The sequence below is a fragment of the Streptomyces sp. NPDC001927 genome, from assembly GCF_053594455.1.
The window spans coordinates 1-57,671 of sequence record NZ_JBSFEN010000019.1 but is presented as its reverse complement, the minus strand read 5'-3'; the positions used below and the strand labels follow the sequence as shown (position 1 = coordinate 57,671).

At 73.2% G+C, this 57,671-nt stretch carries 32 protein-coding genes and 3 tRNA genes (1 of these 35 running past the window's edge); 24 read left to right on the top strand and 11 right to left on the bottom strand.

Features of this window, described 5'->3' with window-relative positions:
• The 4 genes from ACWCO8_RS36500 to ACWCO8_RS36485 all read left to right on the top strand — a co-directional run.
• A protein-coding gene (locus ACWCO8_RS36500) for an ABC transporter ATP-binding protein (RefSeq protein WP_451035823.1) crosses the window boundary here: on the top strand, positions 1-1,698 show its 3' portion. The gene continues 36 nt to the left of window position 1, outside the view; only the last 1,698 of its 1,734 coding nucleotides appear in the window; its start codon lies beyond the left edge, outside the window; its stop codon occupies positions 1,696-1,698.
• The gene (locus tag ACWCO8_RS36495) at positions 1,695-3,548 is read left to right on the top strand and encodes an ABC transporter ATP-binding protein (protein ID WP_451035822.1); all 1,854 of its coding nucleotides are present in this window, start codon (positions 1,695-1,697) and stop codon (positions 3,546-3,548) included. Before ACWCO8_RS36500 ends, ACWCO8_RS36495 begins: the two co-directional genes overlap by 4 nt.
• 120 nt (positions 3,549-3,668) lie before the next feature.
• Positions 3,669-4,013 carry a divalent-cation tolerance protein CutA gene (gene cutA / locus ACWCO8_RS36490; protein WP_362006277.1) on the top strand — a complete coding sequence of 115 codons (345 nt, stop codon included), beginning with the start codon at positions 3,669-3,671 and terminating at the stop codon, positions 4,011-4,013.
• On the top strand, positions 4,010-4,405 hold the full coding sequence (locus ACWCO8_RS36485; RefSeq protein WP_362006274.1) for a gamma-glutamylcyclotransferase family protein: 396 nt from the start codon (positions 4,010-4,012) through the stop codon (positions 4,403-4,405). Before cutA ends, ACWCO8_RS36485 begins: the two co-directional genes overlap by 4 nt.
• Here ACWCO8_RS36485 and ACWCO8_RS36480 read toward each other — a convergent pair.
• The 3 genes from ACWCO8_RS36480 to ACWCO8_RS36470 form a co-directional block, all read right to left on the bottom strand.
• Positions 4,359-6,473, bottom strand: a complete 2,115-nt coding sequence (locus ACWCO8_RS36480) for a molybdopterin oxidoreductase family protein (protein ID WP_451035821.1) — start codon at positions 6,471-6,473, stop codon at positions 4,359-4,361. The genes ACWCO8_RS36485 and ACWCO8_RS36480 overlap by 47 nt on opposite strands.
• 142 nt (positions 6,474-6,615) lie before the next feature.
• The gene (locus ACWCO8_RS36475) at positions 6,616-7,347 is read right to left on the bottom strand and encodes a SanA/YdcF family protein (protein ID WP_451035820.1); all 732 of its coding nucleotides are present in this window, start codon (positions 7,345-7,347) and stop codon (positions 6,616-6,618) included.
• A gap of 32 nt (positions 7,348-7,379) precedes the next feature.
• Positions 7,380-8,114, bottom strand: a complete 735-nt coding sequence (locus tag ACWCO8_RS36470) for an aquaporin (protein ID WP_451035819.1) — start codon at positions 8,112-8,114, stop codon at positions 7,380-7,382.
• A gap of 66 nt (positions 8,115-8,180) precedes the next feature.
• Here ACWCO8_RS36470 and ACWCO8_RS36465 point away from each other — a divergent pair, with 66 nt between their 5' ends.
• The 6 genes from ACWCO8_RS36465 to ACWCO8_RS36440 all read left to right on the top strand — a co-directional run bounded on the left by ACWCO8_RS36465 (position 8,181) and on the right by ACWCO8_RS36440 (position 15,886).
• The gene (locus ACWCO8_RS36465; protein ID WP_451035818.1) at positions 8,181-8,879 is read left to right on the top strand and encodes a hypothetical protein; all 699 of its coding nucleotides are present in this window, start codon (positions 8,181-8,183) and stop codon (positions 8,877-8,879) included.
• Between the two features lie 89 nt (positions 8,880-8,968).
• Positions 8,969-9,898, top strand: a complete 930-nt coding sequence (locus tag ACWCO8_RS36460) for a sirohydrochlorin chelatase (protein WP_451035817.1) — start codon at positions 8,969-8,971, stop codon at positions 9,896-9,898.
• A 106-nt stretch (positions 9,899-10,004) separates the two neighbouring features.
• Positions 10,005-11,318: a deoxyguanosinetriphosphate triphosphohydrolase gene (locus ACWCO8_RS36455; protein WP_451035816.1), complete on the top strand. Its 1,314-nt coding sequence runs from the start codon at positions 10,005-10,007 to the stop codon at positions 11,316-11,318.
• A 132-nt stretch (positions 11,319-11,450) separates the two neighbouring features.
• Positions 11,451-12,713 (top strand): NAD(P)/FAD-dependent oxidoreductase, encoded by a 1,263-nt coding sequence (locus tag ACWCO8_RS36450; RefSeq protein ID WP_451035815.1) that lies wholly within the window; start codon positions 11,451-11,453, stop codon positions 12,711-12,713.
• Between the two features lie 36 nt (positions 12,714-12,749).
• Positions 12,750-14,642, top strand: a complete 1,893-nt coding sequence (gene dnaG, locus ACWCO8_RS36445; protein ID WP_451035814.1) for a DNA primase — start codon at positions 12,750-12,752, stop codon at positions 14,640-14,642.
• Between the two features lie 152 nt (positions 14,643-14,794).
• A complete protein-coding gene (locus ACWCO8_RS36440) occupies positions 14,795-15,886 on the top strand; it encodes an RNA polymerase sigma factor (RefSeq protein WP_451035813.1) in 1,092 nt (363 codons plus the stop codon).
• Between the two features lie 5 nt (positions 15,887-15,891).
• Here the strand turns inward: ACWCO8_RS36440 and ACWCO8_RS36435 are convergent, their stop codons facing one another.
• The 4 genes from ACWCO8_RS36435 to ACWCO8_RS36420 form a co-directional block, all read right to left on the bottom strand.
• A complete protein-coding gene (locus tag ACWCO8_RS36435; RefSeq protein ID WP_451035812.1) occupies positions 15,892-17,820 on the bottom strand; it encodes an ABC transporter ATP-binding protein in 1,929 nt (642 codons plus the stop codon).
• Positions 17,820-19,553 carry an ABC transporter ATP-binding protein gene (locus tag ACWCO8_RS36430; RefSeq protein ID WP_451035811.1) on the bottom strand — a complete coding sequence of 578 codons (1,734 nt, stop codon included), beginning with the start codon at positions 19,551-19,553 and terminating at the stop codon, positions 17,820-17,822. Before ACWCO8_RS36430 ends, ACWCO8_RS36435 begins: the two co-directional genes overlap by 1 nt.
• A gap of 68 nt (positions 19,554-19,621) precedes the next feature.
• The gene (locus ACWCO8_RS36425; protein ID WP_451035810.1) at positions 19,622-21,061 is read right to left on the bottom strand and encodes an FGGY family carbohydrate kinase; all 1,440 of its coding nucleotides are present in this window, start codon (positions 21,059-21,061) and stop codon (positions 19,622-19,624) included.
• Positions 21,062-21,157: 96 nt separating this feature from the next.
• On the bottom strand, positions 21,158-21,460 hold the full coding sequence (locus ACWCO8_RS36420) for a YtxH domain-containing protein (RefSeq protein ID WP_362006241.1): 303 nt from the start codon (positions 21,458-21,460) through the stop codon (positions 21,158-21,160).
• 169 nt (positions 21,461-21,629) lie between these two features.
• On the opposite strand from ACWCO8_RS36420, the gene ACWCO8_RS36415 reads away from it, so the two are divergent.
• From ACWCO8_RS36415 to ACWCO8_RS36365, 11 genes are all read left to right on the top strand, one after another.
• Positions 21,630-21,702, top strand: a tRNA-Asn gene (locus ACWCO8_RS36415).
• 5 nt (positions 21,703-21,707) lie between these two features.
• Positions 21,708-21,780, top strand: a tRNA-Asn gene (locus ACWCO8_RS36410).
• A 176-nt stretch (positions 21,781-21,956) separates the two neighbouring features.
• Positions 21,957-22,030 (top strand) — tRNA-Ile (locus ACWCO8_RS36405).
• A gap of 596 nt (positions 22,031-22,626) precedes the next feature.
• Complete coding sequence (gene ccrA, locus ACWCO8_RS36400; protein ID WP_451035809.1) at positions 22,627-23,973, top strand: crotonyl-CoA carboxylase/reductase; 1,347 nt, start codon at positions 22,627-22,629, stop codon at positions 23,971-23,973.
• 1 nt (position 23,974) lies between these two features.
• Positions 23,975-24,973: a 3-oxoacyl-ACP synthase III family protein gene (locus ACWCO8_RS36395; protein ID WP_451035808.1), complete on the top strand. Its 999-nt coding sequence runs from the start codon at positions 23,975-23,977 to the stop codon at positions 24,971-24,973.
• Positions 24,970-25,905 carry a 3-hydroxybutyryl-CoA dehydrogenase gene (locus ACWCO8_RS36390; RefSeq protein ID WP_451035807.1) on the top strand — a complete coding sequence of 312 codons (936 nt, stop codon included), beginning with the start codon at positions 24,970-24,972 and terminating at the stop codon, positions 25,903-25,905. Before ACWCO8_RS36395 ends, ACWCO8_RS36390 begins: the two co-directional genes overlap by 4 nt.
• Before the next feature lie 110 nt (positions 25,906-26,015).
• Positions 26,016-35,213 carry a type I polyketide synthase gene (locus ACWCO8_RS36385; protein ID WP_451035806.1) on the top strand — a complete coding sequence of 3,066 codons (9,198 nt, stop codon included), beginning with the start codon at positions 26,016-26,018 and terminating at the stop codon, positions 35,211-35,213.
• 23 nt (positions 35,214-35,236) lie between these two features.
• Complete coding sequence (locus ACWCO8_RS36380; RefSeq protein ID WP_451035805.1) at positions 35,237-40,300, top strand: type I polyketide synthase; 5,064 nt, start codon at positions 35,237-35,239, stop codon at positions 40,298-40,300.
• A 114-nt stretch (positions 40,301-40,414) separates the two neighbouring features.
• Positions 40,415-46,006: a type I polyketide synthase gene (locus ACWCO8_RS36375; protein ID WP_451035804.1), complete on the top strand. Its 5,592-nt coding sequence runs from the start codon at positions 40,415-40,417 to the stop codon at positions 46,004-46,006.
• The gene (locus ACWCO8_RS36370; RefSeq protein ID WP_451035803.1) at positions 46,003-47,526 is read left to right on the top strand and encodes an FAD-dependent monooxygenase; all 1,524 of its coding nucleotides are present in this window, start codon (positions 46,003-46,005) and stop codon (positions 47,524-47,526) included. Before ACWCO8_RS36375 ends, ACWCO8_RS36370 begins: the two co-directional genes overlap by 4 nt.
• Positions 47,527-47,552: 26 nt before the next feature.
• Positions 47,553-49,103: an acyl-CoA carboxylase subunit beta gene (locus tag ACWCO8_RS36365; RefSeq protein ID WP_451035802.1), complete on the top strand. Its 1,551-nt coding sequence runs from the start codon at positions 47,553-47,555 to the stop codon at positions 49,101-49,103.
• A gap of 87 nt (positions 49,104-49,190) precedes the next feature.
• On the opposite strand, the gene ACWCO8_RS36360 is transcribed toward ACWCO8_RS36365, so the two are convergent.
• Positions 49,191-49,598 carry a DUF427 domain-containing protein gene (locus ACWCO8_RS36360; protein WP_451035801.1) on the bottom strand — a complete coding sequence of 136 codons (408 nt, stop codon included), beginning with the start codon at positions 49,596-49,598 and terminating at the stop codon, positions 49,191-49,193.
• A 19-nt stretch (positions 49,599-49,617) separates the two neighbouring features.
• Complete coding sequence (locus ACWCO8_RS36355; protein ID WP_451035800.1) at positions 49,618-50,499, bottom strand: aldo/keto reductase; 882 nt, start codon at positions 50,497-50,499, stop codon at positions 49,618-49,620.
• Between the two features lie 98 nt (positions 50,500-50,597).
• On the opposite strand from ACWCO8_RS36355, the gene ACWCO8_RS36350 reads away from it, so the two are divergent.
• Positions 50,598-51,338, top strand: a complete 741-nt coding sequence (locus ACWCO8_RS36350; RefSeq protein WP_362006206.1) for a TetR/AcrR family transcriptional regulator — start codon at positions 50,598-50,600, stop codon at positions 51,336-51,338.
• Positions 51,339-51,404: 66 nt separating this feature from the next.
• On the opposite strand, the gene ACWCO8_RS36345 is transcribed toward ACWCO8_RS36350, so the two are convergent.
• Both ACWCO8_RS36345 and ACWCO8_RS36340 read right to left on the bottom strand, forming a co-directional pair.
• Positions 51,405-53,096 carry an acyl-CoA dehydrogenase family protein gene (locus ACWCO8_RS36345; protein WP_451035799.1) on the bottom strand — a complete coding sequence of 564 codons (1,692 nt, stop codon included), beginning with the start codon at positions 53,094-53,096 and terminating at the stop codon, positions 51,405-51,407.
• Complete coding sequence (locus tag ACWCO8_RS36340) at positions 53,096-54,352, bottom strand: cytochrome P450 (RefSeq protein WP_451035798.1); 1,257 nt, start codon at positions 54,350-54,352, stop codon at positions 53,096-53,098. The genes ACWCO8_RS36345 and ACWCO8_RS36340 overlap by 1 nt, the downstream gene beginning before the upstream one ends.
• Positions 54,353-54,586: 234 nt before the next feature.
• Here ACWCO8_RS36340 and ACWCO8_RS36335 point away from each other — a divergent pair, with 234 nt between their 5' ends.
• Both ACWCO8_RS36335 and ACWCO8_RS36330 read left to right on the top strand, forming a co-directional pair.
• Positions 54,587-55,873, top strand: a complete 1,287-nt coding sequence (locus ACWCO8_RS36335) for a cytochrome P450 (protein WP_451035797.1) — start codon at positions 54,587-54,589, stop codon at positions 55,871-55,873.
• Between the two features lie 274 nt (positions 55,874-56,147).
• Positions 56,148-57,548, top strand: a complete 1,401-nt coding sequence (locus ACWCO8_RS36330; RefSeq protein WP_451035796.1) for an MFS transporter — start codon at positions 56,148-56,150, stop codon at positions 57,546-57,548.
• Positions 57,549-57,671: the final 123 nt, after the last annotated feature.

The following is a 57,671-nucleotide window of genomic DNA, read 5'->3' as shown; positions in this document are numbered from 1 at the left end:
TACCGGCGGACGTTAGCGCTCGTCGTCCTCCTCCAACTCGTCCAGTCCCTGGCCTCCCTCACCCTGCCCACCCTCAACGCCGACGTCATCGACAACGGCGTGCTGCGCGGCGACACCGCCCATGTCCTCACCGGCGGCGCCCAGATGGCCGCCGTCACCCTGCTCCAGGCCGCCGCCGCGGCCGCCGCCGTCTACTTCGGCGCGAAGGTCGCCATGGGCGTGGCCCGCGACGTCCGCGCCGCCGCCTTCCGACAGATCCAGGACTTCTCCGCCCAGGAGATCAGCCGCTTCGGCACCGCCTCCCTCATCACCCGCACCACCAACGACATCCAGCAGGTCCAGACGTTCGCCGTGCTCGTCCTGACGATGCTGGTGGCCGCGCCCCTGCTGTCCGTCGGCGGCATCGTCATGGCCCTCGACCAGGACGTCCCGCTCGCCCTGCTGCTCCTGCTCTTCGTCCCGCTGATGGCCGGCGGTGTCGGCAGCGTCGTCCTGCGCATGCGGCCGCTCTTCCGCGGCATGCAGGAGCGGGTCGACCGGGTCAACCGGGTGATGCGCGAGCAGATCACCGGCATCCGGGTCGTCCGCGCCTTCGTCCGCGACCGCCACGAACAGGACCGCTTCGGCGAGGCCAACGACGAGCTGCGCTCGGTCGGCACCCGGGTCGGCCGGCTCCAGGCGCTGATGTTCCCGATCGTGCTGATCGTCTGGGAGCTGTCGACCGTCGCCATCATCTGGGCGGGCGCCCACCGGATCGAGTCCGGGGCCCTGCAGGCCGGTTCGCTCATCGCGTTCCTCGGCTATCTGCTCCAGATCATGATGTCGGTGATGATGGTGCTCTTCCTGCTGATGCACATGCCGCGGGCCGAGGTCAGCGCCGAACGCATCCAGGAGATCCTCGACACCGAGCCCTCCGTCTCCGCCCCCGCCGCCCCCGTCCACACCCTGCACGGCCCCGGCCTCCTCGCCGTCCGGGACGCCGACTTCAGCTACCCCGGCGCCGAGGAACCCGTCCTGCGCGCCGTCAGCCTCACCGCCCGCCCCGGCCGCACCACCGCCGTCATCGGCTCCACCGGCAGCGGCAAGACCACCCTCCTCGGCCTCGTCGCCCGGCTCTTCGACGCCACCGGCGGCCAGGTCACGGTCGGCGGCGTCGACGTCCGCGCCATGGACCCCGCGCTGCGCGCCCGTACCGTCGGACTCGTCCCGCAGAAGCCGTACCTCTTCTCCGGCACGGTCGCGAGCAACCTGCGGTACGGACGCCCCGAGGCGAGCGAGGACGAGCTGTGGCACGCCCTGGAGGTCGCCCAGGCCGCCGACTTCGTCCGCGCCCTGCCCGAAGGGCTCGACGCGCCGGTCGCGCAGGGCGGCACCAACTTCTCCGGCGGCCAGCGCCAGCGGCTCGCCATCGCCCGCGTCCTCGTCGCCCGCCCCCGGGTGTACCTCTTCGACGACTCCTTCTCCGCGCTCGACTACCGCACCGACGCCGTACTCCGAGCCGCACTGAAGGAGGAGACCGCCGACGCGACCGTCGTCATCGTCGCCCAGCGCGTCTCCACCATCCGCGACGCCGACCGGATCGTCGTCCTCGACCAGGGCCGCGCCGTCGGCAGCGGCACCCACGAGGAACTCATGCGGACCAACCCCACCTACCGGGAGATCGTCCTCTCCCAGCTCACCGAGGAGGAAGCGGCATGAGCAGCGACAAGCGGGGGAGTGCCCCCCAGCGCCGAGGCCCCGCAGTGCAGCAGCGCGGCCCCGGGATCAGCACCCCGTCCCTCGAACGCTCCCTCCAGTTCCGCGCCTCCGGCCTCCGGCTGCTGCGCACCATGGCCCCCGAACGCGCCCGGCTGCTCGGTGTCCTCGCCGCCGCGGCCGCGAGCGTCGCCCTCGCCGTCCTCAGCCCGCTGCTCCTCGGCCGCGCCACCGACCTCGTCATCTCCGGCGCCGCGAGCCCGGCCGGCGTCGACTTCCGGGCCGTCGGCGAGACGCTCGCCCTCGCCTTCGCCGCCGTCGCCGCCTCCGCCGCGCTCAACTGGCTCCAGCAGCGCCTCGCCACGACCGTCGTCCAGCGCGCCGGGCACCGGATGCGCGCCGAGGCGCAGGCCAAGCTGGCCCGGCTGCCGCTCGGTTACGTCGACGGGCAGCCGCGCGGCGAACTCCTCAGCCGCACCACCAACGACATCGACAACATCGTCCAGACCCTCCAGCAGGCCTTCGGCCAGATGGTCCGCGCGCTCCTCACGCTCGTCGGCGTGCTGGTGATGATGTTCTGGATCTCGCCGCTGCTCGCCCTCGTCGCCCTCGCGACCGTCCCCGTCTCGCTGCTCGTCGCGGCCCGGATCGGCAAGCGCGCCCAGCCGCAGTTCGTGAAGCAGTGGGCGGTCACCGGCCGGCTCAACAGCCACGTCGAGGAGATGATCACCGGCCACGCGGAGGTCGTCGTCTTCGGGCGGCGGGACGCGGCCGTGGCACGCTTCGACGAGCTGGGCAAGGAGCTGTACGGGGCGAGCTTCCGGGCCCAGTTCATCTCCGGCTTCATCCAGCCGGCCCTCACCTTCGTCGGCAACCTCAACTACGTCCTGATCGCGGTCGTCGGCGGGCTGCGGGTGGCGACCGGCACGCTGAGCGTCGGCGACGTGCAGGCGTTCATCCAGTACTCGTACGAGTTCAACGGCCCGATCAACCAGATCGCGGCCATGGCCAACCTGCTCCAGTCCGGGGTTGCCTCCGCCGAGCGGGTCTTCGACCTGCTCGACGCGGAGGAGGAGTCCCCGGCGCCGGCCGGCTCGGGGTCTCCGCGCAAGACGGAGGGCCGGGTCTCCTTCGAGAAGGTGGCCTTCCGCTACGAGCAGGACAAGCCGCTCGTCGAGGACCTCTCCCTGACGGTGGAGCCCGGTCAGACGGTCGCGATCGTCGGCCCGACGGGCGCGGGCAAGACGACGCTCGTGAACCTGCTGATGCGGTTCTACGAGATCACCGGCGGCCGGATCACCCTCGACGGAACCGACATCGCGGCGATGTCCCGCGAGGAACTCCGCTCCGGGATCGGCATGGTCCTCCAGGACACCTGGCTCTTCGGCGGGACGATCGCCGACAACATCGCGTACGGCGTTCCCGGGCAGGTCTCGCGCGAACGGATCGTCGAGGCCGCGATGGCGACCCACGCCGACCGGTTCATCCGGACTCTCCCCGACGGCTACGACACGGTCCTCGACGAGGACGGCGCCGGGCTCAGCGCGGGCGAGAAGCAGCTGATCACGATCGCCCGGGCGTTCCTGTCCGAGCCGGTGATCCTGGTCCTGGACGAGGCGACCAGCTCCGTCGACACCCGCACCGAGGTCCTCATCCAGCGGGCCATGTCCTCCCTCCGCGAGGGCCGTACGTCCTTCGTGATCGCCCACCGGCTCTCCACCATCAGGGACGCGGACGTGATCCTGGTGATGGAGAACGGCTCGATCGTCGAACAGGGCACGCACGAGGAGCTGTTGGCGGTCGGCGGGGCCTACGCCCGGCTGCACGCGGCGCAGTTCGCGGCGGCGGCGTGAGCGGCCGGCGGGGCGGCGGATGCCACGGGTGCTGCGGTGGGTGCCGCGGGTGCTGCGGCGTGAGCGGCAGGCGCGGCGGCGTGGGCCCGGGGCGCGGCGGGGGTGAGTACGGTGGGCCGCGTGACCCTCGCACTCACCGTACTCACCACCACCGACAGCCCGGCCAAGGCCCAGGAACTGGCGCGCGGGGCCGTCGAGGCCCGCCTCGCCGCCTGTGCCCAGGTCTCCGGACCGGTCACCTCCGTCTACCACTGGCGGAAGGCGATCGAGACCGAGGAGGAGTGGCAGGTCCTCTTCAAGACGACGGAGGCGCGCTACGAGGAGCTGGAGGCCCACCTCCTGGCCGCGCACGACTACGAGACCCCCGAGGTCCTCGCCACTCCGGTGGTGCGGGCCTCGGCCGCGTACCTGGCCTGGCTGGAGGCCGAGACGTCCGAGACCCCGGCCGCCGCCGCTGCCGAATGACCGCACTGCCCTTCTTCGTCTACGGCACGCTGCGGCCCGGCGAGTACAACCACGACCGCTTCCTCCTCGGCCGCACGGCCCGGGAGGAACCGGCACGTCTGCCGGGTGCGCTGCTGTACGACGGCCCCGGCTACCCCTACGTCGTCCCGGGCGACGGCCTCGTCGCGGGCGACCTGGTCACCGCCGCGCCGGACACCTACGCCGAACTCCTCGCCGTGCTCGACCGGGTGGAGCTCCCGGCCGGCTACGAGCGGGCCGAGCGCGAGGTGGTCCGGGTCGCGGACGGGGCGACCGTCCGGGCCTGGGTGTACTTCGCGGCGCCCGGCACCCCGTACGGGCCGCTCATCAGGGGCGGGGACTGGCGGGCTCGACCCGGACCGCGCACGTCTTGAACTCGGGCATCCGGGAGACGGGGTCGAGCGCCGGGTTGGTGAGGGTGTTGGCGCGGCCCTCGCCGGGCCAGTGGAACGGCATGAAGACCGTGTCGGGCCGGATGGTCGTGGTGATCCGCGCGGGCGCGACCGCCCGGCCGCGGCGCGACACGACGGCGACCCGCTCGCCCTCGGCGACCCCGATCCGCTCGGCGAGCCGCGGATGCAGCTCCACGAACGCCCCGGGCGCGGCGGCGTTCAGCTCGTCCACGCGGCGCGTCTGCGCCCCGGACTGGTACTGCGCGACGACCCGCCCGGTGGTCAGCACCACCGGGTACTCGGTGTCGGTCTCCTCGGCGGCGGGCCGGTGCGTGACCGCCACGAACCGCGCCCGCCCGTTCGGCGTCGCGAACCGGTCCAGGAAGAGCCGGGGGGTCCCGGGGTGTTGCTCCGTGCCCTCCGGGCAGGGCCAGAAGACGCCGTTCTCCTCGCGGAGGCGGCGGTAGCTGATGCCGGAGTAGTCGGCCGGGCCGTCCGCCGACGCCCGGCGGAGTTCGTCGAAGACCTCCTCCGGGTCCGTCGGGAAGCCCTTCTCCCGGCCGAGGAGGGCCGCGAGCCCGTGCAGCACCTCCAGGTCCGTCCGGACCCCCTCGGGCGGGGTGATCGCCCGCTGCCGCAGCAGCACCCGCCCCTCCAGGTTGGTCGTGGTCCCCGTCTCCTCCGCCCACTGGGTGACCGGAAGGACCACGTCCGCGAGGGCCGCCGTCTCCGACAGGACCACGTCCGCGACCGCCAGGAAGTCCAGCGAGCGCAGCCGCCCCTCGATGTGCGCGGCGCGCGGCGCCGAGACCACGGGGTTGGAGCCCATCAGGAGCAGCGACTTCACGTCGCCGCCCAGCGCGTCCAGGAGTTCGTACGCGCTACGCCCGGGCCCCGGCAGCGAGTCGGGGTCCACCCCCCACACGCCCGCCACGTGCGCCCGCGCCGCCGGGTCGTCCAGCTTCCGGTAGCCGGGCAGCTGGTCCGCCTTCTGGCCGTGCTCCCGACCGCCCTGGCCGTTGCCCTGGCCGGTGAGGCACCCGTATCCGCTCAGCGGCCGCCCGGCCCGCCCGGTCGCGAGGCACAGGTTGATCCACGCGCCGACGGTGTCCGTGCCCTTCGACTGCTGCTCCGGGCCGCGCGCGGTGAGCACCATCCCGCTCTCCGCGTCGCAGAACATCCGCATCGCGTCCCGCAGCAGCGGCACCGGTACGCCGGTGATCCGCTCGACCAGCTCGGGCCAGTGCGCCATCGCCCCGGCGCGGGCCGCCTCCCACCCCTCCGTACGCTCCCGGACGAACTCCTCGTCCACCCGGCCCTCGGCGACCACGAGATGGAGCAGGCCGAGCGCGAGCGCGAGGTCGGTGCCGGGGCGGGGCGCGAGGTGGAGGTCGGCCTGCTCGGCGGTGCGGGTGCGGCGCGGGTCGACGACGATCAGCTTCCCGCCGTTCGCCTTCAGCTCGGTGAGGTAGCGCAGCGCGGGCGGCATCGTCTCGGCCAGGTTGGAGCCGACGAGGATCACGCAGCCGGTGCGCGGGACGTCCTCCAGCGGGAAGGGCAGCCCCCGGTCGAGCCCGAACGCCCGCTGGTGCGCGGCCGCCGCCGACGACATGCAGAAGCGGCCGTTGTAGTCGATCTGCGAGGTGCCGAGCACGACCCGGGCGAACTTGCCGAGCGCGTACGCCTTCTCGTTGGTGAGGCCGCCGCCGCCGAAGACCCCCACGGCATCGGGTCCGTGGTCGGCGCGGGTCCGGCGAAGCCCCTCGGCGACGGCGGCGAGTGCCTCCTCCCAGGAGGCGGACTTCAGGGCGCCTGTGTCAGGGCATCGGACCAGGGGCCCGGTCAGCCTGACCCGGGAGGAGAGTACGGCCGGAGCGGTACGGCCCTTGCCGCACAACGCGCCCCGGTTGACGGGGAAGTCGGGGCGCTCCACCACCTCCACGGTCCCCTCCGCCGGGCGCAGGGACATGCCGCACTGCAGGGCGCAGTAGGGGCAGTGCGTAGGGGTCGCGGCGGGGGTGGCGGCGGGGGTGGTGACAGCCTCGGACATGCGAAAACTCTGCGACGGCCGTGTTACGGGCGGGGTCGCGCCGCATTACGGGCACCGCCCGTTCTGCTCCGCCGGGCGGGGGCCCCGGCGTGAGGTCGGCGGGACCCGGCGTGAGGTCGGCGGGCGGAGGCGAGCGCCCTCGTCAGCGGGCGGAGGCGAGTGCCTCCGTCACGCCCTTCTCCTCCTCGCCGAGGAAGTGCGGGTCGGGCCGGACGGTGGCGTCCAGGGCCGCCTTGCCCGCCGCGACGAGCTCCCGGACGCCGCCGTAGTAGAAGACGGAGTCGTGGGGTTCGACCACCTTCACCCCGTACGACTCGATGCCGGCCGCCCGGCAGAGCGCGACGGCCCGCTTGATGTGGAAGTCCTGGGTGACGAGCACGGCCCGGTCGACCCCGAAGATCTTCTTGGCGCGGACGCAGGAGTCCCAGGTGTCGAAGCCCGCGTAGTCGCTGACGATCCGGCCGTCCGGCACGCCGCGTGCGGTGAGGTACGTCCGCATCGCGTCCGGCTCGTCGTACTCGACCCGGCTGTTGTCGCCGGTCACCAGGACGACCTTGACCTTGCCCGCGCGGTACAGCTCGGCGGCCGTGTCGAGCCGGTGCGCGAGGTACGGGGTCGGCCGCCCCTTCCAGAGGCCGGCGCCGAAGACGACGGCGACCTCCTGCGCGGGCACGTCGGCGGTGGTGCGCAGCCGGCTGTCGGCGACGGCGTGCGTCCAGGTGGCGGGCGCGAGGGCGAGGACGGCGCCCAGCATGACGGCCTGCACGGCACGGCGCCGGGACCGGGTGGTGCGGGGCACCGGGGTGAGCCGCGTCAGCCCGAGCGCACCCCGCTTCAGCCGGGCGAGTACGCGTACGCGTCGCAGGCCGCGCATGGATGAACCTCCGTGGATCTTGTCCGCCTCCGTCACCCTGTTCGACGCGTACGCGGGCCGTTCGGTTCGCCGCGCCCGTACAGAACGGTGGCGACGGCGACACCGAGCAGGGTGCCGAGGAGCTGCGCCCCGACGAAGCCGGGGAGCGAGCCGGGGGCTATCCCGGTGAACGAGTCGGTGAGCGCGCGGCCGACGCTCGCGGCGGGGTTGGCGAAGGAGCCCGAGGAGGTGAACCAGATCGCCGCCGCGATGTACGCGGCCACCGCGACCGGCGCGAGCGCGAGCCGGCCGATCCGGCGCAGCCCCACGACGAGCAGGACGAGCCCGGCGGTGGCGACGGCCTCGCCGACCAGGAGGTGGGGCTCCGAACGGGCCTGGGTGGACACGGACCAGGTGGCCGGCGTCCGCCCGAACATCGCCTCGGCGAGCAGGGCCCCGGAGACCGCGCCGACGAGCTGGGCGGCGCAGTACGCGGCGGCCTCGCGGGCCCCGGGCGCGTCCTCCTCGCCCCTCCGCGCCCACCACTCGGAGAGGGTGACGGCCGGGTTGAGGTGGCCGCCGGAGAGGGGGCCGAGGAGCACGATCAGGACGCCGAGGCCCAGGGCGGAGGCGAGGGAGTTGGCCAGCAGGGCCACGCCCACGTCCTCGCTCAGGGCCTCGGCCTGGAGGCCGGAACCGACGATGACGGTCACGAGGGCGGCGGTGCCCACGAGTTCGGCGGCGACGCGCCGGGGGAGCCCGGGGGGAGCGGGCGCAAACATTCGCATGACGGAAAATATATTCCGCTAGATAAAAGAATGAGGGCGGAAGGGTGTCATCCGTACGATCTGCACATGATCGATGAAGCGGCCGTCAACAACGCCGAGTGGTGCGACGCGATGTGCCGCGCGCACGGCAGCCCCGGAACCTTCCGGCGGCACGCCTGGACCAACCCCCGCCGTACCCCGCTCTACTACCCGGACGCGGTGACGCTGACGGCCGACGCGTCGGTACGGGACGTCCTCGACGGAATCGACCGGGACACCCCCGGCGCCTCGGTCAAGGACTCCTTCGCCTGCCTGGACCTGTCCACCGAGGGCTTCCGGCTGCTCTTCGAGGCGCGCTGGATCCATCGGCCCGGCTGGCTCCCCTCTCCGGAGGTCCCCGTCACCGCGGACACGTCGTGGCGTGCGGTGCGCGACCCGGCGGAGCTCGCCGCCTGGGCCCTGGCGTGGAGCGGCGGGGACGCGGACGAGGCGGCGCTCTTCCGCCCCGAACTCCTCGCCGACCCCGCGACGAAGGTCGTCGCGGGGTACGGAGCCGACGGCCGGATCACCGGGGGAGCGGTGCTCAGCGACAACGGGCGGGTGACCGGCGTCTCCAACCTCTTCGCCGCCGAGGGAACCGACCCGGCCGAGGCCTGGGCCGGCTGCCTGACCCTCGTCGACGCCGGCAGCCCGGTCGTCGGCTACGAGTCGGGCGACGACCTCGCGCCCGCCCTGGCGGTGGGGTTCGAGGAACTCGGCCCGCTCCGGATCTGGCTGGCGTCCTGACAGCCCCCGCCGGGCGGCGGTGAGCGCACGGAAAACACTCGTGACGCCCACGCAACGGGGTGGCAACGCGGGGCGCGCAGGATCGGGGCATGACGGAGCGGGACAGTACGTTCGACACCACGGCCGAGCTGCTCGGCACGATCACGACGCGGCTCGGCGAACGCCTGAGCCACGTCCGCCCGTACGGCGCCGCACGCCCCACCCCCCGCCCCACCCTCGTCGCCGTCGGCCACGGCAGCCGCGACCCACGCGCCGCGACCACCCTCGCCGAGCTGGCCGACCGCGTCCGCGAACTCCGCCCGGGCCTCGACGTCCGCCTCACCCACATCGAACTGAACCCCCCACTCCTCCCGGAGGTCCTCGCGGACCTCGCGGCACCCCCGACGGCCGACGCGGCACCCGTGTCGGCGGACGACCCGGCGCGGACGGGGGACGCCGCCGCAGGTGCCCCCCGCGCCGTCCTCGTCCCCCTGCTCTTCGGGCCCGGGTATCACGTCAAGCACGATCTGCCCGCCGCTGTCGCCGCGCAGCCCGGCGGGCGGGTGCGGATCGCCGCGCCGCTCGGGGCACATCCGCTGCTCGTCGAGGCGCTCGTCGACCGGCTCGCGGAGGCGGGGTGGACCTCCGCCGACAGCGCCTCCCGGGCCACCGGGATCGTCCTCGCGGCGGCCGGATCGCGCGACCCCGAGGGGCTCGCCGCCGTGCGGCGGATCGCCGCCGCGCTCTCCGAACGGCTCGGCGGCACACCCGTCGTCCCCGCCTACGCCTCCGCCGCCGCCCCCACCGTCCCCGACGCCGTGCGCGCGCTCGCCGCCCGCGGCCGCCACCGGGTCGCCGTCGCCTCCTGCTTCACCGCCCCCGGCCGCTTCGCGAGCGGCGCCGCCGCCCACGCCCCCTTGATCGCCGCGCCCCCGCTCGGCGACCACCCCGCGCTCGCCCGCCTGATCCTGCACCGCTACGACCAGGCGCTCACCACCCCGGCGACCGCGCCCACCTGGCGAGAACTCGCCTCCGCCTAGGGCCCACGCGCCAGACCCCGCTCCCTGAGTGCGTACGGCCGAAAATCCCCGGTAAGACCGTCCTCCTACCGCCCCCGCTGTCCGTCCCGCCGGTTACCTTCGGTGCATGGAAGGCTTCGCGGACACCCCCGGCATCACAGACACCCCCGGCTACGACGACAGCGCCACCGAGCGCTGGGCCGCCGAGCCGGACAAACGGCCCGGGCGGACCGCCTTCCAGCGGGACCGCGCGCGCGTGCTGCACTCCAGCGCCCTGCGCCGGCTCGCGGGCAAGACCCAGGTCGTCACCCCCGGCTCCCGGAGCCACGCCTGGGACGCCAGCCCCCGCACCCGCCTCACCCACTCCCTGGAGTGCGCCCAGGTCGGGCGCGAGCTCGGCGCCGCGCTCGGCTGCGACCCCGACCTCGTCGAGGCCGCCTGCCTCGCCCACGACATGGGCCACCCGCCCTTCGGACACAACGGCGAGGTCGCGCTCAACGAGTTCGCCAAGGACTGCGGCGGCTTCGAGGGCAACGCCCAGTCGCTGCGGCTGCTCACCCGTATCGAACCCAAGCGGTTCATCGCCGACCCCGCCACCGGCCGGCCCGTCAGCGTCGGCCTCAACCTCACCCGCGCCGCGCTCGACGCCGCCACCAAGTACCCCTGGCCGCGCGGCGGTCACCCCGAGGACCCGGACTCGTCCAAGTTCGGGGTGTACGAGGACGACCTCCCCGTCTTCGAGTGGGTCCGGCAGGGCGCCCCCGCCCACCGCAAGTGCTTCGAGGCCCAGGTCATGGACTGGGCCGACGACGTGGCGTACTCCGTCCACGACTTCGAGGACGGCCTGCACGCCGGCCACATCGACCCGAACATGCTCTTCTCCGAGCCCGAGCGCGCCGACATCTGGCACGTCGCCATCGGCCGGTACGTCCCGCACGACACCGACCCGCAGGAGCTCGCCGACGCCCTCGACCGGCTCGTCGACCAGGACTGGTGGCCGCACGGCTACGACGGATCGGCCGTCGCCCAGGCCCGCCTCAAGGACGCCACCAGCCAGCTGATCGGCCGCTTCGCCCTCTCCGCCGAGGGCGCCACCCGGCAGGCGTACGGGTCGGGGCGCCTCACCCGGTACGCCGCCGAACTCGTCGTCCCCCGCGAGACCCGCAACGAATGCGCCGTCCTCAAGGCCGTCGCCGACCGGTACGTCATGCAGCGTGCCGAGCAGGAGGCCCTCCGCGCCGACCAGCGCATCGTCCTCGCCGAGCTCGCCGAGGCGCTCACCTCCCGCGCCCCCGAGGGGCTCGACCCGCAGTTCCGCGCCCTCTTCGACGCGGCGGACGACGACAGGTCGCGCAAGCGGGTGATCATCGACCACATCGCCTCCCTCACCGACGCCTCCGCCCGCACCCTCCACGGCCGCCTCCGCCACGGCAGGCCCTGAGGACCCGCCGAGGGCCCGCCCTCTTTCGTCATCACGCTCCGTGCGGGACGCTCGGCTCAGGGCCCGAGGCGGAACGGCTGGCCGAACGGCCGGAGGCGTAGCGTAGAAGCGGTCGCAACGAGGAGGCATCAAGTGGTCGACGCAGATCAGACCTTCGTCATCGTCGGCGGGGGACTGGCCGGGGCCAAGGCGGCGGAGACGCTCCGGTCCGAGGGGTTCACCGGCCGGGTGATCCTCATCGGCGACGAGCGCGACCACCCCTACGAACGCCCACCGCTCTCCAAGGGCTACCTCACCGGCAAGGAGGAACGCGACAGCGTCTTCGTCCACGAGCCGTCCTGGTACGCCCGCGCCGAGGTCGAGCTCCACCTCGGGCAGCCCGTCACCACCGTCGACCGCGAGGCCCGCACCGTACGCCTCGGCGACGGCACCACCATCCGCTACGACCGGCTGCTGCTCGCCACCGGCTCCGAGCCGCGCCGCCTCGACATCCCCGGCACCGGCCTCGCCGGCGTCCACCACCTGCGCCGGCTCGCCCACGCCGACCGGCTGCGCCACGTCCTGGCCGCCCTCGGCCGCGACAACGGCCACCTGGTGATCGCGGGCGGCGGCTGGATCGGCCTGGAGGTCGCCGCCGCCGCCCGCGGCTACGGCGCCGAGGTCACCGTCGTCGAGTCCGAGCCCACCCCGCTCCACCAGGTCCTCGGACCCGAGCTCGGCCAGCTCTTCGCCGACCTGCACACCGAGCACGGCGTCCGCTTCGCCTTCGGCGCCCGGCTCGCCGAGATCGTCGGCCAGGACGGCATGGTCCTCGCCGTCCGCACCGACGACGGCGAGGAGCACCCCGCGCACGCCGTCCTCGCCGCGATCGGCGCCGCCCCCCGCACCGCCCTCGCGGAGGCCGCCGGGCTGGCCCTGGTCGACCGCGCCCACGGCGGCGGCATCGCCGTCGACGCCTCGCTGCGCACCTCCGACCCCGACATCTTCGCGGCCGGTGACGTCGCCGCCGCGCACCACCCGCTCCTGGACACCCGGCTGCGCGTCGAGCACTGGGCCAACGCCCTCAACGGCGGCCCGGCCGCCGCCCGCGCCATGCTCGGGCAGCACGTCTCGTACGACCGCGTACCGTACTTCTTCTCCGACCAGTACGACCTCGGCATGGAGTACTCCGGCTGGGCCCCGCCCGGCTCCTACGACCAGGTCGTGATCCGCGGCGACGCCGGAAAGCGGCAGTTCATCGCCTTCTGGCTCAAGGACCGCAAGGTCCTCGCGGGAATGAACGTGAATGTGTGGGACGTCACAGAGCCCATCCAGGGCCTCATCCGGGCCCAGTCCCCGGTGGACCCCGACGCCCTCGCCAACCCGTCCGTCCCCCTGGAGAGCCTGCTGACGTAGGGGCCGGTCGCCTGCCCGCCCCCGTAGACTTCACACGTGGCAGGCAGGATCAACGATGACGACGTGAAGGCGGTACGGGACGCGGTCCCGATCGACGCCGTCGTGTCCGAGTACCTCCAGCTCCGCAACGCCGGCGGCGGCAACCTCAAGGGCCTGTGCCCCTTCCACGACGAGAAGTCCCCCTCCTTCCAGGTCAGCCCGAGCAAGGGCCTGTTCCACTGCTTCGGCTGCCAGGAGGGCGGCGACACGATCGCCTTCGTGATGAAGATCGACCACCTCTCCTTCTCGGAGACGGTCGAGCGCCTCGCCGCGAAGGCCGGCATCACCCTGCGGTACGAAGAGGGCGGCTACAACCCCGGCCACCAGCGCGGCGAGCGCATCCGGCTGGTCGAGGCGCACAAGGTGGCCGCCCAGTTCTACGTCGACCAACTCGACTCCCCCGAGGCCGAGATCGGCCGGAAGTTCCTCGCCGAGCGCGGCTTCGACCAGGCCGCCGCCGCGCACTTCGGCGTCGGCTACTCCCCGGCCGGCTGGGACCACCTCACCCGCTTCCTGCGCGGCAAGGGCTTCTCCGACAAGGAGCTGATCCTCTCCGGGCTCTCCCAGGACGGCCGCCGCGGCCCCATCGACCGCTTCCGCGGCCGGCTGATGTGGCCGATCAGGGACGTGGGCGGCGACGTCGTCGGCTTCGGCGCGCGCAAGCTCCGCGACGACGACAACGGGCCCAAGTACCTCAACACGCCCGAGACGCCGATCTACAAGAAGTCCCAGGTGCTCTACGGCATCGACCTGGCGAAGAAGGACATCGCCAAGGTCAGCCGGGCCGTCGTCGTCGAGGGCTACACCGACGTCATGGCCTGCCACCTCGCGGGCGTCACCACCGCCATCGCCACCTGCGGCACCGCCTTCGGCGGCGACCACATCAAGATCCTCCGTCGGCTCCTGATGGACAACGGCTCGGCCCGGGTGATCTTCACCTTCGACGGCGACGCGGCCGGCCAGAAGGCGGCCCTGCGCGCCTTCGAGGACGACCAGAAGTTCGCCGCCGAGACCTACATCGCCATCGCCCCCGACGGCATGGACCCCTGCGACCTGCGCCTCGCCAAGGGCGACCAGGCCGTCGCCGAGCTGGTCGAGCCGCGCACCCCGCTGTTCGAGTTCGCGCTCCGCCAGATCGTGAAGCGGTACGACCTGGAGACCCCGGCCGGCCGGGCCGCCGCGCTCGACGAGGCCGCCCCGATCGTCGCCCGGATCAAGAACATCGCCTCCCAGCACGAGGTCGCCGTCCAGCTCGCCGGCATGCTCGGCATCCTCGACACCCCGTTCGTGGTCAAGCGCGTCGCCCAGATCGCCCGCTGGCAGCGGGACCGCGGCGGCCGGGGCGGCCCGACGCAGGCGGCGCCCCAGCGTGCCTACCAGAACACCCAGGCGCCCGCCGTGCAGGCCGGCCCCGCGCTCAACCTGCGCAGCCCCGCGCACCGCACCGAGCGCGAGCTGCTCAAGCTCGCCCTCCAGCGGCCCGAGCTGGTCTCCCCGGCCTTCGACGCGTACGGCGCCGACGAGTTCACCGCCCCGCCCTACGCGGCCGTCCGCCAGTGCGTCCAGGACGCGGGCGGCGCCACCGGAGCGCCCGCCGACTATCTGTCCGCCGTCCGCGAGGCCGCCCCCGACGACACCGTCCGCGCGCTCGTCACCGAGCTCGCCGTCGAGACGCTCTTCGCCAAGGTCGTCGACGAGGTCTACGCGGGCGCCCAGCTCGTCTCCGTCCGGCTGCGCGCCGTCGACCGCCGCGTCCGCGACGTCCAAGGCACCCTGGCCCGGCTCGGCGTGAACGGCGACCCGGCCCAAGTGGCCGCCGTACAGAACGAGTTGTGGGTCCTCACCCAGTACGGCCAGTCGCTCCGCACCAACGGCGCCGCAGCCCTATAGGACTTCCCTGTACGGGTTCTGACGTTCGGTCACCTCGCGAACTCAAAAAGTCACCGCACGCCCCTCGTGGCGGCGATGTGTCGTACCCCACACTGGGAAGCGGTGCCTGAGCCCCCGGAGCACCGGCAGCGATCACCCTGGAGGTCGCCCCCGTGCAGACCCAGACCCTGTCCGACGTCGTGCCCGGGCAGCGCCCGGCCGCCCACCATCCGGAGGCGCCGGCCTCCGCGGAGCAGGCCGAGGGAGCGGATCCGCCCGAGCCCACGGAGTTCGTGGACGACACGCCCGACCCGGAGCCGGTCCCGCGCCGCGTCGCCGATCTCGGCGGGAACGGGCCCTCGTCCGATCTCTTCCGCCAGTACCTGCGCGAGATAGGCCGGATCCCGCTGCTCACCGCCGCCGAGGAGGTCGACCTCGCCCGCCGCGTCGAGGCCGGGCTCTTCGCCGAGGCGAAGCTCGTGGGCACCCCCGACCTGGACTCGCGGCTCGCCCACGACCTGGACCGGCTCGTCGTCCTCGGCCGGATGGCCAAGCGCCGGCTCATCGAGGCCAACCTGCGGCTCGTCGTCTCCGTCGCCAAGCGGTACGTCGGACGCGGCCTGACCATGCTCGACCTGGTCCAGGAGGGCAACCTCGGCCTGATCCGGGCCGTCGAGAAGTTCGACTACGCGCGCGGCTACAAGTTCTCGACGTACGCGACCTGGTGGATCCGCCAGGCGATGTCACGGGCCCTCGCCGACCAGGCCCGGACCATCCGCGTCCCCGTCCATGTCGTCGAACTCATCAACCGGGTCATCCGCGTCCAGCGCCGGATGCTCCAGGAGCGCGGCTACGAACCCACCGCGGAAGAGGTCGCCGCCCAGCTCGACCTGGCCCCCGAGCGGGTCGGCGAAGTGCTGCGCCTCGCCCAGGAACCGGTCTCCCTGCACGCCCCCGTCGGCGAGGAGGACGACGTCGCGCTCGGCGACCTCATCGAGGACGGCGATGCCGCCAGCCCCGTGGAGTCGGCCGCGTTCCTGCTGCTGCGCGAGCACCTGGAGGCCGTCCTCTCCACCCTTGGCGAGCGCGAACGCAAGGTCGTCCAGCTCCGCTACGGCCTCGACGACGGCAGGCCCCGCACCCTGGAGGAGATCGGCCGGCTCTTCGGCGTGACGCGCGAACGCATCCGCCAGATCGAGTCGAAGACCCTCAACAAGCTGCGGGACCACGCCTTCGCGGACCAGCTCAGGGGCTACCTGGACTAGCCCGCCTAGTCCACCTCCGCGACCGCCCGGGCGAACTGGGCCGCGTACAGCCGCGCGTACGCCCCGCCCGACGCCAACAGCTCGTCGTGCGTGCCCTGTTCGACGATCGAGCCGTTCTCCATCACCAGGATCACGTCCGCGTCCCTGATGGTGGAGAGCCGGTGCGCGATCACGAACGAGGTGCGCCCGTCGGCGAGGCGGGCCATCGCCTTCTGGATGAGCACCTCGGTACGGGTGTCGACCGAGCTGGTCGCCTCGTCGAGGACCAGGATCACCGGGTCGGACAGGAATGCCCGCGCGATGGTGATCAGCTGCTTCTCGCCGGCGCTGACGTTCCCGCCCTCGTCGTCGATGACGGTGTCGTAGCCGTCGGGGAGGGTGCGGATGAAGCGGTCGGCGTGGGCCGCCCGCGCCGCCTCCTCGATCCGCTCCCGCGAGACCTCCCCGCTCGCCCCGTACGCGATGTTCTCGGCGATCGTCCCGCCGAAGAGCCAGGTGTCCTGGAGGACCATGCCGATCCCGGCCCGCAGCTCGTCGCGGGACATCGCCGAGATGTCCGTCCCGTCCAGGGTGATCCGGCCGGCGGTCACGTCGTAGAACCGCATCAGCAGGTTCACCAGCGTCGTCTTGCCCGCGCCCGTCGGGCCGACGATCGCGACCGTCTGGCCCGGCTCCACCGTCAGGGAGAGGTCCTCGATGAGCGGCTTGTCCGGCTCGTAGCGGAACGCCACCTCCTCCAGGGCCACCTTGCCCAGCGACTCCGAGGACCGCTCGCTCCGCGGCGCGTCCGGGGTCTGCTCGTCGGCGTCGAGGAGCTCGAAGATCCGCTCGGCGGACGCGACACCCGACTGCACCAGGTTCGCCATCGACGCGACCTGCGTCAGCGGCATCGAGAACTGGCGGGAGTACTGGATGAACGCCTGCACGTCACCGATCGACAGCGTGCCGCTCGCCACCCGCAGCCCTCCGACGACGGCGACGAGCACATAGTTGATGTTCGAGATGAAGAACATCACCGGCTGCATCACACCGCTGTTGAACTGGGCCTTGAACCCGGCCTCGTACAGCGCCTGGTTCTGCTCGCGGAAGTCCGCGGCCGACTCGTCCTGCCGCCCGAAGACCTTCACCAGGGCGTGGCCGCTGTACATCTCCTCCACATGGGCGTTGAGGGTGCCCGTGGACTTCCACTGCTGCACGAAGTGCGGCTGCGAGCGCTTGCCGATCTTCGTCGCCACGACCACCGACACCGGCACGGTGACGAGCGCGACCAGCGCGAGGAGCGGCGAGATCCAGAACATCATCCCCAGGACGCCGACGATGGTGAGCAGCGAGTTGATCAGCTGGCCCATCGACTGCTGGAGCGTCTGCGAGATGTTGTCGAGGTCGTTCGTGGCCCGGCTCAGCACCTCACCGCGCTTGGCCCGGTCGAAGTACGACAGTGGCAGCCGCGCCAGCTTCGCCTGCACGTCCTCGCGCATCCGGTAGACGGTCCGGTTGATCACCCTGATCGACATCCGGGTCGCCACCAGCATGAGGAGACCGGCCGCCACATAGATCGCCAGGACCAGGAGCAGCACCTTGCCGACGGCCGTGAAGTCGATGCCCTGCCCGGGGGTGAAGTCCACCCCGGACAGCATGTCCGCCATCCCGTCGTCGCCCTTGGCCCGCAGGCCCTCGATCGCCTGCGCCTTCGTCGTGCCGTCGGCCATCTGCCGGCCGACCACGCCCGCGAAGACCAAGTCGGTCGCCTTGCCGAGGATCAGCGGGCCGAACACCGAGCCCGCCACGCCGAGCACGCAGGCGACCAGCATCAGCCAGAGCGGGCCCCGCTCGGGCGCCAGCTGCCGCAGCAGCCGCTTGCCCGAGCCCTTGAAGTTCATGGACCGCTCGTTGGGGCCGCCACCGGCCATCATCCGTCCGCCAGGACCGGCCATCAGGCTGCCTCCGCCTCGGTCAGCTGGGAGAGCACGATCTCCCGGTACGTCTCATTGCCCGCCATCAGCTCGTGATGGCGTCCCGTCCCCACGACCCGGCCCTCGTCGAGGACCACGATGCGGTCGGCGTCCCGGATGGTCGACACCCGCTGGGCGACGATCACGACGGTCGAGTCCGACGTCTCCGCCTTCAGCGCCTCCCGCAGCAGGGCGTCGGTCTGGTAGTCGAGCGCCGAGAACGAGTCGTCGAAGAGATAGATCTCCGGCCGCTGCACCAGCGTCCGGGCGATCGCGAGCCGCTGCCGCTGACCGCCGGACACATTGGTGCCGCCCTGTGCGATCGGCGCGTTCAGCCCGTTCTCCAGCTTCTTCACGAAGTCCGCCGCCTGCGCCACCTCGAGCGCGTGCCACAGCTCCTCGTCGCTCGCGTCGGGCTTCCCGTACCGCAGGTTCGTCGCGACCGTCCCGGAGAACAGGTACGGCTTCTGCGGGACGAGCCCCACCGTCCGCGCCATCAGCTCGGGCGCCAGCTTCCGTACGTCCACCCCGTCGACGAGCACCTCGCCGCCGGTCACGTCGAACAGCCGGGGCACCAGGCCGAGCAGCGTCGACTTGCCGCTGCCGGTCGAACCGATGATCGCCGTCGTCTCACCCGGCCGGGCCACCAGCTCCACGTCCCGCAGGACCGACTCCTCGGCGCCCGGGTAGCGGAAGTCCGCGCTCCTGACCTCCAGATGGCCGCGCCGCCCCAGCTCGCGCACCGGCTCGGCCGGCGGCACGACGCTGCTCTCCGTGGAGAGGACCTCCTCGATGCGCTCGGCACACACCTCGGCGCGCGGCACCATCATGAACATGAAGGTGGCCATCATCACGGACATCACGATCTGCATCAGATAGGCGAGGAAGGCGGTCAGCGCGCCGATCTCCATCCCGCCGCTCGCGATGCGGTGCGCCCCGAACCAGACCACCGCGACGCTGGAGACGTTCACGACCGTCATCACGGTGGGGAACATCAGCGCCATCAGCCGGCCCGTCGCCATCGAGACGTCGGTCAGCTCGGTGTTGGAGACCTTGAACCGGTCCCGCTCGTATCCGTCCTTCACGAAGGCCCGGATCACCCGGTTGCCGGTGATCTGCTCCCGCAGCACCCGGTTCACCGTGTCGAGCCGCTCCTGCATCGTCCGGAACAGCGGGCGCATCCTCCGCACGATCAACGAGACCGCGATGCCAAGGACCGGCACGACCGCGATCAGCACCGCCGACAGCGGCACGTCGAGGCTGAGCGCCATGACGATGCCGCCGACGCACATGATCGGCGCCGACACCATCAGCGTGAACGCCATCAGGACCAGCATCTGGACCTGCTGGACGTCATTGGTGGTACGGGTGATCAGCGACGGGGCGCCGAACTGCCCGACCTCGCGGGCCGAGAACGACTGCACCCGGTCGAAGACCGCGGCGCGGACGTCCCGGCCGAGCGCGGAGGCGGTCCGCGCCCCGTAGTAGACGGCGCCGACGTTGCAGACGACCTGGATCACCGAGACGGCGATCATCAGGGCGCCGAACCGCAGGATGTAGCCGGTGTCCCCGTCGACGACACCGTTGTCGATGATGTCCGCGTTCAGGGTCGGCAGGTAGAGGGACGCGCAGGTCTGCAGGAACTGCAGCAGGACCAGCAGACCGATGGGCTTCTTGTACGGTCGAAGGTGGGTTCGGAGAAGTCGTAGGAGCACGGGTCCTACTATCGCCCGCGCCCCCTCGGCGTTACGACTGTGTTTTGTCGAGTCTTGAACGGACTCCGCTACGAGCCGAACGCGCCCGGGTGGATCTGCTCCCGCGTGGCCACGTACTGCTGCCGTACGGCCTGGCCGACGGCCAGCTCCTCACCTGGCTCGAAGATCTGCGCGGCCGCGCCCTGCCAGGCAGGGGGAGCGGTGGGCGACAGCGTGCCCCGGGCCACCCCGAGCGCCCAGGCGGCCTGTCGGGCCGCGCCGAGCGCCGCGTAGTCGGCGGGCTGCGCGACGACGACCTGCGCGCCGAAGATCGCGGGGGCGATCGCCTGCACGGCGGGCAGCCCGGCCGCCGCACCGAGCAGGAACACCCGGCGCACCTCCACACCGCGTCCGCGCAGCACGTCCATGGCGTCGGTGAGCGCGCACAGCATGCCCTCGAACGCGGCCCGGGCCAGGTGCTCGGGCTTCATCGACTCGCGGCGAAGCCCGCTGAGCGTGCCGGCGGTGTGCGGCAGCTGCGGGGTCCGCTCGCCCTCCAGATAGGGGAGCAGGACGAGCCCGGAGGCACCCGGCGTCGACTTCAGGGCCAGCGCGGACAGCTCGTCCAGGCTCTCCACCCCGAGCATCTCGGCGGTGCCGCGCAGCGCGCGTACCGCGTTGGAGGTGTGGACGACGGGCAGGTGCATCCCGGCCGCGTCGGCGAAGGAGGTGATCAGCCCCTGCGGGTCGGCGAGCGCCTCGTGGTGCACGGCCATGACCGAACCGGAGGCGCCGAGGGAGACGACCGCGTCGCCGGGCCCGAGCCCGAGCCCGAGGGCGGCGGCCATCGTCTCGCCCGTACCGGCCGAGATCAGCAGGCCCTCGGGGGTGGTGCCGGCGGCCTCGGCGGGGCCGAGCACCTCGGGGAGGACGGCCTGGTGGCCGAGGGCCAGCTCGACGAGGTCGGGCCGGTACGCGCCCGTGCCGGCGGACCAGTAGCCGGTGGCGGAGGCGGCGCCGCGGTCGGTGGTGCGGCGCACGGGGCGGCCGAGGAGCTGCCAGACGAGCCAGTCGTGCGGCTGGAGGAGCATCGCGACGCGCTGGGCGTGCTCGGGCTCGGAGCGGGCCAGCCAGCGGAGCTTGGCCACCGGCTGCCCGGACTGCGGTACGGAGCCGACGGCCTCGGCCCAGGCCTGCCGCCCGCCGAACGCCTCGACGAGGTCGGCTGCGGCCACCTGTGCGCGCTTGTCGTTGCCGACCATGGCCGGCCGGACGAGCCCGCCCTGCGCGTCGAGCGGCACGAGCCCGTGCTGCTGCGCGGAGACCCCGATGGCCTGCACCCCTTCGAGCAGCCCACCCCCGGCCGCCTCACCGAGCGAGAGCAACCACGCCTGCGGGTCGACATCGGTGGCCTTGGGCTCACCCGGGTGCGGGGCGTACCCCTGACGCAGTACGGCACCCGTGTCCGCGTCGCAGACGACGATGCGTGTGAACTCGGCTGAGCTGTCCAAGCCGGCGACTATCCCCATGGGAGGAGATTCTGCCGCACGCGGAGGAGTAAGGGGAGCGCGCGCGGGGTAGGGGTGCCGATTTCGGCCGGGGTCACCGCTCTCTCGGAGTGCCGATCAGGTGTTGCTCACCCCCCACTCGTCCTCGGTCACCTGACCGTTGTGGTGACGGAGGGAGTGGATCCGGTCGGTCACGGAGGCGGGGAGCCTGTCGCCGACCTTGTCGCTCACGGCGTGGTACGCCTTGCCGGCGAACTGCCGCCCGGTCTGCGCCGCGGACTCGGCGGCGTTGCGCACGGCCGGGTTCTGCGAGAAGTCCCTGGCCGACTTCTTCATCTGCTCGTAGCGCTCACGCCCGGCCCGCGTCCCGATGACGTAACCGAGGGCCAGCCCCACGACGAACGTCAGCTTGTACCGCACGGCGGCACCACCTTCCCTTGAGCTTCCCTGTTGCTTCTCTGGTGCCCACGAGCGCCCACGGCATACCGATTGGCGGAGCACCCCCCTGCTTGCGCTAATGTATGTGTCGCAGCGAGCGCGCGCCGCCCGGGAACACCCGAGGTGGATCCGTTCGGTGCAACCGCAGCAATCCCCTGTAGCTCAATTGGCAGAGCAGCCGGCTGTTAACCGGCAGGTTACTGGTTCGAGTCCAGTCGGGGGAGCGCGATCCCCTGTAGCTCAATTGGCAGAGCATTCGGCTGTTAACCGGAGGGTTGCTGGTTCGAGTCCAGCCGGGGGAGCAACAGAAAAAGGACCCTTAGGGGTCCTTTTTCGTATGCCCGGGAACCATGCGCCACGCTGCGCGGTCCTCATGGTCGAGGAGTGCGCAGCAGACGCCGACCATCCGGAGCAGGAGATCGTATGAGCGGCTATGCTGCGGCAGACGGCGCGCACACTTGTACGCGCCACGCGGTAAGGGGCGGTAGCTCAGCCGGTTAGAGCAGCGGACTCATAATCCGTCGGCCGTGGGTTCGAGTCCCACCCGCCCCACCGAGAAGAAACGTCGCGACCAGGCACTTCCCCTGGTCGGACGTGATCCCGAAGGGCCTCCGCGGCCCGTCCCAGGCAGGAAAGCACACCTGGCTGGGCAAAAGGTGGACGCGGCGCGCGCGGCGCGTTCCAACCCCCCGTTCGGCGCATCCGTGACCGTGTCCCGCGTCACCTTCGGAGCGTCGCGCGCTCTCCCCTCGCTCGTACCTCGCCCACGGGGCCGACCCCTGTCCTGCCGACCTGACGATGGATCGGCAGTGGCCGACACGGCTCCGAGGCTCCGCCACTGGTTCAGGGGGCGGAGCCTCTTCGCGTCGGAAGGGGGCCCACCCCTGTGCGCAGGGGTGTCCCACCCCAGTGGTCGGGGTGGGGGACCCCCTTGCCGGGGGCCTGGAGCGTGGGTCGTGGCTAGGGGGCGGTTAAGGGTGGGGGTGGGCGCCCGGGATGCGTACCGTCGGGCCTATCGGGGCGGTCGGGTGGCTCACAGTGCGGTGAGGCCGGGCCCGTCCAGCCCCAGGTTCCCGGCATGGCACCCGCGGACGCATCGCGTCCGCCGCTGCCGCCGTGCGCGTCGAGCTCATCACAGAGGGGGAGACATGGATGCTCTGGCCGAGGCCCTGCTCGCGGGGGCCGGACCGGACGAGCTGGAACGGCACGCGTTACCCGCGGAGTACCTGGCCGCGCATCTGCGCGCCGCCGACGTCGACATGTTCGCCGGTATCGAGGACCGGGACGTGCGGAAGTCGCTCCAGGTGGGGCGGGTGCCCATGCCCGAGCTCGCGCCGGACGAGGTGGTCGTCGCCGTCATGGCGAGTTCGGTGAACTACAACACCGTCTGGTCCGCCACGTTCGAGCCGAAGCCCACGTTCGACTTCCTCAAGCGGTACGGCCGCCAGGGCGGCGACGCCGCCCGGCACGACCTGCCGCACCACGTCCTCGGCTCCGACGCCGCCGGCGTCGTCGTCCGGGTCGGGGCCGGGGTCCGGCGCTGGAAGGTCGGCGACCACGTCGTCGTCTCGTGCGTCCAGGTCGACTCCGAGGAGCCGGCCACCCACGCCGACGCGATGCTCGGCGCCGAACAGCGCATCTGGGGCTACGAGACCAACTTCGGCGGCCTCGCCCACTACAGCGTCGTCCGCGCGAGCCAGCTGCTGCCCAAGCCCGGCCATCTGACCTGGGAGGAGGCCGCCGGGGTCATGCTGACCGCGGCGACCTCCTACCGGATGCTCGTCAGCGACAAGGGCGCCCGCGTCAAGCAGGGCGACATCGTGCTGATCTGGGGCGCGACCGGCGGACTCGGCGCCTTCGCCGTCCAGATGGTGAAGAACGCCGGCGGCATCCCGGTCGGCGTCGTCGGCTCCCCGCGCAAGGCCGAACTCCTGCGCCGCCTCGGCTGCGACGTCGTCATCGACCGCTCCGAGATCGGGCTCGGCGGCGACGCCGCCCCCAGCCCGGAACGCACGATCGAGCTCGGCAAGGCGCTCGGCCGCGAGATCCGCCGCCAGGTCGGCGAGGACCCGCACATTGTCTTCGACTACATCGGCCGGGCCACCTTCGGCATCTCCGTCTTCGTCGTCCGCCCCGGCGGCACCGTCGTCACCTGCGGCTCCAGCACGGGATACGACCACCACTTCGACAACCGCTACCTGTGGATGAACCTGAAGCGCGTCGTCGGCAGCCACGCGGCCAACCTCCAGGAGCAGGCCGAGTGCAACCGGCTCTTCCGGCTCGGGCACCTCTCCCCGATCCTCTCCGAGGTCTACCCGCTCGCCGAGGTCGGCGAGGCGGCCCGGCTCGTCCAGGAGAACCGCCACACCGGCAAGGTCGGCGTGCTCTGCCTGGCACCCGAGGAGGGCCTCGGCGTCACCGACCCCGACCTCCGCGCCCGCCTCGGCGAAGCACGCATCAACCCCCTGCGCGCCACCACAGCGGCGGCGGTCTGACATGACGGACCGACAGATCGGGATCCTCGCCACGGGCTCGTACCTGCCCAAACGCGAGGTCGACAACGAGGAGATCGCCGCCCGCGTCGGGGTCACCCCCGAGTGGATCGAGCGGAAGACCCAGATCCGTTCGCGGCGCTACGCCGCCCCCTACGAGGCCACCTCCGACCTGGCCGTGCGCGCCGCCGAGAACGCCCTCGAACAGGCCGGGCTCGCCGCGGACCGACTCGACTACCTCATCGTCTCCACATCGACCGGCGACTTCCCCCAGCCCCCCACCTCCTACCTCGTGCAGACGGCCCTCGGCGCCGTCAACGCCGCCTGCTTCGACGTCAACGTCGTCTGCAGCGGCTTCGTCTACGCCCTCGAACTGGCCCGCTGCCTCGTCGCCGCCGCACCCGACAGCCGGGTCCTGGTCATCGGCGCCGACCTCTACTCCCGCATCCTCGACTTCGACGACCGCCGCACCGCCGTCCTCTTCGCCGACGGCGCGGGCGCCGCCGTCGTCGGCGCGGTACCCGCCCCGTACGGGATCATCGGCGTCGACCTCGCCAGCCGCGGCGACGCCCACGGCCTCATCCGGGTCGAAGCCGGCGGCAGCCGGAACCCGGCCTCGGAGGCCACCGTCGCCGAGGGTGGCCACTTCTTCCGCATGGACGGCCGAGGCGTACGGGACTTCGTCGCCGACCACGTCCCGCAGGCGCTCGGCGGGCTGGCCCGGCGCACCGGCGTGGACCTCGCACGAGTGGACCACTTCGTGCCCCACCAGGCCAACGGCGTCCTGCTGAGCGACGTCGTGGAGCGCGCGGGCCTGACCCGCGCCGTGACCCACCGCACCTTGCGCAAGTACGGAAACGTGGGCAGCGCGTCGGTTCCCGTCGCTCTCGACGACGCCCATCGCAGCGGGGCCCTGTCCCCGGGACAGCTGGTGCTGCTCGCCGGATTCGGCGGCGGCATGTCGATCGGAGCGGCACTTCTGACCTGGGGGACCGGAGCATGACCGAGAGCGGTATCAGCACCAGTACCAGTACGACCACTACTGCCACTGCCACTGCCACGACCGCGAGCGCCGACCCCGCCATCCGTCGCGTCGGCATCGTCGGCAGCGGCATCATGGGCAGCGGCGTCGCCGAACTGTGCGCCCGAGCAGGACTGGACGTCATCGTCCAGGTGTCCTCCGCCAACTCCCTCGTCACCGGACCCCAGCGGCTGACCCGGTCCCTCGACCGGGGCGTCGCCAAGGGCAAGCTGACCGAGCAGGAGCGCGACGCGGCCCTCGACCGGGTCTCCTTCACCCGCGACCTCGGCGAACTCGCCGACCGGCAGCTCGTGATCGAGGCGATCAAGGAGGACGAGCCGCTGAAGCTGGAGCTGTTCGCCACCCTCGACAAGATCCTCACCGACCCGGACGCGATCCTCGCCTCCAACACCTCCTCGCTGCCCATCGTGCGGCTCGCCGGCGCCACCAGCCGGCCCGGCCAGGTGCTCGGCATGCACTTTTTCAACCCCGCAACGGTCATGCCGCTGGTCGAGATCGTCGACTCGGTGCTCACCGAACCGCGGGTGAGCGAGCGGTCCCTGGCCTTCGTGAAGGACGTCCTCGGCAAGAAGCCGATCAAGTCCCCCGACCGGGCCGGCTTCGTCGTGAACGCCCTGCTCTTCCCGTACCTCCTCTCCGCCGTCCGGATGCTCGACTCCGGCCTCGCGACCGCCCAGGTCATCGACGACGGCATGGTCCACGGCTGCTCGCACCCCATGGGTCCGCTGCGTCTTGTCGACCTCATCGGCGTGGACACCACCGTCTCCATCGCGCAGGCCATGTACGAGGAGTTCAAGGAGCCCCTGTACGCGCCCCCGCCGCTGCTGCTGCGCATGGTCGACGGCGGTCTGCTGGGCAAGAAGTCCGGCCGGGGTTTCTACGCGTACGGCTGAGGCTCCTCTTCCGTTCTGTTCTGTTCTCCTTCGCTCCCTCACCTCCCTTCAGCACACCCTCGCCGCGCCCTTCAGCGTGCCCGCGCGACCACGGAAAGGACGAGCACACCATGGACACTGCAGTGCCCGAGGAGCCCATCGCCGTCGTCGGGATGGCCTGCCGCTTCCCCGGAGCGGCGGGGCCCGAGGCGTACTGGCGGCTGCTCACGGCCGGCGAGAGCGCGGTGTCCGACCGGTCGCCCGACGACCGTCCCGGCCTCCCGGCCGGGGCGGTCTCCCGGCCGGCCGGATTCCTCGACGGTGTCGACGCGTTCGATCCCGAGTTCTTCGGGATCACCCCGCGGGAGGCGGCGGCCATCGACCCGCAGCAGCGCCTCATGCTCGAACTCGCCTGGGAGGCGCTGGAGAACGCCGGCGTCGTCCCGGGCACGCTCCAGGGGGCGCGGGCCGGTGTCTTCGTCGGCGCGATCTGGGACGACTACGCGAAACTGGTCCACGAGTACGGCTCCGACGCCGTCACCCACCACACCATCACCGGCGTCAGCCGGGGCATCATCGCCAACCGGGTCTCCTACGTCCTCGGTCTGCGCGGCCCCAGCCTCGTCGTCGACACCGCCCAGTCCTCCTCGCTCGTCGCCGTCCAGCTCGCCTGCGAGAGCCTGCGCAAGGGCGACTCCGAGCTGGCCCTCGCGGGCGGGGTGAGCCTGAACCTGGTTCCCGAGGGCTTCACCGTCGCCGAACGGTTCGGCGCGCTGTCGCCCGACGGGCGTACGTACACCTTCGACGAGCGCGCCAACGGCTATGTACGGGGCGAGGGCGGCGGCGTCGTCGTCCTGAAGACCCTGAGCCGGGCCCGCGCCGACGGCGACACCGTCCACGGTCTCGTCCTGGGCGGCGCCGTCAACAACGACGGCGGCGGCGACAACCTCACCGCCCCGCACGGAGCCGCCCAGGAGGAGGTGCTGCGCCGCTCCTACGAGCGGGCCGGCGTCGATCCCGCCGCCGTCCGCTTCGTCGAGCTGCACGGCACCGGCACCCCCCTCGGCGACCCCATCGAGGCGGCCGCGGTCGGCGCCGTCCTCGGGCACGGCAGCGGCCGGGCGGCCCGGACTCCGCTGCTCGTCGGCTCCGTGAAGCCCACCATCGGCCACCTGGAGGGCGCCGCGGGCATCGCGGGCCTCATCAAGGCGGTTCTCGCCCTGCGGGAGCGCGCCCTCCCCGCGAGCCTCGGCTTCCGCTCCGCCAACCCCGCCATCCCTCTCGACGACCTCCGGCTGCGGGTGAACGACCGCCTCAGCCCTCTGGAGGGCGGAGACGGGGAGGGAGGCTCGGGCGGAGACGGTCGGCTTCTCGCGGGTGTCTCGTCGTTCGGCATGGGCGGTACCAACTGCCACCTCGTTCTGGCCGATCCGGGGACGGTCGTGGAGCAGGAGGGACAGGAGGGGGCGCTGCCGTCGGTCTCTGTACCCCTCCCGCTCGCTGTTTCCGGTCGTACCCCCGACGCCCTGCGCGCTCAGGCCGACGCCCTGCTCGCCCACCTGGACGCCCACCCCGAGCAGCGCCTCGACGACGTCGCCCACTCGCTGGCGGTCACCCGCACCCACTTCGAGCACCGGGCCCTCGTCCTCGCCGAAGGCCCCGACGCGGCGCGGGCCGCGCTCGCCGGGCTCGCCGCCGGGACCAACCCCGCCACCGCGACGACAGGCACCGTCCGCCCCGGTGGACTCGCCTTCCTCTTTACGGGGCAGGGCAGCCAACGCGTCGGTATGGGGCGCGAGTTGTACGACACGTACCCCGTGTTCGCCGCGGCCCTGGACGAGGTCTGCGACCTGCTCGACGAGCACCTCGACCGACCGCTGCGCGAGGTCATGTTCGGGACCGGAACCGAAGAGGACCCGGCGGACGCCGGGCCGCTGCACCGGACCGCGTACACCCAGCCCGCGCTCTTCGCCTACGAGACCGCGCTCTTCCGCCTGTTGACCCACTGGGGTCTCGCCCCCGACGTCGTCGTCGGCCACTCCGTCGGCGAGATCGCCGCGGCCCACTGCGCCGGGGTCCTCTCCCTCAAGGACGCCGCCGCCCTCGTCGCCGCGCGCGGCCGGCTCATGCAGGAGCTGCCGGAGGGCGGGGCCATGGTCTCCGTCCAGGCCTCCGAGGAAGAGGTGCTGCCCACCCTCGCAGGGCTTGAGGGCAGGGTCTCCGTCGCCGCCCTCAACGGCCCGCTGGCCACCGTGCTCGCCGGCGACGAGGACGCCGTGCTCGACCTCGCCGAACTGTGGCGGGGCCGGGGGCGCAAGGCCACCCGGCTGCGCGTCAGCCACGCGTTCCACTCGCCCCGCATGGACCCGATGCTCGACGCCTTCCGCGAGGTGGCGGCCGGCCTCGACTACCGGGCGCCCCGCATCGACGTGGTGTCCAACCTGACGGGCCGTACCGTCGCCGCCCAGTCCATCGCCACGCCCGAGTACTGGGTACGGCACGCCCGCGAGGCCGTCCGCTTCCGCGACGGCATGGGCGCGCTCGCCGAACGCGGCGTGCGCCTCTTCCTGGAGATCGGGCCGGACGCGGTCCTCGCGGCGATGGGCCGCGACTGCCTGCCGGACCGGGACGGGGCCGTGTTCGCCGCGACCGCGCGGCGCGGCAGGCCCGAGGTGCCCGCGCTGCTCGGCGCACTCGCCGCCGTCCACACGCACGGGGCCACCGTGGCGTGGGAGCGGATCGCCGCCGACCGGGGGGCGCGCCGGGTGCCCCTGCCGACGTACGCCTTCCAGCGCCGCTCCTACTGGTTGCCCACGCCCGCCGGCGGAGCCCCGAACGCGCTCTCCCGGGGCGCCTGGAGCCCCCTGGACCTCGCTCAGGCGCAGGAACCGGCCGGCCTGTGGGCCCTCGCGGGCCACGACGACTTCGGCCTGGTCACGGCCCTCACCACCGCCACCGGAGGCGTGACCGTCCACCCGGACGTGACCACCCTGGCTGCGGCCGCGTCGCAGGCCGGGGCGCCCGAGGTGATCCTCGTACCGTGCCCCGTACGTCAGCCCGAGCCTGAGCCCGAGGCCGGCGAGGAGCGCTCCGACGCCGACCGGATCCTCGACCAGGTGCGCGCCTGCCTCGCGGACGACCGCCTCACCGGGGCCCGCCTGGTGTGCGTCACGCGCGGCGCCGTCTCCGCCGGGGCCGAGGACGGCGTGCCGGACCCGGCCGGCAGCAGGCTGTGGGGCCGGCTTCGCGACCTGCGTGCCCAACACCCGGACCGCGTAGGCCTGTTGGACCTGGGTAGCGCGCGGGAGTCGCTGCGGGCGCTGCCCGCCGCGATCGCCTCGGGTGAGCCGGAGATCGCCCTGCGCGACGGCACCTTGCTGGTGCCGGGCAGCGGGCGGCGTGCGGTGGCCCGTGGCGAAGACGTCGCCCCGGCGGACACGACCGCGACGCGGCCGGGGGCGGCCGTCGCGCCCGGAGCGGCCGGGCTCGCGGGCCGGGTCGCCGGACTGTCCCGGGAGGCGGCCGAGCGGCTGGTTGAGGAGGCCGTCCGTACCGATGTCGCCGCTGTCATGGGGTACGCCTCGGCCGACGCCGTCGACACCGTACGCACCTTCAAAGAGCTCGGGTTCGACTCCCTTACGGCCGTTGAGCTGGGCGACCGGCTGAGTACGACCGCAGGATTCCGCCTCCCGGCCACGCTGATCTTCGACCACCCCACGACCGACGCCGTCGTCCGGTACGTACGCGACGAACTCCTCGGTGCGCCCGAGGACTCCACGGCCGCCCTCCGGACCACGTCCGGCCCCGCCGCCCCCGAGGACGACCCGATCGTCGTCGTGGGGATGGGGTGCCGGTATCCGGGTGGGGTGGCGTCGCCTGAGGACCTGTGGCGGTTGGTGGAGTCGGGTCGGGACGCGGTTTCGGGATTTCCGGTGGATCGTGGGTGGGATCTGGAGGAGTTGTACGACCCGGAGGCTGAGCGCCCCGGGACGTCGTACACACGCGAGGGCGGCTTCCTGCATGAGGCGGCCGAGTTCGACGCTGACTTCTTCGGGATCTCGCCGCGTGAGGCGTTGGCGATGGATCCGCAGCAGCGATTGCTCCTTGAGGTCTCGTGGGAGGCGCTGGAGCGGGCCGGGATCGACCCGGCCGGGCTGCGCGGCAGCGCCACCGGCGTCTACGCGGGAACGTTCACCTTCCGCGACCAGGGCGACGCCGGACAGGGCGGCGCCGAGGGGCAGCGGATGACCGGCAGCGCGGCGAGCGTGCTTTCGGGTCGTGTGGCGTACTCGTTCGGTCTTGAGGGGCCGGCGGTGACGGTGGACACGGCGTGCTCGTCGTCGCTGGTGTCGCTCCACATGGCGGTGCAGGCGTTGCGTCAGGGGGACTGCTCCTTGGCGTTGGTGGGTGGGGTGACGGTGATGTCGTCGCCCGGGACGTTTGTGGAGTTCAGTCGGCAGAAGGGGTTGTCGGCGGACGGGCGGTGCAAGGCGTTCGCCGCGTCTGCGGATGGCACCGGCTGGGCCGAGGGTGTGGGTGTGCTCGTGGTCGAGCGGCTTTCGGATGCCGTACGCAATGGGCGTCGGGTGCTGGCTGTGGTGCGGGGTACGGCGGTGAACCAGGACGGTGCTTCAAACGGTCTGACCGCTCCGAACGGTCCGTCGCAGCAGCGGGTGATCCGTAAGGCTTTGGCGGAGGCCGGGCTCTCGGCAAGCGATGTGGACGCCGTTGAGGCGCACGGGACCGGGACCCGGCTGGGTGACCCGATCGAGGCACAGGCACTCCTCGCGACCTACGGGCAGGATCGGGCGGCCGGTGAGCCGCTGTGGTTGGGGTCGCTCAAGTCGAACATCGGGCATGCGCAGGCCGCCGCCGGTGTCGGTGGTGTGATCAAGATGGTCATGGCGATGCGGCACAAGGTGCTTCCGCGGACATTGCACGTCGATGAGCCGACGCCTTTCGTGGACTGGGAGTCGGGTGCGGTCGCGTTGCTCACCGAGCAGCGTGCCTGGCCCGAGACCGGTCGGCCGCTTCGTTCGGCGGTGTCGTCGTTCGGGATCAGTGGCACCAACGCGCATGTGGTCCTGGAGCAGGCCCCGGTCGAGGTCTCGGACGGCCGTCCTGAGGTCGCCGCGCCGCCCCGGCCGCTGCCCCTCGTCCTCTCCGCCACCTCGCCGCAGGCGCTGGTGGAGCAGGCGGCCCGCCTCCGTACCCATCTCGACGCCCTGGACGAGGTGAGCCTGCCGGCCCTCGGGCGCTCCCTTGCCCTTGAGCGGACCGCCTTCGCCCACCGGGCGGCCGTGCTCGCCGAGAGCGCCGCCGACCTTCGGGAAGGACTGGACGCGCTGGCGGCCGGCGGAGTGTCCGGTCGGCTCGTCACCGGCGTGCGGGTGAGCGGGCGGACCGCCTTCCTCTTCACCGGTCAGGGCAGCCAGCGGCCGGGCATGGGGCAGGGGCTGTACGACTCCCACCCGGTGTTCGCCGCGGCCTTCGACGCGGTGTGCGCGGAGCTCGACCGGCACGTCGGGCGCTCGGTGCGCGAGGTCGTCTTCGCCGGCCCCGACGACTGGGAGGAGGGGCTGCTGGACCAGACGCTGTTCACGCAGACGGGCCTCTTCGCCCTGGAGGTGGCCCTCTTCCGGCTCGCCGAGAGCCTGGGCGTCACCCCCGACTACGTCGCCGGCCACTCGATCGGCGAGCTGGCCGCCGCCCACGTCTCGGGCGTTCTTTCGCTGGCCGACGCGGCCGCGCTGGTCGCGGCGCGCGGCAGGCTGATGCAGGCGCTTCCCCAGCACGGCGCCATGGTGTCCGTCCTGGCCCCCGAGGCCGAGATCGCGCCGCTCCTCGCGGGCCGCGAGCACGAGGTGGCCATCGCCGCCGTCAACGGGCCGGGGTCCGTGGTGATCTCCGGCGACACGGACGTGGTCCTCGGCATCGCCCGTGACCTCGGCGCGCGTGGGGTGAAGACCCGTCGCCTGACGGTCAGCCACGCCTTCCACTCGCCCCACATGGACCCGATGCTCGACGACTTCCGTGCTGTGGCCGAGGGCCTGACCTACGCGGCGCCGGTCATCCCGATCGTCTCCGACGTGACCGGCGAGGTGATCCCGGCCGAGGAGGTGTGCTCGCCCGGCTACTGGGTCCGGCACGTGCGCGAGGCCGTCCGCTTCGCCGACACCGTCGGCACCCTGCGCGACGCGGGCGTCACGACCTTCGTCGAACTCGGGCCCGACGGCGTGCTGTCGGCCCTGGGACGGGACTGCGTATCGGACGTCTCGGATGTCCCGGACGTCTCGGACGGGGAGGCGGAGGTGGAGTTCGTACCGCTGCTCCGCAAGGACCGCGACGACGGCCTCGCGCTCGCACAGGGCCTCGCCCGGCTGTGGGTGCGCGACGCCGGACCGTCCTGGGACACCGAACTCGGCGGTTCGGGGGCGCGCCCGGCCGACCTGCCGACGTACGCCTTCCAGCGCAAGCGGTACTGGGCCATGCCCGTCCGTCCGGCCGGAGACCTCGGCGCGTCCGGGCTCGCGCCGGCCGAACACCCCCTGCTCGGCGCGGTGCTCACCCGGGCCGACGCCGACGAGACGCTCTTCACCGGACGCATCTCGCTGAAGACCCACCCCTGGCTCGCCGACCACGCGGTCCTCGGCCGGGTGCTGCTGCCGGGCACCGCCTTCGTGGAGCTGGCCGTACGGGCCGGCGGCGAGGCGGGCGCCGGACACCTGGAGGAACTCGCCCTGGAGGCGCCCCTGGTGCTGCCCGAGCGGGGAGCGGTCCGGCTGCAGGTGGCCGTCGGCGCCCCCGACGATTCCGGGCGCCGCTCGGTGACCCTGCACTCCCGCGTCGAGAACGGCGCGTTCGAGGAGCCGTGGACCCGGCACGCCGGCGGCACCCTCGTGCCCGAGGCGACGGGCGGCCCGGGCTTCGACCTGGCGGTGTGGCCGCCGCGGGACGCGCGGCCGGTGGAGCTGACCGGACGGTATGAGGACCTCGCCGGACAGGGCTTCGCCTACGGCCCGGCCTTCCAGGGGCTGCGGTCCGTGTGGCGCCGGGGCACCGAGGTCTTCGCCGAACTCGCCCTGCCCGACGGGCAGAAGGAACAGGCGGCCGGCTTCGGCCTGCACCCCGCCCTCCTCGACTCGGCGCTGCACGCCATCGAACTGGGCGTCCTTCCGGGCACCGGCGAGCCACGGCTGCCGTTCGTGTGGAGCGGCGTCTCGCTGTACGCCACGGGTGCGGCCGCCGCCCGGGTCCGGCTGGCCCCCGCCGGGGCAGGCTCGGTGACCATCGAGCTCGCCGACGCGACGGGCGCGCCGGTCGCCGCGGTCGCGTCGCTCGCGGTACGGGCCGTGTCGGCCGACCAGTTGGCGGCGGCCGGGGGCCGTGCCCACGAGGCGCTGTTCCGGCCGGCCTGGACGGCGGTCCCGGGCGGTGACGGGACGCGGCGCGGGCCGTGGACGGTCCTCGGCGACGAGGCCCTGCTCGGGCTGCCCGCGGCGGAACGGTTCGCCGATGTGGCCGCCCTCGGCGACGCCGTCGCCGCCGGCCGGCCCGCGCCCGCCGTGGCGGTGCTGCCGCTGACCGGCGGGGTGGGCGGTGACGCCGACGCCGATGCCGTACGCGATGCCGTGCACGGGGCCCTCTCCGTCGTACGGAGCTGGCTGGCCGACGAGCGGCTGGCCGAGTCCCGGCTGGCCGTCGTCACCCGCCGGGCGGTCGCCGCCGCGCCCGACGAGGACGTGCACGACCTGCCGAACGCCGCCGTGTGGGGCCTGCTCCGCGCGGCGCAGACCGAGCACCCCGACCGGCTGGTCCTGGTCGACCTGGACGTGGACGTGGACGTGGACGCGGAGGCCGTAGCCGCTGAAGCGCTGTCCACCGCGCTCTCCACGGACGAACCGCAGGTGGCCATCCGCTCCGGCGCCCCGCGCGTGCCGCGGCTCGAACGCGCGGTGGTCCCGGACGGCGACACCGGCCCGTGGGACCCGGACGGCACGGTCCTCGTCACCGGAGGCACCGGTGCACTGGGCGCCCTCCTCGCCCGCCACCTCGTCGAGCGGCACGGCGTACGGAGCCTGCTCCTTGTCGGCCGCCGGGGGCTCGCGGCCGACGGCGCCGCCGCCCTGCGGGACGACCTGACGGAGCTGGGTGCGGAGGTCTCCGTAGCGGCGTGCGACGTCGCGGACCCGAAGGCCCTGGCGGAGCTGCTCGCCGGGATTCCGGCCGACCGCCCGCTGCGGGCGGTGGTGCACGCGGCCGGAGTCCTCGACGACGGAGTGCTCGAATCGCTGACGCCCGAGCGCATGGAACGCGTACTCCGGCCCAAGGCGGAGGCCGCGTGGAACCTGCACGAAGCCACCCGCGACACACCGCTGACCGCCTTCGTCCTCTACTCCTCCATCCAGGGCCTCCTCGGCGGCGCCGGCCAGGCCAACTACGCGGCGGCCAACACCTTCCTGGACGCCCTGGCCCACCACCGCCGGGCCCAGGGCCTCCCCGCCACCTCGCTCGCCTGGGGCCCCTGGGCCGACGGCGGCATGGCGGCCGGCCTCTCGGCCGCCGACCGCGACCGGTTCGCCCGCACGGGCATGGTCGCGATCGGCGCCGAGCAAGGCATGGAGCTGTTCGACGCCGCCCTGCGGCTCGACACGGCGGCGGCCGTACCGCTGCCGATCGACCCGGCCGCGCTCCGCGCGCTCGGCGCCGGGCTCCCGCCCCTGCTCAGCGGCCTCGTCCGGCCCACGGCCCACAGGGCGGCCGCGGCCGCGGGCCCGTCCACAGGACCGGCCGCGGGACCCACGCTCGCCGAGCGCCTGGCCGGGCGCACCGAGGACGAGCGGCGGCAGCTGCTCCTGGACCTCGTCCGCGCCGAGGTGGCCGGAACCCTCGCGTACGGCGGCGGCGACTCCGTCGACGTGAAGCGGGGCTTCAAGGAGCTGGGCCTCGACTCGCTGACCGCCGTCGAACTGCGCAACCGGCTCGGCCGGACGACCGGGCTGCGGCTCTCCGCGACGCTCGTCTTCGACTACCCGACCCCGGAGGCCGTCGCAGGCCACCTGGTGACCGTCCTGGCACCCGAACCGTCCACGGCCTCCGCCGACGCCCCCGACGAGAACGAGGTCCGCCGCCTGCTCGCGGCCCTCCCGTTCGACCGCCTGCGCCAGGCAGGACTGCTCGACGGCCTGCTCCGACTCGCGCAGGAGACCGGCACCGGCGGCGACCAAGACGCCACTCAGGCGAGCGAAGACCCCGAAGTCACCGAAGACATCGACGACATGGACGTCGATGCCCTCATCCGCATGGCCCGCGCCGGCTCCGAAGCCTGACACGTTCCGAACGGGAGAGAATCATGACGAACACGGCGCCAGACGAACTCGTCGCCGCCCTCCGCGACTCGCTCAAGGAGAACGCCAGGCTCCGCAAGGAGCACCGGCAGCTGACCGACGCGGCCCAGGAACCCATCGCCATCGTGGGGATGGGGTGCCGGTATCCGGGTGGGGTGGCTTCGCCCGAGGATCTGTGGCGGTTGGTGGAGTCGGGTCGGGACGCGGTGTCTGGGTTCCCGGTGGATCGTGGGTGGGATCTGGAGGAGTTGTACGACCCGGAGGCTGAGCGTCCGGGGACGTCGTACGCGCGTGAGGGTGGCTTCCTGCATGAGGCTGCTGAGTTCGACGCTGAGTTCTTCGGTATTTCGCCGCGTGAGGCGTTGGCGATGGACCCGCAGCAGCGGTTGTTCCTCGAAGTGTCGTGGGAGGCGCTGGAGCGGGCCGGGATCGACCCCGCCGATCTGCAGGGCAGCACCACCGGTGTCTACGCCGGGCAGATGTACTACGACTACGGTCCGCCCCTCCACGACCTGGTGGAGGGCGTCGAGGGCTACCGGCTGACCGGAGGCCTGGCCAGCGTGCTGTCCGGCCGGATCGCGTACTCGTTCGGTCTTGAGGGGCCGGCGGTGACGGTGGACACGGCGTGCTCGTCGTCGCTGGTGACGTTGCACATGGCGGTGCAGGCGTTGCGCCAGGGGGACTGCTCCTTGGCGTTGGTGGGTGGGGTGACGGTGATGTCGTCGCCGGGCACGTTTGTGGAGTTCAGTCGGCAGAAGGGGTTGTCGGCGGACGGGCGGTGCAAGGCGTTCGCCGCGTCGGCGGATGGCACCGGCTGGGCCGAGGGTGTGGGTGTGCTCGTGGTCGAGCGGCTTTCGGATGCCGTACGCAATGGGCGTCGGGTGCTGGCTGTGGTGCGGGGTACGGCGGTGAACCAGGACGGTGCTTCGAACGGGCTGACCGCTCCGAACGGTCCCTCCCAGCAGCGGGTCATCCGCCGGGCGCTCGCCGAGGCCGGGCTCTCCGCGCGTGAGGTGGATGCGGTGGAGGGGCACGGGACCGGGACCCGGCTGGGTGATCCGATCGAGGCTCAGGCACTCCTCGCGACGTACGGGCAGGACCGGGCAGAGGGCGATCCGCTGTGGTTGGGGTCGCTCAAGTCGAACATCGGGCATGCGCAGGCCGCCGCCGGTGTCGGTGGTGTGATCAAGATGGTCATGGCGATGCGGCACAAGGTGCTGCCCCGCACGCTGCATGTGGATGAGCCGACGCCGTTCGTGGACTGGGAGTTGGGCGGCGTGGAGCTGCTCACCGAGCAGCGTGCGTGGCCCGAGACGGGTCGGCCCCGCCGTTCGGCGGTGTCGTCGTTCGGGATCAGCGGGACCAACGCGCATGTGGTCCTTGAGCAGGCGCCGGTCGACGTGACCGACGGTGCTCCTGAGGCCCCCGCGCCGCCGCAGCAGCCCCTTCCCCTCGTCCTCTCCGCCAAGAGCCCGGGCGCGCTCGCCACGGGAGCCCGGCGGTTGCGCGAGCATCTCGCCGAGCACGGGGCCGACCTGGCCGGTGTGGCCGACATCGGCTTCTCGCTCGCCTCCCGCCCGGCCTTCGAGCACCGTGCGGTGGTGCTCGGCGCCGACACGGCGGAGCTGCGCGACGGTCTCCTCGCCCTCGCCGAGGGGCGCCCCGCCCCCGGGCTCGCCTCGGGCGTGGCCGATCGGGTCGGCGGCAAGGTGGCCTGCCTGTTCACCGGGCAGGGCAGCCAGCGGCCGGGCATGGGGCGTGAACTGTACGACACCCACCCGGTGTTCGCCGCCGCCTTCGACGCGGTGTGCGACGCCGTGGACGGGCTGCTCGAACGTCCGCTGCGCGAGGTCGTGTTCGCCGAGGAAGGCACCGAGACCGCCGACCTCCTGAACAGCACGGCCTTCACCCAGACCGCCCTGTTCGCGCACGAAGTGGCGCTGTTCCGGCTCCTGGAGAGCTGGGGCCTGCGCCCGGACGTCCTGATGGGGCACTCGGTCGGCGAGCTGGTCGCCGCCCATGTCGCGGGCGTCCTGTCGCTGGCCGACGCGGCAGCGCTGGTCGCGGCGCGCGGCAGGCTGATGCAGGCGCTCCCGCAGAACGGCGCCATGGTGTCCGTCCTCGCTTCCGAGGCCGAGGTCGCGCCGCTGCTCGCGGGCCGGGAGCACGAGGTGGCCGTCGCCGCCGTCAACGGGCCGGGGTCCGTGGTGATCTCCGGCGACACGGACGCGGTGCTCGGCATCGCCGAGGAGCTCGGCGCGCGGGGGGTGAAGACCCGTCGGCTCACGGTCAGCCACGCCTTCCACTCGCCCCACATGGACCCGATCCTCGACGAGTTCCGCGCGGTCGCCGGCAAGATGACCTTCTCCGCGCCGACCGTGCCGATCGTCTCGAACGTCACCGGCCGCCTCCTCACCGCGGAGGAGGCGTGCTCCCCGGAGTACTGGGCCGACCACATCAGAGGAGCCGTACGCTTCCACGACGGTCTGCGCACCCTGTGGTCCCAGTCCGTCGCCACCTGCCTGGAACTGGGGCCGGACGCCGTCCTGACGGCCATGGCGCAGGAGGGCCTGGACGCGGATGCAGCGGCCGAGGCTCCGGTCTCCGACCCCGTCGCCCCCCTGCTGATCGCCACCCAGCGGCGCGGTCGGCCCCAGGCCCGTACCCTCGCCGAGGCGATGGCGCAGGCCTACACGAGCGGCGCGGTCGAGACGGACTGGCGGGTGCTGTACGCGGGCGCCGACGCCCGGAAGGCCGAGCTTCCCACGTACCCCTTCCAGCACAAGCGGTACTGGCTGGAGCACACCAAGCACACCCCCACCACGCCCCTGGACGGCGGGACCGGCGAAGGCGGCGGCCCGGAGCGGCAGTTCTGGTCCGCCGTGCGGGAGCGGGATCTCGACGGCCTGCGGGACCTGTTCGGCCCGGAGACGGCCGACGCGCTCGCCGGAGTCGTACCGGCCCTCGCCGAGTGGAGCGAGGACAGCGCCCGGCGCTCCGCCGTCGAGAACTGGCGCTACCGCGCCGTCTGGTGGCCCGCGGAGGGTCTCGACGACACCGAACTCACCGGCACCTGGCTGGTCGTCGAGCCCCCGGCTTCCGCCGCCACCGGCCTGGCGGCCGAGATCGCGACCGCCCTGGCCGCGCGGGGCGCCCACCCGGTCCGGGTCGTCGTCGATCCGGCGCGGGCGGACCGGGCGTCCGTCGCCCGACAGCTCGCCGAAGCCGAAGCCGAAGCCGCGGGCGAAGCCGAGGCGGCGGACGGCGCCCCGGTCGCGGGAGTCCTGTCCCTGCTCGCCCTCGACACCACCCCGCTCGACGACCACCCGGCCGTCACCCGGGGAACCACCGCCAGCCTGCTCCTGATCCAGGCCTGCGCCGACATCGCCGCCTCGGCAGGGGAGACCGCCGCGCCCCGCCTCTGGCTGCTGACCCAGGGCGCCGTCGGCACCGGCGGCCAGGACCTGACCACCGACCCGGCGCAGGCCCAGGTGTGGGGCCTGGCCCGGACCGCCGCGCTGGAGCACCCGCGGCTGCTGGGCGGGGCCGTCGACCTCCCGGCCGCGCCGGGCGCGGACGACCTGCGCCGCCTTGCGGCCGTGCTTGCCGCCCCCGCCGACGAGGACCAGGTTGCCATCAGGCCCGCGGGCACGCTCGTACGGCGCTTGGTGCGCGCCACCGCAGGCCGTCCGGGCGACTCCGCCTGGACGCCCCGCGGCACCGTCCTCGTCACCGAGGGCACGTGGGGCACGGGCGCGCGGGTCGCCCGCCGCCTGGCCGAGTTGGGCGCCGAGCACCTCGTGCTCACCCACGCCCCCGGGACCACCGCCCCCGGCGCCGAGGAGACCGTGGCCGAACTCGGCGCCCTGGGTGTCGAGGTGACCGTCGCCCCCTGCGACCTCGGCGACCGGGCCGCGGTGGCCGCCCTGCTCGCCGCCGTACCGGCGGAGCGGCCGCTCACCGCCGTCGTCCACGCCGCCGCCGAACTGGGCGCGGCCGCGCTGACCGAGACGGACGCGGCACAGTTCGCCCGTACGGTGAGCGCCACGGTGGCCGGCGCGGCGCACCTGCACGAGCTGCTGGCCGAGGGCGACGCCGAAGACCTGGACGCCTTCGTCCTGTTCACGTCGGTCGCCGGGGTGTGGGGGAGCGGCGGCCAGGGCGCGTACGGTGCGGCCACCGCCCACCTCGACGCGCTCGCCGACCACCGTCGCGCAGGTGGCCGTACCGCGACCGCGCTGGCCTGGAGCGTCTGGGCGGACACCGCTGTGTCCGCCGACGCCACGGCCGACCCGGCGGCCGAGCAGGCCCGCCGCGACCAGCTCCGCCGCCTCGGCCTGGCCGAACTCGACCCCGAGCGGGCCCTGGACGCCATGCTGGAGGCCGTCGGCCGGGCGCACGCCGGCCAGGTGGTCGCCGACGTGGACTGGGAGCGGTTCGCCCCGGCCCTCGGCGCCGTGCGGACCAGTCCGCTCCTGCGCGCGCTGCCCGAGGCCGTACAGGCCTTGGAGGAGCCCGCCGCGGGCGGTTCCGGGGCCCCCGAGGGCGCGGCCGAGACCCTGCGGGCGTCGCTCGCGGGACGGTCCGCGGCCGAGCAGGACCATCTGCTGACCGAGCTGGTCAGGGCCGAGATCGCCGTCGTCCTCGGCCACTCGGGGCCCGAGGCCGTGCCCGCCGGCAAGGCCCTGAAGGACCTCGGGCTCGACTCGATGTCCGCCGTGACCCTGCGGAACCGGCTGGGCGCGGCGAGCGGTCTGCGGCTGCCCGCGACGCTCGTCTTCGACCACCCGACCCCCGCCGCCGTCGCCGCGCTCCTGCGCGCCGAGCTCGCTCCGGAGGAGCCGGGCACGGACATCGAGCAGGAGATCGACCGTCTGGAGGCCCTGCTGGACGAGGTCGCCCCGGACCGGGGCACACGGGACCGGATCGGCACCCGCCTCCAGTCCCTGATCGGCCGCCTCGCCGACCAGGACGCGGAGGCTCCGGCGGCCGGTGTCGCCGCACGCCTCGACGCGGCATCGGACGACGACATCTTCGCCTTCATCGACAGCGAACTCGGCACCGGCTGAGCCTGGTCGGCCCCGGCTGACCCGGCCGACCCCGGCACCCCGACCGGCCCCGGTCGCAGCGGCCCCCGCCCCACCCGACATCAGCGCGACCCTTCCCCCCAGAGCGAGGAACGGATGAACGCCACACCTGACGAGAACAAGCTCCGCGACTATCTGAAGCGCGTCACCGTCGAGCTCACCGAGTCCCGCCGCCGCCTCAAGGAGACCGAGGACCGGCGCCACGAGCCCATCGCCGTCGTGGGGATGGCCTGCCGGTTCCCCGGCGGGGTGCGCTCACCGGAGGACCTGTGGCGCGTGGTCGAGGGCGGCGCCGACGCGATCGGCGGCTTCCCGACCGACCGGGGATGGGACGAGGACCTCTACGACCCCGACCCCGACCGGGTCGGCCGGACCGTCACCACCCGGGGCGGCTTCCTCTACGAGGCCGCCGAGTTCGACGCCGAGTTCTTCGGGATCTCGCCGCGCGAGGCGCTCGCGATGGACCCGCAGCAGCGGCAGTTCCTGGAGGTGTCCTGGGAGGCGTTCGAGCGGGCCGGGATCGACCCGGCCGCGCTGCGCGGCAGCCGTACCGGTGTCTACGCCGGCTGTGTCACCGACGACTACCAGCTCACCCTCCAGCAGGCCCCCGGCGAGATCGAGGGGTACCGGATGACGGGCGCCGCGCGCAGCGTGGTCTCCGGCCGGGTGGCGTACACCCTCGGCCTGGAAGGGCCGGCCGTCACCGTGGACACGGCCTGCTCCTCCTCCCTGGTCGCCCTCGACCTCGCCGTGCAGGCGCTGCGCCGCGACGAGTGCGGTCTCGCGCTCGCCGGCGGCGTGACGATCCTCGCCACGCCCACCGAGTTCGTGAACTTCAGCCGCCAGCGCGGCTTCTCCTCCGACGGCCGCTGCAAGGCCTTCGCCGCGTCCGCGGACGGTACGGGCTGGGCCGAGGGCGTGGGCGTGCTCGTACTGGAGCGGCTGTCGGACGCCGTACGCAACGGGCGACGGATCCTCGCGGTCGTACGCGGCACGGCGGTGAACCAGGACGGTGCGTCGAACGGCCTGACCGCTCCGAACGGACCGTCCCAGCAGCGGGTGATCCGCCGGGCCCTCGCCGAGGCGGGGCTCGCGCCTCGCGATGTCGACGCCGTCGAGGCGCACGGGACGGGGACCCGGCTCGGTGACCCGATCGAGGCGCAGGCACTGCTCGCGACCTACGGGCAGGACCGGGCGGTCGGTGAGCCGCTGTGGTTGGGGTCGCTCAAGTCCAACATCGGGCACACGCTCGCCGCCGCCGGCGTGGGCGGTGTGATCAAGATGGTCATGGCGATGCGGCACGGGGTGCTCCCGCACACCCTGCACGTGGACGAGCCGACACCGTTCGTGGACTGGGAGTCGGGCGGTGTGGAGCTGCTCACCGAGCAGCGCGGGTGGCCCGAGACCGGCCGGCCCCGCCGCTCGGCCGTCTCCTCGTTCGGCATGAGCGGGACCAACGCGCACGTGGTTCTGGAGCAGGCACCCGCTGTCGAATCCGTGGACGCCGAAGCCCAACCCGCCCCCGAGCAGCCCGTGTTGCCGTTCCTCGTCTCGGGGCGCGGACCCCACGCGCTGCGCGCCCAGGCCGCCCGGCTCGCGGCCCACCTGAAGGCACGCCCCGAGGAGGACCTCGCCGACGTCGCCCACGCGCTCGCCACGACCCGGACCGGCCTCGACCACCGTGCCGTCGTCCTCGGCTCCACCCCGGACAGCGTCCTGGCCGGGCTTGCCGGCCTGGCCGAGGGCGAGGCCCGTACGGCGTCCGTCGCGGGCGTGGTCCGGGACCGTGGCCGTACGGTCTTCGTCTTCCCCGGCCAGGGCTCCCAGTGGACGGGCATGGCCGTCGAACTCCTCGACACCTCGCCCGTCTTCGCCGACCGGCTGCGCGCCTGCGCCCGTGCCGTCGGCGCCCATGTCGACTGGGACGTGGAGGACGTGCTCCGCGAGCGGGAGGGCGCCCCTTCCCTCGAACGCATCGAGATCGTCCAGCCCGTGCTCTTCTCGGTCATGGTGTCCCTGGCCGAGCTGTGGCGCTCCCACGGCGTCGAACCGGACGCCGTCGTCGGCCACTCCCAGGGCGAGATCGCCGCGGCGGCCGTCACCGGCGCGCTGACCCTCGACGACGCCGCCCGGCTCATCGTGCTGCGCTCGCAGCTCTTCGCCGACGAACTCGTCGGCCGGGGAGCCGTCGCCTCGGTCGCCCTCTCCCGGGACGAACTCGAGCCGAGGCTCGCGCCGTACGGGGAACGGCTGACCGTCGCGGGCCTCAACAGCCCGCGTCTGGTGACCGTGGCCGGCGAGACGGCGGCGCTGGAGGAGCTGGTCGCCGCGCTCGGCGCCGACGGGGTCCGGGCCCGGATCGTCCCGGCCACCGTCGCCTCGCACAGCCCCCAGGTCGACCGCCTGCGCGAACGCATCGCGGACCTGCTGGAGTTCGTACGGCCCCAGGCGGGGCGGGTCCCGCTCTACTCCACCGTCACCGGCGAGGTGCTCGACGGATCCGAACTGACCGCCGCCTACTGGTTCGAGAACTGCCGGCGCCCTGTCGCCTTCGAACCCGTGCTGCGGCGGCTCTTCGCCGACGGGTTCGACGTCTTCGTCGAGTCCAGCGCCCACCCGGTGCTCACCCTCGGCGTCGAGGAGACCGCCGAGGCCGCCGGGGCCGAACTGCTGGTCTCCGGCACGCTGCGCCGCAACCAGGGCGGCCTGCAGCGCTTCTACACGACCCTCGGCGAACTCCACGTCGGCGGCGTCCCGGTGGACTGGACCCCGGCGTTCGCCGGCCGCAGCGGCCGCCGTACCGAACTGCCGACGTACGCCTTCCAGCACCGCCGCTACTGGGTGGAAGGGGCCACCGGGCCGGACACCACCGCGCCCGCCGACGCCCTCGACGCCGCGTTCTGGGCGACCGTCGAACGCGAGGACCTCGAAGCCCTCGCGGCCACCCTCGGCGTCGACGCCGGGCCGCTCGGCGCCGTCCTGCCGGCTCTCGCCTCCTGGCGCCGCGAGAGCCGCGCGGACGCGGACCTGGAGTCGCTGCGCTACCGGGTGACCTGGCACGCCGCCGGCGATCCCCTCACGGCCGGGCCCACCGGACACTGGCTGGTCGCCCTGCCAGCAGGTGCCCCGGACGCTCCGCTGGTCAGGGCCGTTGTCGGCGCTCTGGAGGCGGGCGGAGCCCGCCCCTCCCTCGTCATGGTGGCCGCCGACGACAGCCGCGCGGAGCTCACCGAGCGGCTGCGCGCCGCGACCGCGGGGGACCCGCCCGCCGGGGTGCTGTCCCTGCTCCCGCTGGACAGCACGGCCGACACCGCCCGCCCCGCGTTGCCGAAGGGCCTCGCGGGGACCCTGCTCCTCCTCCAGGCCGTGTCCGACGCGGGCCTCGACCGCCAGGTGTGGTCGGTGACCCGGGGCGCCGTCGCGGTCGGCGCCGCCGACCGGGTCGACGAGCCCGCGCAGGCCGAGGTGTGGGGCCTCGGCGAGGTCGCCCGGCTCGAAGTGCCGCACCTGTGGGCGGGGATCGTCGACCTGCCCGAGGAGCCCACCGGGCGCGACCTGCTCCGGCTCACCGCGGTCCTCGCCGGTTCGGTCGACGAGAGCGGGCTCGCGGTCCGGCCGTACGGGCTCTTCGCCCGCCGGCTCGTCCGCGCCCCGCGCACCCCTTCCCGTACCGCCTCCGGCGTGCCCACGGTCCACGGCACCGTCCTCGTCACGGCCGGCACCAGCGGGCCCGGCGCCCACCTGGCCCGCCAACTCGCCCGGGAGGGAGCCGCCCACCTGCTGCTGACCGCGGACGGCTCCGAGGACGGTACGGGCGAAGCCGAACTGGTCGCCGCCCTGGAGAAGTCGGGCGCACGGGTGACCGTCGCGCGGATCGACCCCGCCGACCGCGAGGCGCTCGCCGCGCTGCTCGAAGGGCTGCCCGACGACGCGCCGCTGACCGGCGTCTTCCACACCGCCGGGCTGCTGGAGGAGGAGGCCCTCGGCACCCTCACCACCGACCGGCTCGCGACCGTCCTGCGCACCAGGACCCTCGGCGCCCGTCACCTGCACGAACTGACCCGGCAGCGGGAGCTCGCCGCCTTCGTGCTGTTCTCCTCCGTCTCCGCCGTCCTCGGCGCGGGTCTCGGTCTCGCCGGGCACGCCGCCGCCAACGCCTACCTCGACGCGCTGGCCGAACAGCGCCGCGCCGACGGGCTGCCCGCGACCTCGCTGGCCTGGGGCGTGTGGGACGAGGAGCCCGCCGAGCCGGAGGCGGCAGCCGAGGCGGCGACACGGCGCGAGCGCCTGACGCGGCGCGGCCTGCCGCCGCTCGCCCCGCGGCGAGCCCTCGCCGCGCTGCGCCGGGCCCTCGACGCGGACACGCCCACCCAGGTCCTCGCCGACATCGACTGGGACACCTATCTGAGGGTGCTGGTGGCCGGGCGGCACGAACCGTTCCTCGGCCTCGTCCCCGAGGTCGCGCGCGCCGCGGGCCAGGGCGCGGGTGGCCGCGACCGGGCCGCCGCGGAGCTCGCGAAGCTCCAGGGGGCGAGCCCGGCCGAGCGCCACGCGCTGCTGCTCGGCCTGGTGCGCGCCGAGATCGCGGAACTCCTCGGGCACGACACCCCGGAGGCCGTGGAAGCCCGCCGCGACTTCCTCGAACTCGGCATGGACTCGGTGGGCGCCGTGGCGCTCCGGACCCGCCTGGAGAAGGTCCTGGGGACCAAGCTGCCCGCCCGCCTCGTCCTCGACCACCGCACACCCGACAGCCTCGCGTCCTTCCTGTCCGACGCGTTCGCTCCGGGGACCGGTGAGGAGGAAGCGGGCGATCCGGCGGACGGGCTCGCCGCCCGGTACCTGGCGGCCGTCGCCGCCGACGGGCGCGCGGACGCCTTCGCGGGCCCGCTCGCCGAAGCGGTGGCCGCCCGTGCCGCGTTCGAGGAGCCGGGACCCGACGACATCCCCGAGTCGGTGCTGATCACCTCCGGCGGCCGGGGGCCCGTCCTGATCTGCCTGCCCACCGTGCTCGCCACCTCGGGGCCGCACCAGTTCGCCCGCTTCGCGGCGGGCCTCGGCGGCGAGCAGGAGGTCGCGGCGCTGAGCCTGACCGGCTTCGCCGGCGGGCAGCGGCTGCCCGCGTCCCTCGACGCGCTCACCGCCGCCCTCGCCGAGGCGGTGCGCCGCCGCGCCGACGGGGCCCCCTTCGCGCTCGCCGGCTACTCGTCCGGCGGCGTCCTCGCCCACGCGGTCACGGCCCTCCTGGAGGCGGACGGCGTGCTGCCCGAGGCGCTGGTGCTGCTCGACACGTACGTCCCCGGCAGCGACGAACTCACCGCCGTCGGACCGGCGCTGATGCGGGGCATGGCCCTGCGGCTCGCCGAGTTCGAGCCGCTCGGCTCCGAGCGGGTCACCGCCATGGCCGCCCACCTGGACCTCCTCGCCGACTGGCGGCCCGCCGACATCAAGGCCCCGGTCCTCCTCGTCCGCCCGGACCGCCCCGTACCCGGGGATGCCCTCCCGGCCGACGACGCCTGGCGGTCCGTCTGGCCGGGGCGGCACGAGGCCGTCACGGTCCCCGGCGACCACTTCTCGCTCATCGAGGAGGACGCCGTCACCACCGCGCACGCCGTCCGCACCTGGTGGGACCGCACGGTCCCCGGCGGCGCCGCGCCCGCCCCCGACTCGGCGAAGGAGCCGTCCGCATGACCGACAAGGACCTGACCGAGCAGGACAGCTCACCACAGGAAGAGCCGCGCCCGCGCCGCACCCCCGTCCTGGTCGTGGGCGCCGGGCCGGTGGGCCTCGCCGTCGCCTGCGCCCTGTGGCAGCGGGGTGTCCCGGCCCGGATCGTCGAGGCCCAGGCGGACCCGCACCAGGGCTCCCGCGCCGTGCAGCTCCACCCCCCGACGCTCCGCGTCTTCCAGGAGCTCGGCATCCTCGACGAGGCCGAGCGGCTCGGCCTGAAGATCCGTACGACCAGCTACCACCTGGCCGGCGGCCGCACCCTGCGGGTCGCGCTCGGCGCCGAGAACGAACCGCTGATGCTCCCTCAGCAGGACACCAGCCGCCTCCTGGAGGAGGCCCTGCTCCGGGCGGGCGGCCGGGTGGAGCGCTCCGTGCGGGTGACGTCCGTGGCCCTCGCGGACGACGGCGTCACGGTGAAGGCCGAGGGGCCGCGGGGCACGGAGGTCATCGAGGCCGACTGGCTCGTCGCCGCCGACGGCGTCCGCAGCACCGTCCGCGAACTGCTCGGCGTCGACTTCGACGGTTCCCCGGTCGCCACCGGCTTCCTGCTCGCCGAGGGGCGCATCGACGGGGCCTTCGAGCGGGACGCGGTCCACTACTTCCTGGGCCGTACGGGCTCGGTGGTCTTCGCCGGCATGCCCGGTGACCGGATCAGGGTCTCCGGCGCGGTCCCCGACGACCACCCGACGACGCCCGAGGGCGTCCAGCGGCTGCTCGACGAGCGCGGCCCGGGCGGCATCACCATCGAGGACCTCGACATGGTCGGCCGGTTCACCAGCCAGGAGCGGATCGCCGCCGCCCTGCGCAAGGGCCGCTGCCTGCTCGCGGGGGACGCCGCCCACACGCACTCCCCGCTGGGCGGGCAGGGCCTCAACCTCGGTATCCAGGACGCGCACAACCTCGCCTGGAAGCTGTCCGGCGTGTGCACCGGCGCGCTGCACGCGCGCGTGCTCGACACGTACGAGGCGGAGCGGCGAGGAGCCGCCGAGCAGATCGTCCGGATCACGCACCGGTTCCTGAAGGTCTTCATGCTCGGCCCGTTCGCGGCCCGGGTGCGCAACACGGTGTGGAGCTCCCTGGAGGCGACCGGCGTGCTCCGCCGCTGGTTCGTCCCGCTCCTCGCCGGCTGGCGTATCCATTACCCCGACACCCTGTCCGAGGCCCCGGCGGGCTCCGCCCGGTCCGGGCGGCCGCGCGGGCTGCCCGCCCCCGGCCGGCGGGCGCCGCACTGGGTGCCGGCGGAGCGGGAGGCCGGTCCCGCCGGGTTCCGGCTCGTGACCACGGGGCCCGCGGGCGGCGCCGTCGCCCTGCGGGGCCGGGCGTGGGCGGAGCGGGCCCCGCTGCCGGTCGGGCACGTCCATGTGCCCCGGCGCGCCGCCGGTTTCGTGCTCGTACGGCCCGACGGCTATGTCGCGGCCGCCGGTGGCACGCCCGCCGAACTCGCCGATGCCGGCCGCCTGCTGGCCCGTATCGCGCGCTGACCCGACGAGGACAAAGGAGTCCAGCCATGCCGGCCACAGACCGCCTGGCGGAACTGATCGAGCTGAAGTCGCGGGTGCGTCAGGGCACGGACCCGACGGCCACCGCGCGCCAGCACGCCCGGGGCAAGCTCACCGTGTACGAGAGGATCGAACTGCTCCTGGACGAGGGCTCGTTCCAGGAGATCGAACCGCTGCGGCGGCACCGTTCGTCCGGCTTCGGCATGGAGCGGCGCCGTCCCCACTCCGACGGGGTGGTCACCGGATGGGGCACGGTCCACGGGCGGACCGTCTTCGTGTACGCCCACGACTTCCGCATCTTCGGCGGTGCCCTGGGCGAGGCGCACGCCGCCAAGATCCACAAGCTGATGGACCTCGCCGCGGACACCGGCGCGCCGCTGGTCTCGCTCAACGACGGCGCGGGCGCCCGGATCCAGGAAGGGGTCACCGCGCTCGCGGGCTACGGCGGGATCTTCCGCCGCAACACCCGCAACTCCGGGGTGATCCCGCAGATCAGCGTGATGCTGGGGCCGTGCGCGGGCGGGGCGGCGTACTCGCCCGCGCTCACCGACTTCGTCTTCATGGTCCGCGAGACCTCGCAGATGTTCATCACCGGGCCCGACGTCGTCCAGGCGGTGACGGGCGAGCAGGTGTCCATGGACGGTCTCGGCGGCGCGGACGTCCACGCGGGCGTGTCGGGCGTCGCCGGTTTCGTCTACGACGACGAGGAGTCCTGTCTGGAGGAGGTCCGCTTCCTACTCTCCCTGCTGCCGCAGAACAACCGCGAGATGCCGCCGGCGGAGATGTGCGACGACCCGGCCGACCGGCCGAACGACGCCCTGCTCGATCTGGTGCCGGACGACCCCCACCAGGCCTACGACATGCGGGCGGTGATCGAGGAGCTCGTCGACGACGGGCAGTTCTTCGAGATCCACGAGGGGTGGGCGACGAACATCGTCTGCGCGCTGACCCGGCTCGACGGCCGGGTGGTGGGCATCGTCGCCAACCAGCCGTCCGCCGCGGCCGGGGTCCTCGACATCCACGCCTCGGAGAAGGCCGCCCGGTTCGTCTCCCTGTGCGACGCGTTCAACATCCCACTGGTCACCCTCGTCGACGTGCCCGGCTTCCTGCCGGGCGTCGACCAGGAGCACAACGGCATCATCCGGCACGGCGCCAAGCTGCTGTACGCGTACTGCAACGCGACCGTGCCGCGGATCCAGCTGATCCTGCGCAAGGCCTACGGCGGCGCGTACATCGTGATGGACTCCCGCTCGATCGGCGCGGACCTCTCGCTGGCCTGGCCGGGCAACGAGATCGCGGTGATGGGCGCGGAGGGCGCGGCGAACGTGATCTTCCGGCGCGAGATCGCGGACGCGGACGATCCGGACGAGGTGCGCGCCCAGAAGATCAAGGAGTACAAGGCCGAGCTGATGCACCCGTACTACGCGGCCGAACGCGGCCTGGTCGACGATGTGATCGACCCGCGCGACACCCGCCTCGTGCTGATCAGAGCGCTGGACATGCTGAGTTCGAAGCACGCCGACCTGCCGGCCCGGAAGCACGGCAACCCGCCGGCCTGAGGCCGGCGGGTCACCCGAGGCAGCCACGGGCCGCCCGCGCGCGTACGCGGGCGGCCCGTGGCGTTCGCGCCGTTCAGATCAGAGCGTTCAGACCGCCGGTGACTCCGGCGCCGGGCCGGTCACGTCGACCTCGGCGACGGTGTCGTAGAACGACAGGTACCCCTTGATCTCGGGGACGGCGTCGATCGGGTCGAGGTACGACCACGCCACGTCCGGGTGGGCCGGCGTCGCGGCCGGGTCGTCACCGCGGTACGACCAGTAAGCTGCCTCGCCCTTGTACGGGCAGGTGGTCCGGGTCTCCGAGGGGTCGAAGAGCGTCAGGTCGACGTCCTCGGGCGGGAGGTAGTAGCGCACGGGCAGACCGGTCTCGTGGACGAGGACGGGCCGGTCGGACGTGGCGACCGTACGGCCGCCGATCACCACCCGTACGGTCTGGGACGCGTGGACGGCCACGACGCGGTGGCCGTAGTCGGTGTCGTGTGCGGTGTGCGGCATCCGGGCTCCTCTCCTGCCGTCAGCCGACGGCGGTCATGGACGTGTAGTCCTGCTCGGAGAGGCGGATCGCCGCGCTCGCCATGTTCTCCTCCAGGTGCGCCACCGAGGACGTGCCGGGGATCGGGAGCAGGACGGGGGAGTGGCGGAGCAGCCAGGCGAGCGCGAGCTGGGCGGGGGTGGCGCCGTTCGCCTCGCCGACGGTCGTCCCGTCCCCGGCCGCCGGGGCGTTGTCGGGGGTGGCCAGCTGTCCCATGGCGAGCGGGAACCAGGCGATGAACGCCAGGCCGTGGAGCTCGGCGTGGCGCAGGACGTCCTCGTACTTGCGCTCGGCGAGGTTGTAGAGGTTCTGCACGGAGGCGATCGGGGTGACCGTCCGCGCCTTCTCCAGCTCCTCCACCGTGACCTCGGAGAGGCCGATGTGCCGGATCTTGCCCTCGTTGCGGAGCTCGGCCAGCTCGCCGACCTGGTCCTCCAGCGGGACGGCCGGGTCGATCCGGTGGAGCTGGAGCAGAGGTATGGAGTCCAGGCCGAGGTGGCGGAGGTTGAGCTCGACCTGCTGGCGCAGGTACTCGGGGCGCCCGATCGGACGCCAGTCGTCGGGTCCGGGGCGGGCGAGGCCGACCTTGGTGGCGATCACCAGGTCGTCCGGGTAGGGGTGCAGGGCCTTCTTGATGAGGAGGTCGCTGGTGTACGGGCCGTAGGCGTCGGCGGTGTCGATGAAGTTCACGCCGAGCTCCACCGCCCGCCGGAGCACCCGGACCGCCTCAGCGGGGTCGGCCGGGTCGCCCCAGATGCCCGGTCCGGTGAGCCGCATGGCGCCGTAGCCGAGCCGGTTGACGCTGAGGTCGCCCCCGATACGGAGGGTGCCGCCCGCCGGGGGCCGCGAGGTGGGCTGAGTCATGTACACAGTGTTCATCAATTGCACTCTGCGAGTCAATTGCACTCCGTGAAGGAACCGAGGAGCGGTATTTATGTTTCAACACTGCTAAGATGCCGAGCATGGGACAGGTGACTCAAAGCCGGAGGATGCGCCTGCGCGAGGCGACGACCGCGGAGATCAAGGCGACCGCCCTGGAGCACATGGCCACCAGCGGTACGGCGGCGATCTCGTTGCGGGCCATCGCCCGTGACATGGGGATGACGGCCGGTGCCATCTACAGCTACTTCGACACCCGGGACAATCTCGTCAGCGTCCTGATCGCGGATGTGTACGGCCGCCTGGCCGACACCCTCGAAGCCGCCATCGCGGAGACCCCCAAGGGGGACGCGACCGCGCAGGTGCTCGCGTTCGGGCAGGCCTACCGCAACTGGGCGGTCGGCAACCCGGAGGAGTTCCGCCTGGTGTACGGCGACGCCGTGCCCGACTACCAGCCCCCGGAGGGCGGCGCGGCCGCCGAGGCGGAGCACCGCTCGTGCGCCGTCCTCACCGGCATCGTCGCGGCCGCCTGGCCCAAGGCGCAGCACCTCTACATCGGCAGCGACCACACCTGGTCCGACTTCGACCCGGAGTTCGGCGACCTGATCCGCCGCTCCTTCCCCGACCTGCCGCCGGCCGCCGTCGCGCTCTCGCTGCGCGTCTGGGGCCGGATGCACGGCCTGGTCTCCCTGGAGGTCTACGGTCACCTGGCTCCCCAGGTCCGCGACCCCGAGAAGCTCTACCGCGCCGAGCTCGTCGACCTCTCCAAGTCCCTCGGACACGTGCCGACGGGCGAACTGGTCGGCGCCGCCCCGCAGGAGTGACGTGACGAAGGCCGGGTCCGGGGGATCGCCCCCGGACCCGGCCTTTCGTGCGTCTCGGGGTGCGTCTCAGGAGCGGTCGGCGAACCCCGCCAACCAGCGTCTGCCCAGACCCGCGTGGTCCGGTCCCGGACCGGCGGTGAGCCGCCGCCACAGGCCGGCGAGCCGGTGCCCGGCCTCGACGCAGTACACGTCCGCGAGCGTCGCCGCGTCCTCGTCGCCGGGGACCGCCCTCGCGAGCACCGCGTACGAGGCGAACAGCTCCGCCCCGATGCGGCCGAGCAGGATCAGCGTGTGCTCCTTCTCGAAGAGCGCCTCCTGCCGCGGGTGGGCCGCGACCAGCTCCCGGCAGGTCGCGTGGAACCGCGCCACCTGCTCCCGTACGGCCGCCAGATGGACCCGGTTCGCCGCGCTCAGGCCTGCCCCGCCGACGACGCTGTCATCCGCGACGGGGGCGGCGCCGTCCGTCGCGTAGTACCGGGCCAACAGCCGCCGCCCGGCCTGGGCGTCCAGCTGGAAGTCCACGTTCCCGGCGATGCGCAGCCCGCGGGCGTCGCGCATCCGGCGCTCCAGCGGGACCGGGGGCGCTCCCCGGCGGAGCTTGCTCGGCAGGGTCTCGACGCCCTCCGCCCCGTACAGGGAGACGGTCCGGTCGACGATCCGCCAGGCGGTGCGCACGGCCAGGTTCTTGGCGGTGAGCCGCTCGAACCAGCGGTCCTCGGCGCCGGGGCCGATCAGCCCCCAGCGGATCACGCTGTCCACGGCGTGCACCTCGGCGAGGGTGTCGGCGACAAGGCGCTGGATCGCGTCGTACGCGATCAGGGGGCGGCCGTTGACGCTGCGCCGGGCGAGGAACTCCGCGGACCAGCGGCGGCAGAGCCGGGCGATGGCGAGGGCCGGGGCGGCGGTGAAGTACAGCTGGCCGTCGAGGAGGACGTCGGCCATCCGCTCGGAGAACCGCGGGTCCTCGGGCGCGTGGCGCAGGACGTGCTCCGCCGGCACCTCCACCTCGTCCAGGCGCAGCGCCCCATTGGGCAGGCCCCGGCTGCCGGCGAACTCGATGGACGACGTGACCTCGAAACCGGCGGCGGAGGTGTCCACGAAGCAGACGCACAGCCTCCGCCCCTCCGCCGTGTGCTCGGTGGCGGCAACGGCCAGCAGGTCGGCCACCGGGCCGTGCCCGGTGAACACCTTCTCCCCGTGCAGGACATAGGCCGTGCCGTCGGCGGACCGGGTGGCCGTGGTGCCGGGCCAGGCGTTGTTCTGCCCGGCGGGCTCGGTCAGCGCGAACCCCGAGACCGCGCCGCCGGCGAGCCGCTCGGTGAGGTGGTCGCGCAGCGGGCCCTCGGGCAGCGCCGGCAGCAGCGCGGGGGCGCCGACCCCCGCCTGGACGGCGAGCATCTGCCCGGCGGGCATGCAGAGTCCGGCGGCGTGCTCGACGGCGCGGAAGGTGTTGTACGGGGAGAGTCCCAGGCCGTCGGCCTCCGCTCCCAGGCGCAGCTTCAGGAAGCCGCTCGCCCGCAGGTCGTCGAGGAAGCCGTCGGGGAGCGCCCCGGTCAGATCGACCTCGTCCGGGTCGAGGCGGGCGCGGAGGAACGCGTCGAGCCGGGCCGTGGTCGCCTCGCCCGCGGCCCGGTCCGCCGGGTCCTGCTCGGGGAAGGCGGGCGGCTCCGGGCCGAGCAGCCCGGACTCCAGGGCCGTGGCGAACCCGGCGGCGAAGCCAGTCGTGGGCGTCGAGGTGACTTCGGGGGCGGCGGTCATCACACCCCCTGCGCGGGCACGAGTTCCACGGGTACGTCGAGCAGCACCGTGTGCTTGTTGTTGGGCGCCCAGGTCTCCGGCCCCGCGGGGCGGATCTCCTCGACCCGGTCGAGCAGCGCCTCCAGCGCGAGGCGGATCTCCAGGCGGCCGAAGGCGTCGCCGAGGCAGTAGTGGACGCCGTGGCCGAAGGACAGATGCGGGTTGGGGTCGCGCCGGATGTCGAACCGGTCCGGGTCGGGGAAGACCGTCTCGTCGCGGTTGGCGGACGGCCACCACAGGGTCACCTTGTCACCGGCGCGCAGATGTCGGCCGTGCAGCTCCACGTCCTGGGTGAGGGTGCGCCGGTTGTAGGGGTTCGCCGGCAGCCAGCGGAGCACCTCCTCGACCGCGGTCGGCAACAGGGCCCGGTCCTTGCGCAGTTCCCGCCACTGGTCGGGGTGGTGGGCGAAGGCGAGCAGACCGCCGGCGATCGTGTTGCGCGGCTGCTCGAAGCCGCTGACGAGCAGGACGCTGGCGTTGGTCTCCCGCTCCATCTCGGTGAGCGCCGGCTGGCCGCTGTTGGCGGGCAGTTCGCCGTTCGCGAGCACCGAACCCAGATCGTCCGCGGGCCGCTCTCTCTTGTGTTCGAGGAGCGAGGTGAAATAGGCGCGCAGATTCTGGTAGACGGCCCGGGACGCGTCGTCCACCCGTCCGGTCCTGCGGTGGGTGAATCCGAGGACGGCGTGCACCCATTCCGTGAGGGCCGGCCAGTCCTCGCGCGGAATGCCGAGGAGCAGCGCCACCGAGCGCAGCGCGAAGGGTTCGGTGAAGTCGTCGACGAGGTTCACCCGGCCCCGGGAGACCGCCTCGTCGGCCAGGGCGGCGGCGGTGGCGCGGAGTTCGGGCTCCAGCTCCCTCACGGCGGTGGCCAGGGCCGGGCCGAGCAGGTGCTTGAACACGTCGTGTCGCGGGTTGTCCATCATGGCGAGCACGCTGCCGGTGAGGCCGCCGCCGAAGGGCAGGTCCTCCAGGTGGGAGCCGCCGCCGGCGCGGCCGCCGCCGCCCTGGGAAGAGAAGACCGGGTCCACCGAGGCCGCCGCGATGTCCGCGTGCCGGGTCAGCACCCAGAAGCTCTCGCCGTCCGGCAGGGTGCCGGCGGGGTGGCGGAGCACGGGGGCTTCCCGGCGGAGCCTGGCGAACAGCTCGTACGGAATCCCGCGGGCGAATCCTGCATGGTCCGTGAGGTCGAATCCGTCGAGGATCTCAGGGAATTCCATGGAACTCTTCCGGTCGCTGCTATTACTCATCCGAACCTCGTGTAGGTGAGTTTTCGGTGCGATACTCTGCAATTTCCCTCGGAAAATTAGTGGTCTCCGCCCCCTAGTGCCAACCCCAGATTTTGTGGGGTACCCCTGTATGTCGTGGCGCGGTGAGAGGGGTTGGCCCTAGGGGGAGGTCGCAAGTAATTTCCGCTCCCAGCAGACGGTCCTCAATCTAGTGGGATGTGGAAAATGACCGAGGCGTCGACCGCGAAAATCCCGGATGTCATCACGTACGACCCCGAAGCCGCTCGGCGGGCGCTTCCCTTCGACCCGTTCGACACCGATTTCCATGCCGACCCGTTTCCGTACCACCGGAAGACCAGGGAGGAGTCCGGCCGGGCCTTCCGTACGCCGGGCGGGATCGTGGCCGTGTACGGCTACGAGGAGGCCGCCGCGGTCATGAAGGACCCCCGGTTCGGCTGGGGGGTCAACCCGATGGTGGCCGACCAGTTCGTGGAGAACCCCGCGAGCGGGGAGTCCGGCCGCATCCTCATGTTCATGGACCCGCCGGACCACACCCGCATCCGCGGCCTGGTGTCCAAGGCGTTCACGCCGAAGATGATCGCCGACCTGCGCCCCAAGGCGGCGCGGTACGCCGAGGAGTTGCTGGACCAGGCGTTCGCGGAGAGCCCCGACGGGCGCGTCGACCTCCAGCAGGTGCTGTCCCGGCCGCTGCCGGCCCGGGTCCTCAGCGACATGATGGACATACCCGAGCACTACCACCCGCTCTTCTTCGCCAACACCATGGAGAGCGGCCGCGGTCTCGACCCCGGCTTCACGCTCACCGACGAGCAGAAGACCGGCCGCAACGGCGCCCGTGACGTCTTCATCAACGCGGGCATCGAGATGGTGGCCGCGCGGCGGGAGGCGCCCGGCGACGACCTCATCAGCGAACTGGCCCGCGCGGAGCAGGAGGGCGACCGGCTCTCCGAGTGGGAGCTGGCGATGCTCCTGATGAACCTGCTGGCCGCCGGGTTCGGCGCCACGGCCGCGCTCATCGGCAACCAGGTCTACAACCTGCTGTCCCACCCGGCCCAGTTCGCGTGGCTGCGCGAGAACCCGGACCGGGTGCCGGCGGCCGTCGAGGAGCTGCTGCGCTACGACAGCACGCTGGCGATGGTGACCCGTACCGCCCTGGAGGACGCGGACGTGGCCGGCATCCCGGTGCGGGCGGGCGAGTACGTGGCCGTGATGATGGCCGCCGCCAACCGGGACCCGGCGGCCTTCGACGACCCGGAGCGGCTCGACATCACCCGGGAACAGACCCGCAACCTGGGCTTCGGGCACGGCATCCACTTCTGTGTCGCGGCGCCCATCGCGCGCATGATCGGGCAGGAGGCGCTCGCCGCCCTGATCCGGCGCGACGTGCGCCTGGACGACAGCAGGCGGGTCGAGCGCTGGCCCGGCATCTCGCTGCGCGTGATCGGTGAACTGCCGGTCGTTCTCGGCCCTGTTGGCGACGCCGACCCGGTCTGACCTGCCCTGCGGCGCCGCCACGGCGCCCGCTTCCGCTCGATCGCCGGCCCCGGACCGCGCACACGGTCCGGGGCCGGTTCGCGTGCATGCCGGTTCCGCTTGACAGTGAACGCCGTGGCGGTACCATCTCCCATGCGAACTCTGAACACCGCTCAGTAAACGAACGACATGTAGAGAGCGCCTCGCCGTTCTCCTTTTGCAGAAGGGCTCCAATCCAGTGGAAGGTTCCGTTAGCTCGCATCAGCGGTCCGGCCTGAGGCTTGCGCTGCTGGCGTTGGCCCAATTCATCATCGCCGTGGACTACAACATCGTGTTCGTGGCGCTGCCGGACATCGGCCAGGCCCTCGACTTCTCCCCGCAGACCCTCCAGTGGGTCGTCAGCTCCTACGCCGTGGCCTTCGGCGGCTTCCTGCTCTTCGGCGGACGCGCCGCGGACCGGCTCGGCGCCCGCCGGGTCTTCGTCGCGGCGCTTGTCCTCTTCGGCGTCTCGGCCCTGGTCGGCGGTCTCGCCGACTCGGCGGAGGTGCTGGTCGCCGCGCGCGCCGTGCAGGGCCTCGGCGGCGCACTGCTCTTCCCCGCGACGCTCACCCTGGTCGTCACGAGCTTCGAGGAAGGCCCCCCGCGCAACAAGGCGCTCGCCGTCTGGGGCGCCACCGGCAGCGGCGGCCTGGCCGCGGGTGCGCTGCTCGGCGGCGTGCTCACCCAGTGGCTCGGCTGGGAGTGGGTCTTCTTCTTCATGGCCCCGCTGGCCCTCCTCGCGCTCCTCGGCGTGCCGGCCCTGCTCGCCCCCGACGCCCCGCGCACCGGCGCCCGTCAGGGCTTCGACATCCCGGGTGCCCTGGTCGTCACCATCGGCGCCACGCTCGTCGTGTTCGGTCTGGTCAGCGGCCCCGAGTCCGGCTGGACCACGCCGCGGGTGCTCGGCTCGCTGATCGTCGGCCTGCTGCTCGTCGCCTCGTTCTTCCTCATCGAGTCCAAGACCAGCGCCCCGCTCGCGCCGCTGCGGATGTTCCGCAACCGCACCCTCGTGACCTCGATGATGGTGGCGTTCCTGCACATGAGCGCCCTGAGCGGCGGCTACTACCTGTTCACCACCTACATCCAGAACATCCTCGACTACAACGCGCTCCAGGCGGGTCTCGCCTTCCTCCCGCTGGGTCTGCTCGCGATGCTCGCCGGTGGCAAGATCGCGGCCGCCATGCTCAACAAGACGGGTCTGCGCGGGACTCTCTCGCTCGGCATGCTCATCTACGCGATCGGCATGGCCGCGATGGCCGCGGGCATGGTCGCCGGCGGCACCTACTGGGCGGTCCTGCCCGGCGTCGCCATCTACGGCTTCGGCGGCGGCCTGGCGTTCACCGCCATCTTCGCGACCGCCGGTTCCGGGGTGGACCCCGCCGAGCAGGGTGTGGCCTCGGCGCTCGCCTCCACCTCCCAGCAGATCGGTGCCGCCGTCGGGCTCGCCGTCATCCTGGTCATCGCCAACTCCGGCCTCGACCTGACCGCGGGCGCTCCGGCCCCGGCGGACGGCGACGTCATCTCCGGCCTGCGGGTGGCCGGCTGGGTCACCGCGGCCGCCGCGTTCCTCGGCGCCGTGGCCGCGCTCAACCTGCGCAAGGCTCCCGCCGCGGCCCCCGCCCCGGCCGAGGAGGTCCCCGAGGTGCGCGTCTCCTGACGCCCACCCCGTCCCGAACTCGGGACCCGCGGCCGGGAATTCCCCCGTACCGGCCGCGGGTCCCGAATCCACGAAACCCCGTGGCAGATCGGAAGAGCGTCGGGGAGGGAAAGAGTGTAAGGA

Coding starts and splice junctions, on each gene's coding strand:
- ACWCO8_RS36495 (WP_451035822.1), top strand. CDS start 1,695: ATGAGCAGCGACAAGCGGGGGAGTGCCCCCCAGCGCCGAGGCCCCGCA.
- ACWCO8_RS36485 (WP_362006274.1), top strand. CDS start 4,010: ATGACCGCACTGCCCTTCTTCGTCTACGGCACGCTGCGGCCCGGCGAG.
- ACWCO8_RS36480 (WP_451035821.1), bottom strand. CDS start 6,473: ATGTCCGAGGCTGTCACCACCCCCGCCGCCACCCCCGCCGCGACCCCT.
- ACWCO8_RS36475 (WP_451035820.1), bottom strand. CDS start 7,347: ATGCGCGGCCTGCGACGCGTACGCGTACTCGCCCGGCTGAAGCGGGGT.
- ACWCO8_RS36470 (WP_451035819.1), bottom strand. CDS start 8,114: ATGCGAATGTTTGCGCCCGCTCCCCCCGGGCTCCCCCGGCGCGTCGCC.
- ACWCO8_RS36465 (WP_451035818.1), top strand. CDS start 8,181: ATGATCGATGAAGCGGCCGTCAACAACGCCGAGTGGTGCGACGCGATG.
- ACWCO8_RS36460 (WP_451035817.1), top strand. CDS start 8,969: ATGACGGAGCGGGACAGTACGTTCGACACCACGGCCGAGCTGCTCGGC.
- ACWCO8_RS36455 (WP_451035816.1), top strand. CDS start 10,005: ATGGAAGGCTTCGCGGACACCCCCGGCATCACAGACACCCCCGGCTAC.
- ACWCO8_RS36435 (WP_451035812.1), bottom strand. CDS start 17,820: ATGGCCGGTCCTGGCGGACGGATGATGGCCGGTGGCGGCCCCAACGAG.
- ACWCO8_RS36425 (WP_451035810.1), bottom strand. CDS start 21,061: ATGGGGATAGTCGCCGGCTTGGACAGCTCAGCCGAGTTCACACGCATC.
- ccrA (WP_451035809.1), top strand. CDS start 22,627: ATGGATGCTCTGGCCGAGGCCCTGCTCGCGGGGGCCGGACCGGACGAG.
- ACWCO8_RS36395 (WP_451035808.1), top strand. CDS start 23,975: ATGACGGACCGACAGATCGGGATCCTCGCCACGGGCTCGTACCTGCCC.
- ACWCO8_RS36390 (WP_451035807.1), top strand. CDS start 24,970: ATGACCGAGAGCGGTATCAGCACCAGTACCAGTACGACCACTACTGCC.
- ACWCO8_RS36385 (WP_451035806.1), top strand. CDS start 26,016: ATGGACACTGCAGTGCCCGAGGAGCCCATCGCCGTCGTCGGGATGGCC.
- ACWCO8_RS36380 (WP_451035805.1), top strand. CDS start 35,237: ATGACGAACACGGCGCCAGACGAACTCGTCGCCGCCCTCCGCGACTCG.
- ACWCO8_RS36375 (WP_451035804.1), top strand. CDS start 40,415: ATGAACGCCACACCTGACGAGAACAAGCTCCGCGACTATCTGAAGCGC.
- ACWCO8_RS36370 (WP_451035803.1), top strand. CDS start 46,003: ATGACCGACAAGGACCTGACCGAGCAGGACAGCTCACCACAGGAAGAG.
- ACWCO8_RS36365 (WP_451035802.1), top strand. CDS start 47,553: ATGCCGGCCACAGACCGCCTGGCGGAACTGATCGAGCTGAAGTCGCGG.
- ACWCO8_RS36360 (WP_451035801.1), bottom strand. CDS start 49,598: ATGCCGCACACCGCACACGACACCGACTACGGCCACCGCGTCGTGGCC.
- ACWCO8_RS36355 (WP_451035800.1), bottom strand. CDS start 50,499: ATGACTCAGCCCACCTCGCGGCCCCCGGCGGGCGGCACCCTCCGTATC.
- ACWCO8_RS36350 (WP_362006206.1), top strand. CDS start 50,598: ATGGGACAGGTGACTCAAAGCCGGAGGATGCGCCTGCGCGAGGCGACG.
- ACWCO8_RS36345 (WP_451035799.1), bottom strand. CDS start 53,096: ATGACCGCCGCCCCCGAAGTCACCTCGACGCCCACGACTGGCTTCGCC.
- ACWCO8_RS36340 (WP_451035798.1), bottom strand. CDS start 54,352: ATGGAATTCCCTGAGATCCTCGACGGATTCGACCTCACGGACCATGCA.
- ACWCO8_RS36335 (WP_451035797.1), top strand. CDS start 54,587: ATGACCGAGGCGTCGACCGCGAAAATCCCGGATGTCATCACGTACGAC.